This is a genomic window from Alphaproteobacteria bacterium (assembly GCA_016722515.1).
Lineage (GTDB): Bacteria > Pseudomonadota > Alphaproteobacteria > Rickettsiales > JADKJE01 > JADKJE01.
In genome coordinates, this window is record JADKJE010000003.1 from 57,672 (window position 1) to 115,342 (window position 57,671).

Below are 57,671 nucleotides of genomic sequence, written 5' to 3' on the forward strand. Positions count from 1 at the left end.
CTTTATGAAGTCGCTAGCAAAGAAGGGCATTTAGGAGACATACGCACAACAGCCCATTATTTTTTAGATAAGCATGAGACACCTAAAAAACCAGGAACACTTATCAAAAACCCAGAGTTGGCCGATACATTTACGCTGATTGCCGAGAAAGGAGCCAGTGCTTTTTATACTGGGGATTTGGCAAATGATATCGTCAAAGCAATCCACGAGTCACCGGTGAATCCTGGTGTTATGTCGTTAAAAGATCTGGCCTCGTACAAAGCGGTTAAACGTGCGCCTGTATGCATGCAATACCATGTTTATTCGGTGTGCGGGATGGGGGCACCAAGCTCTGGGCCAACCGCTGTGTTGCAGGCGCTTGGCATTTTAAGCCAATTCGACTTGGCTAGTTTGTCGCCACAATCAGTCAAAGCAGTGCATGTGATTACTGAGGCTACCCGTCTGGCTTTTGCGGATCGTAACCTTTATTTAGCGGATGGCGATAAGGTTCATATTCCTGCTGCGGCTGATTTGCTGAATGCCGATTATTTAAAACAACGTTCCCATTTGATTGACGAAAAGCGCCGTATGAACAAAGCGCCTGCCGGTGATATTTGCCCACGCTGTGAAGAATCGGCGAACCTTGATTTTCCTTCGACTACCCATTTTAGCATTGTGGATCAATTTGGAAACGTTGTCTCGATGACATCCAGCATTGAACATGCATTTGGTTCCAGTTTGATGGTGCGTGGATTTTTGCTGAATAACCAAATGACGGATTTTGCATTTGAGCCACAAAAAGGCTGGCATAAAGTGGCTAACCGGGTTGAGCCGGGTAAACGCCCACGCAGTTCAATGTCGCCCATGATTGTGCTTCGAACAACCAAGGATCATCGCAAAGAATTTTATATGGCCATTGGTTCACCTGGGGGGGCGATGATTATCCCGTTTGTGTTGCAAACCATCATTGCGGTCTTAGATTGGAACCTGGATATCCAGGAAGCAATTTCCATGCCGCATTTTTTAACGATAGGGGATAATGTACAGTTGGAAAAAGGTACGAATATCACCAGCCTGTCGCGACAACTTCAGTCCCTTGGTCATCCCGTGGAAATTACCGAATTAACCAGTGGACTTCATGGTATTGTTCGGGATAAGGGGATTTATTATGGTGGTGCAGACCCTCGCCGGGAAGGGTTAGCCGTTGGCGAGTAAGGATGCTTCTTCTTAGAGTATCCTTTTCCGGGAAGGATTAGTTGGATTTTCCGGTGGATTAAGCGCCGAAAATTATATCTGCATTACCAAAGCCACGCGTCCAACTGCAACGCGTGACCTTGCAGATGTGGTTGCCAAGAAAGCCCTCCTGAAGGTTGGGGAGTTAAGGTATGCACGTTATTACCTTACTATAGGCGGTTCCAACTAAGGAAATAAGCCGATCACCAGTGCAATTACCTAGAAATATTGGTTCGTAATCGTGAGCGATTTAATCCCTTCCCACCATCAACAAAAGTTGCTACTCTGACTTAGGGTTTTAAAAGCCCTAATCAGACGGTTGTCATGTCGTCATCATGCCATTCTTATGGACGGGATGCTTATCTACTGTCCAGGAGAAAACACTAAAGGGATAGCCGATAGCGCATACCGCACTCAAAACTCAGAAGAGGTACCAAGACCAAATGAATCATAAACTTAAACCATTGATAGGATTTATAGCGTTGATCATCGTTGTGCAAACCATAGGAAGCTTCGCAACGTTCAGTTCAGTGCAAAGCTGGTACCCAACCTTGAATAAGGTTGCCTGGAACCCACCTGCATGGGTTTTTGGTCCGGTATGGACAGCACTATACATCATGATAGCAGTCAGTGGCTGGCGGGTTTGGGTTGTATTGGGACCACGCCCATATCACCATTGGGCAATGCACTGGTATTTTTTTCAGTTAGTTATAAATTTAATGTGGTCGGTACTTTTCTTTGGCCTCAGAAATCCACTGGCAGGATTGCTGGATATCGTGGTGTTACTGGGAGCTATTATGATGACCATTATATCCTTCTGGCGGTTGGATAAGCAGGCCGGACTCTTGCTGATTCCCTACGTATTGTGGGTACTTTATGCATCAACGCTTAATGCTGGAATTGTGTATTTGAATTAACAAGACGGGGGTATGGCTATTTTTTTTAATTTCTTTGGGTTTTGGGTATTATTCAAGTAAATATCAATATTACCCTTGTAATATTAGCAATATATTATTGACTTTGATCTAATAATAGTCTATAATGGAATATCTAAATGTTATCAGGAGGTTTGATATGGCTAATTGGGTTGGAAAAGTTTTAAAAGACGCTGCAACGGATCCAGTTAAAACGTATGCGGCCGACGTACAAAAATCACCCATTCTTAACAGAATGGATATGAGTCCTAATAAAGGTAATATAAGCGAACGCGTTGAAAGAGGCACTATCGAAAATGGTAAATTTCAGGAAGAAATTTTAGCCAGTCGTACCGCTCAAACGCAACGCGGTCGTTAAGCTAAAATCAATTTTTTACCTAAACGTGCGCCCAGTTGCTGGATAATGTTTCCAGCAGCTATATGGCCAAATGTTCCACATTCAGTTAATGGTTTGCCCTGCGTATACCCGTATAAAAATCCGGCGGCGAATAAATCGCCAGCGCCAGTGGTATCTTCCACGTGCTCAATTTTTTGTGAAGGCACGCTTATAGGCGCTTGCCCCTTTTGGCATATTAAGGCACCTTGGGCTCCACGTGTTATCACCGATAAGGGGCATAAATCCTCTAAGCGATGCTTGGTATCTTCAAGTGATTGGCTTTCAAACAAGGCCAGTATCTCCTGCTCATTACAGAATAAAATATCAATCGTCTCCGTACATAAAGCTAAAAATTCCTCGCGGTGACGATGGACACAAAACGGATCCGACAGTGAAAAGGCTACGTGAGTGCCTGATTTTTTGGCATGGGCACAGGCTTGTTTGATGGTAGCTTTGGTGGTTTCCAAATCCCATAAATAACCCTCAATATAGAGAATCTTCGATTGTTCAATCGTCTGCATGTCGATATCGCTTTGCCTTAAATGGGAAGCGATACCCAGATAAGTTTGCATGGTGCGCTCGGCATCCGGTGTGACCAGCACATAAGATTTAGCCGTGCTTAATCCCGATGAAGCCGGAAGGTTGGGGAAATAAATACCCTGGCTGGCCAGGTCATGGCGGAATACTTCGCCCCATTGATCATCTTTAACCTTGCCAATAAAGGCACCTTTGCCACCAGCTGCGGCAAGTCCGGCAATGGTATTGGCAGCAGATCCGCCGGATATTTCCACGCAACTTGGTAGAGCTTCATAGAGGCGATTGGCAGCATCTTCGTCAATCAGGGTCATGGTTCCTTTGCTTAAGGATTGCTGTGCAATAAAAGGCTCATCGACATAAGCCAGAATATCCACAATGGCATGGCCAATGCCGGTGACATCGATGGTTTTGGTAGGGATGTGAATAGTCATAAAGAGCCTTTTGTCAGGTTAAGATTTAAGAGAGTAATAATTCCGCTTTTTCAAGATCGGCTCGAGTATCTACGCCTAGTGGCACGCCATCAATGATTCCGACTTGAATGCTCATGCCGTTTTCAAGGGCACGTAATTGTTCTAGCCGTTCGCGTTGTTCTAACGGGCTTGGTGCCAGGGAAACAAAACGCTCCAGGCTTGCGCGACGGTAACCGTAAATACCGATATGATGATACAGCAAGCCATCGCCCCAAGGGGCTGAAGCACGTGTAAAATAAAGCGCCTTGCCGTTGTTGGCATCCGCTGTATTAAAACGGATAACGGCTTTGACGATATTGGGATTTTGTCGATCCTCTGCTTCATGCTGGGGTATGGCAACAGCCAGTGTAGAAATATCGCATTCAGGATGTTCGTTTAACATACGCAGCGTAAAGCGAATGTGATCGGGATTAATGGTGGGCAAATCCCCCTGGAGGTTAATGACAGTTTCAACCTTCGTATAAGCCGGATAGGATTGTAAGGCTTCATAAATCCGATCTGTTCCTGAAGGATGGTTAGGATTCGTTAATAAGGCGGTAGCACCAGTATGCTGTACTGCATCGGCAATATCACGTTCGGCACAGGCCACAAGCACAGGCCCAATATCGGCCTCGAGTGCCCGTTCAACTACATGGACGATCATGGGCTTTCCGGCTATTAGCAACACAGGCTTATTCGGCAGGCGCGTCGAAGCTAAACGGGCTGGGATGATGATAACGGTCGACATCAAAACGTCCTTACAGGTGAAGAGAAACAACCCTTGCTTTACCAGCTTGGGTGTCTGAGATGTTACTTTAAAATCAGGTTATTGTCATCTGTGGTAATTTAAAGTGAAGCCAAATTATTGAAATTAATATGTAAAAGAGCCTTATGATGATTTCCCACCCCTCCTCCGGGAGGAGGCCTAAGCAGTAGGCTGTTTTTCCGTTACTTCTTGTCCCCATTCTTCGATCAGGCGTTCCTGAGAGTTATGAAGCCGCTTACCCCGGCTGTCGGAGCGAGAGATATAAATTAGCATGGTAATTTGGGGGATTGACCATACCAGCAGCCATCCACACGAAGCAGCAGTATAACTGATAAGCCAGTTCAACGGATCCAGCAGTACGATTTTTCCATAAGCTGAAGGATCATGGCTATTGAATATCTCAAAAATCGAGGGCATGAAGCCAGTAAAATTCATGGTGCAAATACATTTGGAGGCATATTTATTAAAGGTTTTGTCAACCGAATAAGCCACAATACCTGGCATGAGTGCCAGCAGCATAAACAAAAAACCATAACTGCTCACAGCAATCAGGCTGAGGCCTACAGTAGTCAAGGTTGTGATGGCAAGCAAACCAAATTTATCATTGGTTCTCTTTGATAATGTGGTGGCTGTTTTTTTGTCTGCCATGTCTGTTCCTTTGAACCGATTGCCTAATGAATGGATTTAGAAAATAACAACAGCAGCACAATCAACGATAATAAATACGAGGTCATGAGCGCCAAGTGCAAACCATATTGATGGCCGGCGGCTTTCACGATTTTTTGGTTATTAATTTTGCGCTCTTCTGTATTTAGCACGTGATAAAACTGCGAAGCCTTCTTAAACCCAAGCGTATCGCGGCGATGGGTGCCTACATCGGCCATTACTTTAAACAAGGCTGCCAAACTGCCGCTACCGGCAACCGCGCGGGCACGGGCTTCTAGATCTTTCTTAAGCGACTTACTGTGAAGTTTGGTGACAATTTTCATGAGCTGCTGAATCATGTGATTGGTAAGCCCACATAATTTGCGGATATCCGTTTTTCGTTGTGCAATAGCCAACAAATAGAGGATGTGCAGTGTTTCATCGTTTGCCAATACCGGATAGCCCATGATCTTTTTAAGCTCAATCGGTGAGGGCAGTTCAAGACGGTGGGCAATAAAAGCCGCTACATGGCGATCGATAAGTGGTTGAGAAGGATTGCTTTCTCCTAATTTATCTAAGGTTAGAAGCGCTTCTTCAAGTGTTAGAACATATTCCAATTTTAGGGAACGTCCCTGACAGGGCAAGGTTGGGTTCATGTTATAATAGCAACGTTCTAAACCAAAGCCGATGCCTTTCATGATAAGCATTTCTCGGGAACGTTGGATACCTAATGCGGCGCTTTGATAGTTAGGAAGTTTAATATCACGGCTGGCTTGCCACATATCCAGTACCGTGCCTCTGAGTAAGTCGGTAATGATGTGTGTGTGTTCACGTTTGCCGTTTGAATAACTACAGGCAAGGACAGCACCCATGCCGTTGACGTGACAGGAAAGAAAAGGAAAACGGATGGGAATCTGCGTGTCCACCAGGGAGATACAGCGCGAAATAATAGCATCCAGATAATCAAAGTGATGCGATTTATTTTTATCGCGATCATCCATTTTTAGGATCATTTCAATCGATGTCGCAATCTGTTCGGAGTCGACACTGGTTTTTAGCCATTTTATCAGGGTATCTTGGGTAATAAACTCACGGCTTTGTTCCCAATGATTATAGAGCGCATTGGCGATGGAGCGGCGGTTGAAATACTGCCGATCGTTGAAAACAATAGCGCGGCTTGCTTCCATATAGGAAGAAGAAGGGAGTAGGTTATAGCGTTTTCCTTTAGACCATGGTTCAAGTTGCTGGCTGTTCCACCGCGCGTCTTTTCGGTCGTTGAGTAGGCCGTTTAGGCAGTCCTGCAGTTTGTTTGAAACGTTGATTGAACCAATGAGTGAATTAAATGTCCCGGTAATGAGGCGCGTTTCTATGAGTTCTTGATCGCTTTTTTCATGAATAACGGACATGCCTACAAGCGTAGAAATGATCACCAAGCCCAATGCATAATAATCAATGGAGGAATAATCTTCGCCTTTGGCATAAGCATTCACGCCGATGCGTTCAGCCGGCTCAAAGAAGCTTAGTTGGGAAAATCCCGGGAGGGATGAGATACATTCGCCCAGATAGCATTCTGTATTGTTATCCAGGTAAATAGTGTGTGGGTTAATATTGCCGTGGGTTACGCCACAGGCGTGGATGGTTTTTAAAGTAAATATAAGTGGGCGCAGGATAGACGCGATTACAAATTCTTCAGTAATCGGACCGCGTTGTTTGACATAGTCGTGCAATGTCTGCCCTTTGGGCTTACTGACAACGGCAACGAAATGCTTTTCTCCATGGGGCGACAGGGGGACGATGCCGGATTCATAGATCACATGGAAATTAGGGATTTTCTTACGCGACAGCCCCAATATCGCAGATAGGCGCATGGGAAGCTGTTTTTGAAAAACCAGGGCATAAGCGGAAATGGATTCCTGCGAACGTGAGTCAACCAGCTGGTAGGCTTTAGCAAATTCTGTACTGTATTGAGGAAGAGGCTTATCGAGCCTGATTAAATAATTTCTGCCAATAATATCCATGGTTGGATAGCGGATAATCAAACGGAATAATTCACGTTCTTTTTGGCTATTGCCGAGCTGGTCTGTATCAAAATTGATTTGTGACAATAGGTCGCGATCATCATCGTAATACTGATAATCATCGCTGAATAAATCTTCGGGTCCTTCAACAATCTGCCGAAGCCGTTCTTTTTCCTCTACCGTCATATGCTTACCTGGTTAGCTTTAGAGAGGGTAACGTGAGGGGGTAAAATTATGGTTAATAAGTGGAGGAGGTGTAGAGCAGAGTGCGTTTAATAATATTCTTCACCAATCACTACTTTATCGCGCCCTTGTTGGGTACGCCAGCGGTTGGTATCTCTGAGGGAGTAGACACAGCCGCAATATTGCTGTTTATAAAAATGTTCTTCCTTGGAGATCGTGTACATACGTTCACCACCACCGTTTTTACGCCAGTTATAGGTCCAATAGGTTACGTCATCATAATGGCTGGCGGCCATGACGCCGCATTCATTAATTTGCTGCATGTTTTTCCAGCGCGAAATACTGAGGCTGCTGGTAAAGACTTTAAATCCATGTTCATGGGCAAAGAGGGCTGTGCGCTCAAATCGCATATCAAAACATTTGGTGCAGCGCTCGCCGCGCTCGGGCTCCCACTCCAGCCCTTTGGTCCGGGCGTACCAGTTTTCAACATCGTAATCGGCATCAATAACGGGAATACCCATTTGATCGGCATAACGCTTATTTTCATCTTTGCGGATTTCATATTCCTTTTTGGGATGAATGTTGGGATTATAAAAGAAAATCGTCAAATCCAGCCCGGACTCTACCATAGCTTGCATCACCTCGCCCGAACAGGGAGCGCAGCAACTATGTAGAAGGACTTCCGTTTCGCCTCCAGGTGGAATAAGTTTTTCGCGTTTAACGTTTGACATCATGGTTTTCTAAGTTCATCATATAAGGTTAGTATATGAATAATCAACGAAAACGCAAGGTTTTCCCTTACGTGGTGAGGCGCCATTGTGTTGAACAGATAGGGTTGGGTCTAATGTTAAAGAAGTTTGTCGCTGCCTTTGCGCTGTTTTCAGTGGGTTGGCTGCTTATTTTGCCTTTTTTGATCAATTGGGATGATTACCAATTACAGATAAGCAAGCGTATTGAGAATGTTACTGGTCATAAACCGGATTTAACCAGGGGTATTAATGTCCAGTTTTTCCCGATACCAAAAGTAGAGGTTAATGATGTTGTGATTAAAGGCTTAGGTGAGCCTAATGCCCCTGCTTTCGTTGAAATTGGCTCGCTGGAGGCGCGTCCTTCATTTGTTTCGTTGTTAGCTGGAAAATTACAAGTTGATCGCATTACCCTAAAAAACCCGATTATCCGTCTGATTCGTAACCAGCGCGGTGAATGGAATTTTCTCTCGGCACAAAACTGGCAGCAACGTGGTTCTTCAGGTGATATTTTCCATAAGGTTGATGTGGTGAATGGCCGCGTACTTTACGCCGACCAACTTACGGGTCATGTGGAAGTCGTTGACAGCATGAATGGTACGCTTTCTTTATCGGGTTTAATGGGGCCTTTTTCACTGGATGCTTCTTTTAAAAAAGAACGGCAGCTTTTATCCATCCAAGCTGATATCGATAAATTAGTTGGAAATGACAAAGCGGATGTTTCGTTTAAAGTATCAGGTAAAACATTTGCATCTAATCTTAAAGGGATGGTTGAATTCAAAGACAGGAATTGGTTATTTAAAGGAACGGGCGAACTTAAAGGGGATGATCTCACAACCTATTTTTCGGCGTTTAAGAAGAGTGTTGCCGGTAACAGCCCGTCTTTAGGGGCTGATGCTGCTAAATCAAAGCCTAAAATTTCGTCCTTCTTTTCTAAAAAACAAGCTCCGAAACCGGTTGAAGCCGAAAAAATGGAACCTATTCCGTTTAATGTGGCAGCAGATATTGCGGCATCTCATAATTCAGTCGATTTCACAAATGTGGTGATCCATTCGGATGCAATGAACGGAAAAGGATCATTTAAAGCAGATTGGAAACGCCTTATTAATACCGAAACGGATCTTCAATTTGATAATCTCGACCTTGATCAATTATTGGGTGATACGATTGATTATAAACGGTGGCTCAAAGGTTTGATGGTTTCCCTGCCACGTGAATTAAAAGGGTTAATCGATATTTCGATTAAGGAAGTGACGCTGCACAAAGACAAGGTAACGGATTTGGGTTTCCAAGCGGATATCGTGAATGGAGAAATTGGCGTATTTCCGCTGACGTTTACGTTGCCGGGAAATAATAATGTTTCGATTACTGGTATGATTTCGCGCAATGAAGTGCGGCCCGAATTTGCTGGATCGGCTGAAGTAAAAGGAAAGTCCTTTACGGAATTTCTGGATTTTATGGGTATTATGCCTGAATGGTTGCCGGAAAATGTCTATAAAGATTTTGATGCTCGTACTGATATTCGTTTTATTCCGCATTATTTAAAATTATCGAATATGGCCGTGAATGTCGGTGGCGGAACGATTGCCGGTGTGGTGAGTATTAAGCATGGCAATCGCATTAATGTACTGACAGACCTAGAATTCCAAAAATTCAACCTTGATAATGTTGCACTTCAAGCCAGAGCGGCATCCTGGATTAAATCCGTTGGTGAGCAAATGGTGTTTGAGGCTGAGCCTGCTTATGTTAAAGAACTTCAGCATTTTCCAGTCAATAATGATAACCATATCGTGATTCGTGATGCTGTTTGGAATGGTGAAAATGTAAAACAGCTAGAAACGGATATTGCCTTATCGCCGGGAATGATCAGGGTAGGGCAGTTTGATTTATTGTCAGATAAAACCGATATTGGATTTGAAGGCCATCTTAATACGATTGGTGTCAATCATCAGTTTAATTTTACGATGGAAGGTAAAAAGTTTGACTGGTCGAGTTTTTACATGCAAACACCGGAAACACCAGAAGAAATCCTTCATAAGAAAGCATTCTTGCCTTATACAGAACGTTGGTCAAGCAAGCAATTGATGATGGGAGGGCTTGCAAAACTTGCCGGTCAGGCAAAGTTCAAGGTGGATGAGGTGGATATTGATGCGGCTAAAATCACCAATTTTGAATCAGAACTGGCGTTTAGTAATGGGTTGCAGGTTAAATCTTTCAAAGGCGATACGAATAATGGTAAATTCAGTGCTGTTACCTATGTGCAATGGATGAACCGGCCAATGTATTTATCGGGTGTGTTGGTGTTGCAGGCTATGGATACATCGCCTTTATTTGGTTGGCTGTTTTATTATCCGCAGCTAAAAGGATCGCTTACCATGAGTAGCGCCTATAAATCGCAAGGGGCGAGTGTGTATGATGTGATTGCTAATTTAACCGGCAATTTGGTATTTGCATTCAGGAATGGTGCCGTTGATGGGTTGGCACTTACCGACATCGTGCAAACCCTTCCAACCATTGGCACGCTGAAAGACCTGGAGAGTTTAAAACAAAAAGTGATGAATTCGGGTAGCACCACGATCAATGCTATCGATGGAAAAGCAGCGATTTCTCAGGGCGTTATTGAATTTAAGGATCTCAAAATTAATATGCTGCCATATTTATCGGGAGTGGCTGCCTGCGTCTTTGATGTACGGCAATGGATGGTTAATATATTGTCGCAATATTCGTTTATAACGGATGATCAAAAATTGCTGAAAATCATCGTCAAGAGCAAGGGGCTGATTAACGCGTTGCAAACACAATTGGTGGCTAGCGATATTGATGCTTATATTAAAGAGAAACGTACGCAGCAATTCTTAAAAGAGGAGGCGCCTGCAGAAAGTCAACAGCAACCCATCCAGCCTGTACCAAATTTGGTTGTGCCTGGACTGAAGGCTCCTGCCATACCGTTGCCTAACTCAGGTAATGGTGTGCCACCTGCGGTGCTACCAAAACGATAAGTTAATTTTGGGGTTGATTTTGTAGTTTTGGCAATTATAGTAATGTCATTTTGCAATGGTGTTCCTGTGTTGGTTAATCCTATTATTCCCGTCATCCTGTGTGGAGGAGAAGGTAAGCGCTTAAAGCCCTTATCGTCATCTGTTTTGCCCAAATCTTTTCTTGCGCTCTCTACCCATCGGTCGATGCTTGCAGAGATGATTAACCTCCTGGATTACGATAGGTTTATGGTGGTATCGACTTTAGCCTATCGGGATCTAGTCATGGCTGAATTGAAGAGGGTAGGTGCAGGCAGCGCTTTTTGTGTTTTTGAACCTGTTGGATTGGGAACCTCTTCGGCATTGCTGGCGACTTGTCTGGTTTTATATGCACACGGTCGCATGCAGGAAAACCCAATATTGATGGTGATGCCCTCTGATTTAGTCATGACAGATAAACGTGCATTTCATCAGGCTCGTCAGCGGTCGGCACAGTTGGCGCAAGACTCGGGACACTGGGTGATGTGGGGCAGTAAAACATACGCAGATGATCAAGGATATGGCTATATTCAGCACCATGTTGATAGTAACCATGTTAAACATTTTATTGAAAAACCCAAGGATGTTTGTCTCCTGGAACAGGACATAAACTATGAATGGTTATGGAATTGCGGAATCTATCTTGTTTCACTCCAACGTGCTCTTGAGGACTTGACCCGTTATTACATGCCGTTCATCGGAGATGCCGCAGCCCGCGATTCGTTGGATCATACGGTTATCGAATACACGCCCTACCGTTCTTGCATCAAGATTGATTTTGCCTGGCAGGATATCGGGACGTGGGAAAGGCTATGGGCAGTAAATGATTGACATCATAATTAAAATCCCTGGTTTAAAAATACAGTTTATCCGTTAATATACGTGCGGATAATGCGGCCTGATTTGGCCAATTTTAAAAGAGGGAAACATGGACATCAAAACATCCGCCATTAAAAGTGAAGCCGATTTTTCGGATTGCATGAAATATCGTTATTCATTAGTTCGCGACTTTGGTAAAGGCGATGGCATGATGAATTTTATTATGCTCAATCCGTCTACAGCCAATGAAGCCTTTAACGATCCTACGGTCCATCGTTGCGAAATGCGGACCATCGATAGTGGTTATCGGTATATGGTGGTTACGAATATTTTTGCCTTTAGAGCAACCGACCCTTCAGATATGCGTGCTTCAGTAGATCCGATTGGCACTAAAAATAATGAGGCTATCCGTTTCTTTGCTAATAAAGCCAGTGAAGTGATTTGCGCCTGGGGAGAGCATGGGTTATTTGTTAATCGTGGCCAGTTTGTGAAGGAGATGCTCTTGCGAGAAAAAGTCAAGGCGAAGATATTAAAACTTAACAAATCCGGTGAGCCTGCGCATCCTCTTTATCTGCCTAAGGCCTTGGTCCCTTCCGCTTGGCTATAATTTTTATCTATGACCAATAAAAACACTAGACAGCACATAAGAAAGAAGGCAAACTACAACAGGCTTTAGTGAAGGCATGTTGTGTGCTGCCAAAACGTTACGTTGTTGCGTTGGTTCACTTTTGAAACTTTTGATAGTGGGTTTATATGAATCGTACCTCTCTTTCTTATCTTGTTGCTCTTTCTTTATGTTCAACACTGGCTTTTACCGCTTGCAAAGATAAAGGAGCACAGCAGTCTGATGCTGGTCATGCAAAACGCGTGCTTGCTACCTATAATGGTGGAGAATTGACGGAAGATGATCTTTATAACGAAATGCTTAAATTGATGCAAAATGGTCCAGATAGCCAAAAAATTCAATATGACACTCTTGATGCTCGCGTGAAGCAGGCCCTTGTAAAGGATGCCATTGCTCAACGTTTAGTGGTTGCTGAAGCAAAAAAAGCAAAAGTAGAAGACGATGCTGAAGTCGAGAAAAAGATTAAGGCATTGACCAATCGTGTCGTGTCTCAGGAATATGTATTGAGAAAAGCAAAAGAATTGGTAACAGAAGAAAAAATCCGCGCCTTCTACGATAAAGATGTCCAAGACGTTCGTCAGAAAGAAGAATTCCGCGCTAGCCATATTTTGGTGAAAAGTGAAGAAGAAGCAAAAGCAACTATTGAACAACTCAAACAAGATAGTTCAAAATTCCCTGAATTGGCTCGTGAGAAATCAATTGATTCTACCCGTGTTCGTGGTGGTAACTTAGGTTATTTCTTGCCGGAACACATGGTGCCAGAATTTGCTAACGCCGTCAAAGGGATGAAAGTAGGTGAAATCTCTGGTCCGGTTAAAACCGATTTCGGTTGGCATGTGATTTATCTCCAAGATCGTCGCCAGGCTGTTCCTCCTGCTTATGATAAAGCAAAACCAGCGATTGAACGCAAACTTCGTCAGGAAGCGATTCAAAAATACGTTGAAGATTTGACGAATGGTGCGGCTATTGTGTATGTTGATAATTCAGCGGCTCAACCTGCCGCCGAAGAAAAAGCAGCCACTTCAGGTGAAGGCAAATCTGCTGAGACACATGCTCCAGCAAATGCTCAACCTACTGTAAAACAATAAGTTCAATCTTTGAAGTAGCAAGGAAAATGCAGGAGCAGAATTACCAAGCGATTAGAAAAAAGATTAACGCAGCCATCGTTTTGGCGGACGGAACTGTTTTTTATGGTTATGGTTTAGGCGTTAAAGGGATTACGGTTGGCGAGCTTTGTTTTAATACAGCGCTCACTGGGTATCAGGAAATTGTTACAGATCCTTCCTACTCAGGGCAGATTATTGTTTTTACCTTTCCTCATATTGGGAATGTCGGTACAAATCAAGAGGATGTTGAGTCTAATAAATCGCTTGCTCGCGGTATTGTTGTGCGCGAGACGGTTACCCAACCTTCTAATTATCGAAATCAACTTGATTTTGGTGAATGGCTAACCTCTATTGGCATCACCGGTATTTGTGGTGTTGATACCAGGGCGTTGACCCGGAAGATCCGTTTAAGTGGTGCACAGAATGCGGCAATTGCCTTTGTTAGTGAAGGTGAAAATATTCACGTTGAAGCACTGGCACAAATAGCAAAAGACACACCGAACCTTAAAGGATCCGAGCTTGCAGAAGGCGCATCTTGTTCAGAACAATATGAATGGTATTCCCGCACTTGGGTTGATGGCAAAGGTTATCCTAAGCGCGAAGATGATTCGTACCATGTGGTCGTGGTTGATTATGGAGCCAAGCAAAATATTTTGCGTCACCTCAGTGCGGTCGGTTGCCGCCTGACTGTGGTTCCTGCACGCACCAGTGCAGAAGAGATTTTATCGCATCATCCAGATGGTATTTTCCTGTCGAACGGCCCAGGAGATCCTGCTGCTACTGGTGTTTATGCTATTCCTCAAATCAAGAAAATGATTGACTCAGGCCTGCCCATTTTTGGTATTTGCTTAGGGCATCAATTATTGGGGTTAACCCTGGGTGCTAAAACCGAAAAAATGTTCCAGGGACATCGGGGAGCCAACCATCCTGTTAAAGATTTGGAAACTGGTAAAGTAGAAATCACCAGCCAGAATCACGGTTTTGCGGTGACGCATGAAAGTTTACCAGCTAATGTCATTGCTACCCACGTGTCGTTGTTTGATAACACGCTACAAGGTTTACGGGTGAAGGATAAGCCTATTTTTGCGGTGCAGTATCATCCGGAAAGTTCGCCAGGTCCTCATGACAGTGATTATTTATTTAAGCGTTTTATTGACAATATGCAAACCCATCGCTCTTTGGAGCTAACTAAAAAAAGGGCGTAAAGCCAATGCCAAAACGTACAGATATTAAATCCATTTTGATTATAGGTGCCGGGCCAATTGTGATTGGCCAGGCTTGTGAGTTTGATTATTCTGGTGCGCAGGCATGTAAAGCCCTACGCACAGATGGTTACCGTATTATCCTCGTCAATTCTAATCCTGCCACGATTATGACGGACCCGGATATTGCCGATGCTACCTATATTGAGCCTATTACCCCTGAGATTGTCACCAAGATCATTGAGAAAGAACGTCCGGATGCCATTTTGCCGACCGTAGGTGGACAGACGGCCCTTAATTGTGCGATGGATCTGCATCGTCTGGGAGTATTAGATAAATATAAGGTAACCCTCATTGGTGCTTCATGCGAGGCCATTGAAAAGGCAGAAAACCGTCAATTATTCAAAGATGCCATGGAGAGAATTGGCCTAGAGTGCCCGCGCAATACGGTGGTGCAGTCATTTGCCGATGCCATGAAAGCCCTAGAAGATATTGGTTTGCCTGCCATTATCCGACCATCCTTTACGTTAGGTGGTGCTGGTGGTGGAGTAGCCTATAATCGTGAAGAATTTGAAATGATCGTTAAAAGCGGTCTAGAGGCTTCGCCTACCCATGAAATTCAAATTGATGAATCTCTGATTGGTTGGAAAGAATTTGAAATGGAAGTCGTACGTGACCATGCTGATAATTGCATTATCGTTTGCTCAATTGAAAATGTCGATCCTATGGGCGTGCATACTGGTGATAGCATTACCGTTGCTCCCGCATTAACATTAACCGATAAAGAATATCAACGCATGCGCGATGCTTCCATTGCCGTACTACGCGAGATTGGTGTGGATACTGGAGGATCAAACGTACAGTTTGCCGTGAATCCAGAGGATGGACGGTTAGTGGTCATTGAAATGAATCCACGCGTGTCGCGTTCCTCAGCCCTTGCGTCGAAAGCAACAGGCTTTCCCATTGCTAAAGTGGCGGCTAAGCTAGCTGTAGGCTATACGCTGGATGAGATTACCAATGATTGCACCAAAGTGACACCTGCTTCGTTTGAGCCGGTTATCGATTATGTGGTTACCAAGATACCTCGTTTTACCTTTGAAAAATTCCCAGGTACAAATCGCGAATTAACCAGTTCGATGAAATCAGTCGGTGAGGCGATGGCTATTGGCCGCAATTTTGCCGAATCATTCCAAAAAGCCATGCGCTCGATGGAAACCGGATTAACTGGTTTTGACGAAATCGACATTCCCGGAAATGGTGATATTACAGCGCTCAAAGCGGTCATGGCTAAAACCTATCCTGAACGTTTACGCTATGTTGCCCAGGCCTTCCGCCTTGGTATGTCCATTGATGATATCCATCACATTACCCATTTTGATCCGTGGTTCCTGGAGCAGTTTAAGCATATTATTGATACCGAAAATATGGTAAAGCAACAGGGATTGCCTCACGATGCACCAGGATTCCATGCTCTTAAAAAAATGGGATTTTCGGATGCACGCCTGGCTAAATTGACGGGTGAATCGGTTCAAGAAATTACCGCACGCCGTCACGGACTTGGGGTAAGGCCTGTCTATAAAAGGGTGGATACCTGTGCCGCAGAATTTGAATCACAAACACCTTACATGTATAGTTGTTATGAAGGCGATGGTACGCATCCGGCTGAATGCGAAGCCGGAATCAGCGCCCGTACCAAAGTGATTATTTTAGGTGGCGGACCTAACCGTATTGGCCAGGGAATTGAATTTGATTATGCCTGTGTCCATGCAGCCTATGCTACGCGTGATGCTGGCTTTGAAGCGATTATGGTGAATTGCAACCCTGAAACCGTTTCGACCGATTACGATACATCGGATCGCCTTTACTTTGAGCCACTTACCGCTGAAGATGTTATTGAGCTGGCACAATTAGAGCAGCAACGAGGAACGCTTAAAGGTGTGATTGTCCAGTTTGGTGGGCAGACACCTTTAAAATTGGCGCGTGCTTTGCAAGATGCCGGTATTCCTATTATGGGAACTTCGCCAGATGCAATCCATTTAGCGGAAGATCGCGAACGTTTTCAGCATTTGTTGCAGGAACTCAATCTGAAGCAACCACAAAATGATATTGGATATCATGCACAAGATGTGCTTGAAAAAGCAGTACTCATTGGCTATCCGCTGGTCGTCAGGCCTTCGTATGTATTGGGTGGCCGTGCCATGGAAATTATCCATAGTGAAGAAGGCTTACGCCGTTACCTGGAAAATGCCAGCGAGTATTTTGAATGGGGACTTTTGTTATTGGATCGTTTCCTCACCAATGCAATTGAAGTTGATGTGGATGCGCTGTGTGATGGCAAGGATGTCTTTGTTGCCGGTATTATGGAACATATTGAAGAAGCGGGGATCCATTCGGGTGATTCGGCTTGTTCGATTCCTCCTTACTCATTAAGTGAGGATGTGATCCAAGAAATCAAACACCAAACCAAACAGTTAGCGCGCGCACTGAATGTGGTTGGCTTGATGAATATCCAGTTTGCTGTTAAAGGAAAAGATATTTATATTTTAGAAGTCAATCCGCGTGCCAGCCGTACTGTTCCTTTTGTAGCAAAATCCATTGGTATCCCTTTGGCGAAACTGGCTACCCGTGTGATGCTCGGTGAAAGCCTGGCGAGTATGAATATCCAAGAAAAGAAACTCAACCATGTCAGTGTTAAAGAAGCGGTATTCCCCTTTGCGCGCTTTCCTGGTGTTGATGTGTTGCTTGGCCCAGAAATGAAATCTACCGGTGAGGCGATGGGTATTGATAAAACCTTTGGTCTTGCCTTTGCCAAGGCGCAATTTGGTAGTAATAATAAATTACCGTCTACAGGTACGGTGTTTATCTCTGTCAAAGACAGTGATAAACCTGCATCGACAGAGATTGCACGTTCGTTCCAAGAGCTTGGTTTTTCAATCATTGCAACTGGTGGAACCGCAGATCATCTCCAACATGCTGGTATTCAAGTAACCCGTGTGAATAAAGTCATGGAAGGTCGCCCACATATTGTCGATCTGATGGCAGATGGTGCGGTAAATTTAGTGATTAACACGTCTGAAGGTGCACAAGCCATTGAAGACAGCATGAGTATCCGTCGCAGCGCGTTAGTCAATAAAATTTCCTACACTACCACCATTCCAGGTGCCGTAGCCGTAGCCCAGGCCATTAAAGAACTGGGTTCACGTGGCCAGGAAGCCATGTCGGTGAAGCCACTGCAGGAATATTACTAATCAATCTCAGTTTTAAACGTATCTGTGCCTTATTCCCTAAACGGTATGTTGTGGCCATGCGGTGGGATTTAGAAATGTCTCTTATTTCCCACTTTATGCGATAATTAAATAAACAAGCTATGGAGAGTTTTATGCCTGCCCAGCTCCCCGGTTTTTTTTTGATCTGCAGATAAGTGGTTAAATGTTTAAGAACGATACTGCGGGCCAATCTGTTTTTATTATTTGCTCACATAAGCCGTTTCATGAGCCATGAATGATTGGGCAACGTCCAATTCTTCTGGTGTGCCGATATGCAGCCACTGGCCATCATGTACCAGTCCGTAAATATGCTGGATGATATCATCATCATCACGTAGGGCTTTGAAAAAATGATTGATGGAATAAGGTGGTGTAGGTAGTTCGATTTGTTGCCATAATCGAGGATGGAAAATACCGATGCCGGTATAGACATAGGGTAATGTTTCGTTCTTTTCTTTGGGAAAATAGAGCTGGTTGTTCTGTAAGCCAAAGTCGCCATTGCCGGGATAGCCAATGGCCTTTTCTACAGGATGCACAAGGAGCATTCCAAGCATGGTGTCAGGGTCAAATGCGTTAGCAAGGCGATGGAGTGCAGGCGTTGCTCCATCTAAACAAAGTGTATCGGGATTAAGTGTAAAGAAAGGCTGGTTCTGTAGCTCTGGCAGTGCCAAGGCTACGGTTCCACCGGTTTCCAGTAATTCGGGCTCATAAGAGATATGAAAGCGTGGAACAGGATCGTGTTCCTGCCTATGCTTTAAATGATGCAAGATATCGTCTGCGCGATAATGGGTGTTCACATGGATATCGGTTACACCGCAGGCGGCCATTTTATCAATGGCATAATCAAGTAGTGGTTTTCCTCCTACCTTGATCAACGATTTATGGGTTGTCAGCGTAATGGGTCGCATACGCAATCCAAATCCGCCCGAAAAAATAAAGGCTTGGGTGGGGATATTATCCATGGTTGGCCTCTTCATAGCGATTGATGAGAATATCAAGCGGCCGGGAGGTCACCGGCAATAAATCATCCAGCCAGCGTTTTAATTCGGCCATATTGGGATGCTCCAAATCGCGAGTCAAATAACGCCACATGCGCGGAATAAGATGCAGATAATTACGATTCTGTTCATTCATCAATTTGCGGCAGGCAAAGCCGAGTATTTTTAAATTACGCTGGACGCCAAAAATGGTGTACTCAAGGTAAAGCTGCTCTTTAGAAAGGCCAGACATCTGGCTGCAATAATGTGAAAGCAAAATGCCTTCGGTTTGTGGTTGCAAGTCAAGGCGAGCATCTTCTAGCAACGAGACAAGGTCAAATGCTGGAGAGCCGATGACGGCATCCTGAAAATCAATGACCCCAACGCGGTTGAGGCCTTCTAAGTGAGGCAGCCACATTAAGTTGGGTGAATGATAGTCACGTAAGACAGTGACTGCTGGTAAAATGCGGCACACATCAAATAAAGGCATCCATAAATCATGAAACTGCTTTAATTCCGATTCGGTGAGGCGGCGTTTGAGTAATGAGGGGAGATACCAATCAGTAAGCTGTGCCAAATCCTTTAATAGTTGTTGATTGCCAAGCCCGGAACACGAAGCCAATGGCGCCCCCTGGTGGAGAACGCATAATACATCCACAGCCCCCTGATAGAGTGTCAATTCGTCAAAGTTATGTGGTTCTTTTATGGCCAGGCCAAAGGGTAGGTCGCCCAAATCTTCCAAGATAAGGAATCCATTTAATTCATCAATGGCTTCTATCTGTGGAACATGAAGTCCCAGGCCAGCCAGGTAATGGTCAATTTGAATAAATTCAATGACCGATTCATCAGGAGGCGGTGCATCCATGAATATCCTGGTTTTTCCTTGAAGAAGCAAGCGCTCATAAGAACGCCGTGAGGCATCACCGGCAACGCAGATACGCGTTGCGTGTCCCCAGCCATGTTGGTGAAGGAATTCATGTTTAAGTTGATCTCGGGTCATAGGGCAATGTCTGCTTGTGTGAGCGAATATGATTCTCTTATTAAAGGGCAAACCACGGTTACAGGCAATCAATAATTTAAAATTTTATCATTCTGGTATGTGGGGCTTCGCCACATTCAATATGTAATCGTTTGGTATGAGCAGGGAGGTACGTTTCGATAAGCTGTGGCCATTCAATAATCGCAATACCATTGGCAAGGGCTTCTTCAATGCCAAGTTCAAACACTTCCTGCGTGTCTTCTAAACGGTACAAGTCAAAATGCCAGATCTCGCCTTTGGGTGTTTGGTATGTTTGGACTAGACTAAAGGTAGGGCTTGGAACTTCAAGTGTTGGGTGATTGGAGATGCCTCTTAAAAGCGCCCGTGTAAACGTGGTTTTGCCTGCGCCTAAATCACCTTCCAGCGTAACCACATCACCAGGTATCAGTGATTGGCCGAACTCAACAGCAAATTGCTCCAAAGAAGATTGGTCATTAAAAATCATCGTGTTATGCGTCATGTTTAATCGGTTCGCGTTGTTGATGTTGACGTGGCAAACGACAGGTAACGGACGTGCCCTGGCCTAATGTTGACGTAATGGTAATCGTACCACCGTGCATGTCAATAATGTTTTTAGCCACTGAAAGGCCAAGGCCCGTTCCTTTAACGCCAGAAACCTTGGCATGGCTGGAACGGAAAAAACGGTCAAAGAGGTGAGGTATATCATCCTGGGCAATGCCAATGCCACCATCTTCGACCCAAAACTCAATCCAATGATCGTGGGTTGTTTTAGCGCCAAGCGATACCTGGCCACCCAGTTGATTATAAAAAACAGCATTATGCAGTAATTTAACGAGCACCTGGGTAATTCTGCCCTCATCACCCTCTATAAAGCCAATATCAGCAGGGCAATCAAAATGGAACGTCAAATGATGGCGCTGGGTGAGGTCTTTAAACATAGGCTCAACCGTTTGCATGGTGTGATAAAAATCAAAATGGGTCATATCGAGTTTTAAATGGCCCGCATCACTGGAGGTAAGATCAAGAATGTCATCAATCAGCGTTAACAGATAGTGAGAAGAAAAGCGGATATCTTCTACATATTCATGCTGTTTAGCTGCCATGCTTCCGTGGATGCCCTGCAGTAACATATCTGAAAAGCCAATGATGGTAGTCAGTGGTGTGCGCAGTTCGTAGGAAATATTGGCCAGGAACTCAGCCTTCACTTTATCGGCTTCTTCTAATGCTTCATTGCGTTCGCGCAAGCTGCGTTCGAGTAAGGACGAATCGGTGATATCCACATAACTGAACATGCTGCCGCCATCTGGAAGTGGGGAGGCTGAACGGCGGATCACTTTGCCGTCACGTCTTTCGATAATTTCCTCGCGTGGTTGAGAGAGATTGATGAAGGAAATAACATGTTCTTTAAAGCTATTCCAATCGGTGTTGTACACATAGAGATCTTTGCTGCGTTCAACTAATTCGGATACGTGAGGTTGCGTAAGAAGCCATTCTGGATCATGGTTCCACAGTTTGGTATAGACAGGATTAAATAATTTTAATTTACCATCACTACCGAAGACGGATACCCCTTCCTGGAGGTGATCAAGGCTGGTACGTTGTACTTCAATTAAGGTATTATACGAACGCTCAAGGGCAAGGCGCTCAGTGAGGTCTTCATAGGTAAAAATAAGGCCGCCCATAGCATAGGGAATAGCAACGACGCGAAGCGTATTGCCGTTGGGAAGATAATAAAATTCATTATGAGGGCTGGTTAATTCGCCAAAAAGTTTAAGCTGGCTTTCCTTAAAGATAAGGAAATTCGCTTGCTCTGGTAATTTACGTTCATCGCGTAATTTGGATAAAAATTCACTATAAGTGGGATGGGTTGCCAACCATTGTTCATCTAAGCCCCATAAGGCAAAGAAAGCATGGTTATAAAACTGAATGCGTGTATCGCTGCTAAATAAGGCAACGGCGCTGGTCATCGATTCAAAAAAATCCGATTGTGCTTTGATATGGCTGTTAATATCGTTTGTTAAAACTTCTTGTGCGGTGATATCAATGGCATATCCATTGAGACTGGAGAAATCGCTTGAGGGCACTTCCATAATTGAAAAAAGCCGACGTTCTCCTTCAATGATAACGTGATGGTTTTCACTGGTTGTCTTTTTATTGGCAAGAGCCTTTTGCCCTAAGTGCCTGCCGGTCCGGCATAATTCGGGTATGGCTTGTTTTTCCTCGGAAGTGCCACCTATATGGTAATCGACGGCCTGGCAATAGCTGCTGTTGCAAAAGGTAATATCCAGATTTTCATTGCGCTGCCACATAGGGAAGGGGGCGGCATTGGCCAGCATTAAGTAATGTTCGGCCTGTTGCTGCAATGTCGTGTGATGGCGCTGTAATTCCTGGTCTTGCACGATAATGGGCGTGACTTCCCAGAAGTAAAAGGTGATTTGGTGAGGTTTGCCAATGTCAGTAAAATCAAGATGCGCATAACAATCGACAAAACGATTTTGATCCTGGATGGAGGTTTGCAGCGTCATACTGAAATTATGCTGTTTGACGATGCAATCCTGGCAGGCTTGCAGGAAATGGCTTTGGTCTGCCCCTGAAAAATAAGAGGCTAATTGTTCCAATGATCGAATGGGGGTAATGATATGCAGGAGCGTGTGCAGATTAATTACCTGCGCTTTTTTTTCATTAATATCCCAGATGACATAACCGAAAGGATTATGTTTTCCTTTTGGCAAAAACGGCACTGAGGGCGATTGTTTGATTCGCTCCAATAGATAATTGGCCGCAAAACCAATCAGTCCACCCACCATCAAACCGCCCGCTCCCAGCGCAACAAACGCTATCCCCATACACTCAACCATCCCCCTAAATGTACTCAATCTTTATATCAATAATGATAAGGCCAAATGACCTTTTTGATCAATATCGATACTAAGATATACCCGATGCTCAGGCAATTTAATTAGTCTAACGTCTATTTTTTTGAAGTGCAACTCTGCAATACTGTGATTCAGACACCGAAGCGAATGAATTGCGCTGGATTTCCACGCGATTCTCCGTCATCTTCAGCCCATGTAGCGTAAGCGTAATGGGCTGGAGATCCAGCGCAACACTATTTTGCGACTAGCAAAATTCCATACTACTGTGATTCAGGCGCGGAAGTGAAGGAATTGCGCTGGTCGCGCAATCAGTGTTGTGCTGGATTCCACGCGACTCTCCGTCATCTTCAGCCCATGTAGCGTAAGCGTAATGGGCTGGAGATCCAGCGCAACACTATTTTGCGACTAGCAAAATTCCATACTACTGTGATTCAGGCACGGAAGTGAAGGAATTGCGCTGGTCGCGCAATCAGTATTGCGCTGGATTCCCACACTCCGTCATACTCAGCAATCTTAGTATCGATAATGATCCGGCTTGAATGGGCCTTGTGGGCTAACGCCGATATACGATGCTTGCTCCTCAGACAAAGTCGTGAGTTTGACACCTAATTTTTCTAAATGCAGCCATGCAACTTTTTCATCCAGATGTTTAGGAAGCGTGTACACCTTGTTCTCATATTGATGATGATGATTCCAGAGTTCTAATTGAGCCAGTACTTGGTTGGTGAAGGAGGTGCTCATCACAAATGAAGGATGCCCTTTTGCACACCCAAGATTCACCAAACGGCCTTTTGCCAACAGGATGATTGACTTGCCATCGGCAAAAAAGATACGGTCTACTTGCGGTTTGACTTCTTCCCAGCGCAGGTTCTGCAGGGATGCCACATCGATTTCGTTATCAAAGTGTCCGATATTGCAGACGATGGCCTGATCTTTCATCGCACGCATATGCTCAAGGGTAATAATGCCAAAGTTTCCAGTGGCCGTTACAAAAATATCGGCAATAGGAGCGGCATCTTCCATGGTGAGTACTTCATAACCTTCCATCGCTGCCTGTAAGGCGCAGATAGGATCGATTTCGGTAATCAATACGCGAGCACCCTGGCCACGCAGCGCTGCTGCACAGCCTTTACCCACGTCGCCATAACCAGCAACAACGCATTTCTTTCCAGCAAGCATAATACCGGTAGCGCGTTTAATACCATCAGGCAGGCTTTCGCGGCAACCATATAAATTATCAAATTTAGATTTAGTAACCGAATCATTGACGTTGATTGCCGGCATGCAAAGCTTGCCTTGTTTGGCCATGTCGTAAAGACGCAACACACCGGTAGTGGTTTCTTCGGAAACGCCTTTAATCTGTTTGGCGATGTCCGGGTAGTGCTGGTGCACGATCTGGGTTAAATCGCCGCCATCATCCAACAGCATGTTAGGTGTCCAGCCATTGGGGCCGTGGATGGTTTGTTCAATACACCAGTCATATTCTTCTTCGGTTTCGCCTTTCCACGCAAAAACTGGGATACCCGCAGCGGCAATCGCAGCAGCAGCTTGATCCTGGGTAGAGAAAATATTGCAAGAACTCCAGCGGATTTCTGCACCGAGGTGAATGAGGGTTTCAATCAGTACGGCTGTTTCAGTTGTCATATGCAGGCAACCCGTAATGCGCGCACCTGCAAGCGGTTTGCTTTGGGAATATTCGGCACGGAGGGCCATTAAGCCTGGCATTTCTTTTTCGGCGATAGAAATTTCCTTACGTCCCCACTCGGCCAGGGATATATCAGCCACTTTATAATCGTGACCAGAGGGGTGTATGTTGATTGCTGTATTCAGGTGTGACATAATAGATCCTCTATTTAACGTGAGATTAACAAAGAACCGATACCATAGCAGCGAATCATCCTTTTGTGAAGCCTGTGGAACAACGTTTAAACGATAGATTATCGAATTATTGGAACCGCTTGTGTAAAGACGGGCGTATTCCAGCGATTGAAAGCTTCAATTCTGGGGCCATGGCCGATATTTGGCAGCAATGTGCCAAAATATCGGTGACAGAGGCGGGAACGCGAACCTACTATTTTGAATTTATGGGTGAAAGTTTGGCCAAAGTCCTTGGTAAAAGCATGTCCGGGGAGAGGGTGATTGCCAACATGCTGACCTCACCCAAATTTAAGCTCATCCACCATCTTGATTCCTTGGTGGCTAAAACACAGCCAACGACCGAAGAAGGCCAATTTGTGAATGAAAAGAGCAAGGTAGTCAAATACCGTTCGATTATTTTGCCTTTTGGCAAGGATAACGAGCATATCACCCATTTTATCCTTGGGGTGTCCTGGCGGGAGTTTTAGTGGAGTCCCTTATGATGATTCATCACCATATTGCTTTAGTACAATGAGCAAACGTTTAATTAAATTAAATGCTGTCGTTGCCAAACTGTCGTTAGGAGCATGCTAACTGATTTCCTGAGGTCATAATGAATTCTTTTCTAAATGGGCAATGATGAATCCTCTTTAATTTTGGGTTCGTCCACTCTATATTAACCTCAATGTTGGAAAGGAACGTGTGATCACAATGCCTTTTCTAACGTGTGGTAATATGACATGAAAAAGAGGTTCTCTCGATGAATGAATCCATGAGCAAATTTTTAATTAAATTAGGTGTCGTTGTTGCCTATCTGCCCTTAGGCATGATCTTAACTGATTTTCTACGGCCCCTATGGCTTTGGGTTGAGGAATCCTTTGGAATTAAGTCGATGGGAACCGAGTATCCTGTTGCGTGGTGCTATCTGCTTACATATCTGGCGTTAGCCGGCATTTTTTACCTGGTGATTACCCGGTTTAACAAAACAGTCTAATGCGTTGGTTACGGCTGTATTGTGTCTTCCGGCAGCGCTTTATAGTGCTGAAGGAATTGTTTAACGCAGGTTGCTAAGACACCGATTTCAAAGTCGGTATGATGATAATGATCAAAGAAAACGGCTTTCTTTGGCTCGTTGGCAACGCCATAGAGTTCTTTACCAAATTTGATGGGGATGGTTTGGTCTTCTGCTCCGTGCATAATCAATAGGGGGGCGTGGACTGAACGTATTTTGCGGATGGATAAAAATTTATCGCGAAGCAACAGGCTGGTAGGAATAAACGGATAATTTTCGTGGGCTAAATCCAGAATCGAAGAATAGGGCGCTTCCAGCATAATGGCTTTGACAGGGAATTCAGTAGCCATGTGCACGGCAACGCCGCTTCCTAATGACTCACCATAAATAACAATGTGATCCAAAGGCAAGGCAAGATTATGGATTAAATAGCGTAAGGCGGCGCGGCCATCTTCATAAAGTCCTTGTTCGGTAGGCGTGCCTTTACTATCGCCATATCCACGGTAACTGATAGCCAAGATGCCTAGCCCTAGTTGAGAAAAGGCCCGCAGTTTTTCGGCACGGTCGCCAATATGGCCTTTATTACCGTGAAAATAGACCATCGTTGGATACCCGGTTCCTTTGGGAGCAATGTACCAAGCCGTTAATTTTACACTATCGGTGGTTTCCAGTGAAAGCCGTGAAGCACTATCGAGTTTGAAATCATGGGGGTTCATGATGGCTATTTCAGGGCGGAATACAATGCGTCTCTGGAAAAGAAACATTCCCAGACAGAGCGCACTGTAGGCAATAAGGATGATGGCAATTAACTTTATCATAGGGTTATTATAAGGGCGATGGCATTTAAGAAAGGTAAATGTATCGTTATTTTTTAAGAGAATCTTTATCAAGTTTAGTTGGGGTCTCGTTTGCGGGAACGAGTTTTTTTTCGTTGGGTGTTATGCCAAACATGCGTTCAAAATGATAATTAAACTCAGCTCCATAAATAAAGATCATATTGACGATATAGAAAAAAAGCAGCGTAATAATCATACCGCCCAAGCTTCCATAAATAATATTAACCTGATGAAAATGGCTAATATAGAGGGTTAGGATATTCGCCGCTCCCAACCAACCAATGACCACTAAAAAGGCTCCAGGCAGCACGGTAAGGCTGCGTTGCCTGCAATTGGGAAGCATGTAATAAAGGATAGAAATCCCTATGAATAAGATAAAACCAGCGACTAGGGTCCGTATGGTAGAGACGGTGAGATCAAACGCATTCGTATGCAGCAATGAATGTATCTTAATCCAAAGGGCCGGAAGGAAGATAAAGGCAACCATCGCAATGAACAGGGCAACGGTAATAGAGAAAAATTCAATGATGCTGAAAAATCGTCGTAATAGATAATTGGGAGGTGTCCCTACCCGATATGCGCGATTTAAAATGGTTTTGAGACCTTCTACCGATGACGAGGCCGTCCAGATAGCGCCAACGATAGCAAGGGTGAGTAATCCTTGAGGCGGCCCAGAAAGTATCTCATGTATTCTAGCCTGTAAAGCCTCTGTAAATTGGGGGGGGATTGTGCCAAAGACATATTCAATAAACAAGTAGGCAAGGCTGGTATCGCCGATGGCCCCTAAAACAGAAACGAAGAAAACCAGAAAAGGAAAAAAGGATAACAGGGCCAGAAACGAAAGATACCCTGAATGCTCGACCCCATCATGCAGAATTAAGTCGCGCGCGGCCTTATAAAAACAGCTCAAAAATTGTGTGGTAGACCATGCCATGATTTTTCGTTCCCAATTATCCGTATTAACCTAACCGATATCAAATTATTTTTCAATGCGGTATAGGATTGTTTTGCCTCGTAAAATCTGGTTAAATGGTGGGCACGAACGTTTAGGAGCTTGAATCTATGCATGATGAGACACGTCTGGTCCATACAGGGCGAAATCCTCTCAAACAACAAGGCGCCGTTAATCCACCTATCGTCAGGGCATCAACGGTTGTGTTTCCTAGCCTGAATGATTATGAAAAAGGTGGGAAAGGTGAGGCTTTTTACCCAGTCCTCAGTGATGCAAAGGGGATGGATCATAGCTATGGTATTACTGGAACCTCCACTGTCTTTGCCGCCGCTACAGCCGTTGCAGAAGCAGAAGGAGGAAAATATGGGTTGTTAACCCCTTCTGGATTGTCTGCCGTTACGTTGGCGTTGCTGTCGTTTTTAAGTGCAGGGGACCATGTCTTGATAACCGATGCGGTCTATGGGCCAACCCGCCGTTTTAGTAAACAGACCCTGCAAAGGTTGGGGGTTGAAACAACCTATTATGATCCATTGATCGGGGAAGGCATTAGAGACCTTATCAAGCCAAATACTAAAGTGATTTTCTTAGAAAGTCCTGGTTCGCTGAGCTTTGAAGTACAGGATATTCCGGCAATCGTTGCCATTGCCAAAGAAAAAAATATCATAACAATGATCGATAATTCGTGGGCGAGCCCACTTTATTATAAACCTTTCAGCCATGGTATTGATGTTTCTATCCAGGCTTTAACAAAATATGTAGGAGGACATTCAGATCTCTTGGCTGGCAGTATTACCACGCTAGAGGAAAAGCATTTCCAAACACTCTATGCAACCTATAGAAGTACAGGAATGGCTATTAGTCCGGCGGATTGCTACTTGATTCAACGTGGCATACGGACATTAGCGGTACGTTTGGAGAAACATTTTCAATCAGCACAGCTTGTTGCCAACTGGCTAGCCAATCACCCTAACGTCGAGCAAGTGTGGTATCCTCCGCATCCATCGCACCCGCAACATGCGATTTGGAAAAGGGATTTTCTGGGGGGATCAGGTCTGATTGGCTTTGTTCTGAAGGAAAAGCACAGCCACGAGTCGGTTTCGCAGATGGTTGATCCGATGAAATACTTTGCCATCGGTGCATCCTGGGGGGGGTATGAAAGCCTCATTTTGGATATTGATATTCAGTCGGCAAGGAGTGTGACTTCTTCGCGTTTTAAAGAAATCGGAACCTACCTCCGCATTCATGTTGGATTGGAGCATCCTGATGATTTAATAAGTGACCTAAAGGCCGGATTTGCCAGGCTTTAGGCATATATTGAAAAAACAATTAAAAATTCACGGTGGGGTAGAAATAAGGTATTGATTTTATTTTTTTATCGGATAATATCAGACTTAAGATTTAATCTACGGCCGCGTAGGCTGGTGGTGAAAGTCTTGTTTTAAAAGGTAATATAAGGATATACTTATGAAAAAAGTACTCGTTGCATTGACCGTATTGCTCTCTTTGGCGGCTTGTGGTCAGTCTGAAAATAGCCAAAACTCTGAACAACCAGCACAAGAGCAAGCTGCTCCTGCTGCTGAGCAACAAGCTCCTGCTGCAGAACAGCAAGCTGCTCCTGCTGCTCAGCCTGCTGCTGAACAACCTGCTGCCGCTGCGCAAGCTCCTGCTGGTGAACAACCAGCTGCTGCTCCAGCTCCAGCTGGCGAACAGCCTGCTGCTGCTCCAGCTGCACCTGCTGAAGCTGCTCACTAATCTGAGCTGTTTTACAGAAATTAAAAGGGCTAGCTTCGCTAGCCCTTTTTTTTATTGGTGCTTGCTTCCTTTGATAAAATGTCCTAAAAAAAAGACATGTATACACGCAAACCCATCATTGTTATCGGAGCCGGTTTAAGCGGATTAGCTGTTGCTGCTGCTATGGCAGCCTTGCGACTACCAATTGTGATTCTTGAAAAACAAGATGAAGCATCATACCGTAAACCCTTTCAGGATGGACGCTCACTTGCGGTTTCGCTTGGATCATCGCAGTGGCTTGAATCATGGGGCGTATGGGGAAATGTGTTTGAAGATGCCCAACCCATCTTGGATATTCGCGTTGTTGATAAATCATCCCCCCAATCCATCCATTTTGAAAATAGTAAACAAGGGTTACCGATGGGATATATATGTCCTATCGATTCGATTAAGGAAGGCTTGCTTAAACAACTAGCCACCTATCCCTGGGTAACTTTCCAATTTAATACGACCATTCTCAAACTGGATAATCAACGGTCGGAAGTTAGCGTGACATTGGAAGACGGTAATACGATTGGTGGAGAATTAGCAGTCCTGGCTGATGGAAGGCTATCGCAGTTCAGGGAGGCGTTGGGTATTAAATCGATTGTGGTACCGTATCGACAATCGGCACTTAGCTTTACGATATCACACGAAATGGCTCATGGTGGTTTGGCTTTAGAACGTTTTCTACCCGATGGCCCCTTTGCTGTTTTACCAATGAAAGGAGATTATCTATCTTCAATTGTTTTTACATTACCAGAGGCAGTGGCTCCGCTCTATCTGACTATGCCAGAAGCCGAGTTTAATACAGTATTACAGGAAAGGGTAGGGGATTATTTAGGCAAAGTATCGTTGCATAGTAAGCGTTTTTCCTATCCTTTGCGACTGGCGTATGCAAGCTGCTTTTATAGTAACCGTGTGGCGTTGATCGGTGATGCTGCTCATGGAGTTCATCCACTGGCAGGGCAGGGATTTAATTTAGGTATCCGTGATATAGCCTGTTTAGTTAAGCAAATAAATAAAGCGCAATTGGTTGGCTTAAGTATTGCCAATGATAAAGTGCTGAGAGATTATCACCGATTGAGGCAAGGTGATAGTTTGGCGATGACGCTGGCAACGGATGCAATCAACCGCCTATTTTCAAATAATCATTTGCCGCTATCCTTGCTGAGAAGAATGGGTTTAAGTGCGGTTAATCGAATTGATCCGCTCAAAGATTATTTCATGCGGCATGCGATGGGAGTGACCAGTTTTTTGCAGCCTGAAGAGGTGTAAGAGACAACGTGTTATGTGAACGCAATCAGCGGTTACTCGTAACAAGCAATGATAATCACCAAAAACCCAAGCGTACATAATACTTGAATTAATAACGATCCAGCTGACACAAGTCCAATGAACATCAAGCCGCTGGTGATCAAGCAAGCCACTCCTGGTGACATAAACCACACCCGGAACGTTTGGATGACAAGGCCAAGAAACACCAGTAACGTTCCACAAAACGCCCATGCATAGGCAGGATGCTTATAAAAGAAATTAAGAAACAGTGAAACGTCCATAAAGAGTGAATGGATCCTTAAAAGTTATTTTAGTGTCTCCAAATAACGGATAACCGCGGCCCTATCTTCTGCTTTGCTGAGTCCAGCAAAACTCATTTTGGTCCCTTTGATATAATCCTGTGGTTTCGTTAAGAAAGTATTTAAACTTGCTGAATCCCAGGAAGCTGTACCGGTAAATCCTTTCATTGCATCCGAATAAGGGAAGCCATCGTGGGCACCAGGTTTTCTGCCGACAATACCCCAGAGGGCTGGGCCGACCTTGTTAGGTCCGTCTTTATCGAATGAATGGCACGACGTGCATTTTTTGGAAATCGCTTCACCTTTTTTAGGATCGGCACTAGCAAGAACTTGCTCAAAAGGAACCTCAGGTTCTGCGCTTTTGGCAGCACCAGAGCTAGCATTATTTTCAACGGCGATTTGGAAACCTCGCTTGGCTTCCGTATGCGTAGCGCTTTCTGCGCTTTCGCCGCCTTCATCTTTAAAATAAAGTGCCTCAGCTACGGTACCGCATACCAGCATAACCAATCCAGTTACCAAAATAGCAGCGGCTATTTTATTGAATTCAATTCCTTTCATGAGACCTATCCTCAATATTAAAACAAACGTTGATAATTGTTTATAACATGGCTAGCAGAAAGTCTGCAAGCCTAAATATAAAAAATCATGGGAAATACACTTATGTATAAAACAGATTGCCTCGGTAAAATGCCGTCATTTGAGTGAGGATATGTGGCGGATATACACCACTTAAGCAAAAGATGTTCGAGGTGGCGAGAAGTGCTTGTCAAGATTACGTGAAGATGATAGATTGAGTGGAAGGTTTTGAGTGTGTGCGCTCGCCGTAAGATTTGCGACTCGGGGTTACATTAAGCATGTTATAGTGTAATTCCAGGGTATTTAATATCGGAGATTCATATGAAGTCGTTGTTGCGTAAGGTATTGCTATCTGTAGCCTCCTTAATCGTTTCGGTCATGAGTTTTAGTGCGGATGCACAACAGGAACAAAGTGATTCCTCAAAAGAGCGACGTTATGTAACCATTGGAACCGGTGGTATATCAGGGGTTTATTATCCTACGGGTGGTGCCATTTGCCGTCTGGTTAACCGTGGTCGGGCGAAAGTGCACGGTATCCGTTGCTCTGTTGAATCAACCGGCGGTTCTATTTATAACATTAATGCATTACGCACAGGTGAGCTCGACATCGCCTTGACCCAGTCAGATTGGCAATATCATGCCTATAATGGTACAAGTTTCTTTAGCCCGCAAGGACCGGACCGTAATTTGCGCGCATTATTTTCACTTCATACCGAGGCGTTTACCATTGTGGTTAGAAATGATTCTGGTATCAAAAAATTAGAAGATCTTAAAAATAAACGGGTTAACGTCGGTAATCCAGGTTCGGGTACCCGTGCGACCATGCAAGAACTAATGAAGTATCTTGGTTGGACGATGAAAGATTTCAAACTGGCTTCTGAGCTTCGTGCGTCAGAGCAGCCTCACGCTTTATGCGATAATAAAATCGATGTGATGATTTACAGTGCGGGTCATCCAAATGGTGCAGTACAGGAAGTCTCTAAATTATGTAACGTAAGGTTGATCAATGTTGAAGGACCTGCGGTGGATAAAATGATCAAAGATTCTCCGTTCTACGCGATGACCACCGTTCCAGGAGGCATGTATGCGGGAACACCGAATGATATTCGTACCTTTGGTATCAAAGCAACGATTATCACCTCTGCAAAAGTAAGTGATGATGTTATTTATAATGTCGTCAAAGCCGTCTTTGATAACTTTGACGATTTCAAAAAGCTTCACCCGGTTTTTGCTAACCTCGATAAGAAGCGTTTGATTAAAGAAGGCAACACGGCTCCTTTGCATAATGGCGCTATCCGCTACTTCAAAGAAAAGAAATTGATGTAATGACATCGCACGCCTAATAGCTCTGCCTTTATTCCTTGATTTTAAAAGGTTTTTTCTATGGTTCAACAGCTGAGGAAGTCTGACGAGTTGGGGGGGACGCTCATATTAGACGATTTGGTTGTTGAAAATGATTGCGGTGGCAGACGACCGCGCGGATTGGTTTATATGATCATGATGTCGATCGCTTTTATGTGGTCGATATTTCAGTTATGGATTGCTTCGCCATTTCCCTATGATCTTCAATTGTTTATTATTGATTCGACCAATGTGCGTTATGTGCACTTGGCTTTTGCAAGTTTTCTTGCGTTTCTTGCGTATCCAGCCTTCAAAAGTTCGCCGCGACATTATGTTCCCGTTATAGATTGGTTGTTTGCATTTCTGGCGGTAGCGACAATTCTTTATATGTTTGTCGATTTTAACCATTTGTCACTGCGTCCTGGAATGCCGAATCATGTTGATATTGGTGTTTCTATCTTGGGAATAGTATTTTTGTTGGAAGCCACCAGACGAAGTCTGGGCGCACCATTGATGATTTTCTGTATCGCCTTCCTGATTTATATATTCATTGGTCCTTATCTGCCTGAACTGTTATCGCATCATAGTAACTCCCTGTCAAAACTGGCTTCACACCAGTGGTTATCGACAGAGGGAGTTTTTGGTGTTGCTATTGATGTGTCGGTGAGTTTTGTCTTTGTGTATGTACTGTTTAGTGCGATGTTAGAACGCAGTGGTGCAGGTAATTATTTTATTCAACTCTGTGTGGCGCTCCTTGGGCATTTAAGGGGAGGGCCAGCCAAAGCGGCAGTAATTGCTTCTGCTTTTCAGGGGATGATATCGGGCTCGTCTGTGGCGAACGTGGTTAGTTGCGGTATTTTTACGATTCCGTTAATGCGTCGCGTGGGATTTAGCAGGGAACGGGCAGCTGCAGTAGAAGTGGCTTCTTCTGTGAATGGTCAAATTATGCCGCCAGTGATGGGAGCTGCTGCTTTTTTAATGGCCGAATATTTAGGCATCCCTTATTCGGATGTTATTAAAAACGCCTTTATTCCTGCGGTCATTTCCTATATCGCTTTGTTTTATATAGTTCATATTGAAGCGGTGAAGAACAATATGCCCGTTTTGACGAAGCGCAGGCATTCTTCTTCGTTACTTTATTGGTTGGTCGTTGCCATGACGTCGGTGGGTATTTCTGCTTTTTGCTATACTACTTATTTAGCAATTAGCTGGCTTAAACATCGCTTTCCTGACGCATATTTCCCCTGGTTAATCGGTGGGATATTTGCCGCTTATATTTTGTTGATGTGGTATGAATCGCGCTTTGATGAATTAGAGCTGGATGATCCAGATAATCCAATTAAACAACTTCCTGGTTTTTGGGAAATTGCCCAGAAGGGGCTGCATCATTTATTACCGATATCCGTGTTGGTATGGTTATTGATGGTTGAGCAAATGACGCCAGAGCTCGCCGCTTTTTGGGCGAGTTTAAGTATCATGTTTGTATTGTTGACGCAACGTTTTTTACGAGCATTTTTTAGAAAGGAAGCTGATCTCAGAAAAGCGCTTAAACGAGGCGTTAAAGATTTTTTCAGTGGCATGACCGATGGCGCTCGGAACATGGTCGTGATTGGCGTTGGTACCGGTGTTGCAGGTATCATTGTTGGAGCGGTAACACTCACTGGTTTTGGTCAGAGAATGACTGAAATTGTGGAAATTCTTTCTAATGGTTCTGTATTCGGTATGTTAGCGCTTACTGCCGTTGTTAGCCTTATTTTAGGCATGGGCTTACCCACTACGGCTACCTACGTGGTGGTTGCCACGTTGATGGCTCCTGTTATTACCGAGTTAAGTGCGCAAGGCGGAATGATTATCCCGGCAGTAGCCGTCCACCTGTTTGTGTTTTATTTTGGTATTATTGCCGATATCACGCCGCCGGTGGGGCTTGCGTCTTTTGCCGGAGCTGCTGTGTCTGGTGGTGATCCAACCCGTACGGGATGGATCGCTTTTATGTATAGTTTGCGAACCATCCTTATTCCTTTCCTGTTTGTCTATGATACGCAGCTTTTGTTAATTGGTGTGGACAGTGTTTGGTTAGGGGTGTGGGTATTTGTTCGCTCAAGTTTGGCGGTGATCTTGTTCGCTGCGGCTACGTTCAATTATTTTGTCGTTAAAAGCAAACTGTACGAATCGGCTATCTTATTGCTGGTTTCTTTTATGATCTGTGTCCCTAAGGTGGCAATGGATATTGTGTTCCCTGCTTATACCAAAAAGACGGCTTATGATTTAGAGGAGAGTTTAAGTACGCTCCCGCTGAATACACAGATTCGTTTGATTGTTAAAAAGCAAATTGATGGCGAAGAAGACGGTCATTTTAGAACCGTGGTGATGTCTATTCCAGTGATGGAAGAAGGTGTTAAAGGTAAAAAGCAATGGACCGATTTTGGGCTGACCTTAGCAAAGCGCAGCGGTGATTACGTGATTAAAGATGTTACCGTAGGAAGTAAGGCTGAAGAAGCAGGATATCAACAGGATGAATTTATTTCGGCCATTGACATTCCGAACAAGCAGCCCAATATCCTGTGGATTTATTTCGTTGCTATTCTGTTGACCGGAGTTATAGTATGGTTGCAACGGAAACGGAGAATCAGTATATTTCAGCCAGAGACTAACAATGTCAGAAAGTAAAGGATGTCGTGTATGTATAAAGTAATCCTATATCCGATTGATATCACAGAACGGACCTCATGGGAATCATCCCTTCCTGTGGTAAAGGATTTTATGATAGCGTTCCCTAACGCAACTCTCCATGTTATGACCGTTGTCTCTTCCTATGGTATGTCGATGATACAGCAATATTTTCCTAAAACATCGGTGGATGATATTGTCAAAAAGGCGAATAGCGATTTACATGCGTTTGTGAAAAAAAATATTCCAGATAATGTGCGTGTTCAGCATATCATTGCTAAAGGCGCTGTCTATGAGTGTGTTATCAAAACAGCCGAGCAAATTAAGGCCGATCTAATCGTCATGCAGGCACATCGTCCAGAACTCAAGGATTATCTTCTTGGCCCTAACGCTGCAAAAGTGGTGCGCCATTCTAATTGTTCGGTACTGGTTGTGCGATCTAAAGAAGAAGAAAATGAATAAGTGATTTCTTATAAGGAATGTTAACGTGTCGCAACTTGAAATGGCATTACAAGAAACATCAGAGCTGCTTGTCGACAAAATGGACAAGCTATTGCCTTCCCCTGGAGCGGGTATGGAGAGTAAATTATTTGAAGCCATGCGTTATTCGGTCCTGGCTCCAGGAAAGCGCCTCCGTCCGTTTTTAACGGTGACATCGGCAGGGCTTTTTGGTGTTAGTAAAGGTTCGGCTTTACAAGTGGCTGCGGCGGTTGAGTTTATTCATGCCTATTCACTGATTCATGATGATTTACCAGCGCTTGATAATGATGATACGCGCCGTGGTATGCCCAGTTGCCACAAACAATTTGATGAAGCAACGGCCTTATTAGCCGGAGATGCGTTACTGACCCTAGCGTTTGAAGTGTTGGCGGATGACAGTACCCATAATTCTCACGCTGTGCGAATTGCGTTGATTAAATCGATCGCCAAAGCCGCTGGTTGCAATGGTATGGTGGGCGGGCAGATTATTGATTTGCTGGCTGAAAAACGAGAACTCAATGTTATGGAAACGACCCGCTTACAGCGCATGAAAACGGGAGAAATGTTTGCCGTGTCGTGTGAGGCAGGAGCTATTTTAGGCAACGCCTCTGTACAGATGCGTAATGTGTTGAAATGGTATGCCCATGATATTGGCCTTGCCTTTCAAATTACCGATGACTTGCTTGATATTGAAGGCAATGAAGAAAAGGCCGGCAAAAAATTACGTAAAGATAAAACCATTGGCAAAGCAACGTTAGTAAGGCTCATGGGCGTTGATAAAGCTAAAGAACAGGCGCGGATGTTGACTGAACAGGCCAAGTCGCACCTGGAAGTTTTTGGTAAAAATAAATACGCGGATGTGTTGCGTGAACTGGTGGATTATATTCGTACTAGGGAATATTAATCATTCAGACATGAATAGTACTGTGTTTGTTCTCGTGCCGCTGCCATGAGGGGGGTAGCTTCCGTTGTGCACGACTTACCAATCATCTAAAACCCGGGGATGACGCCCCAAATCCCGTCATTTTCACTAGTTTGTTTTCAGGTGTTGGAATTGCTCACGGTCTCATGCAGAACGAACCTGTCCAGTCGTTCTCTAAATGATTCTGCATCTAGCCTGAAATGTTGGTGTTTGATTTCTTGGTCGCCTATGAGAATATCGTGGTTTAGTTTACGCACGGCGCTCATCCATAAAAAATCGTTCGAGCCATAACCGGCAGAGGCAAGCTCGAGCACGTTGGTTCCTGGTTTGCAAAACATGAGGTTAGTTAAGGCTGCACCGTGGATGGCAACAATCATTTCGGCGTGATGAAAGAGGGAAAACTGTTCTTTGAAGCTCATTTGTTCAGGAGCCACGACTTCAAATCCGTGGCGGATAAGGTGAGGCATTAACTCATCTTCATTTAAAATATGCCTGAGTTTAGTATGTTTGCGTGACAAATAAATCCGCTTAGGCAAGGTAGTGAGCGTTGGGGTTTGATAATAATCCAACAAAATTTCATTTAAGAAAGCCATATAGGCTGCGCTGATAAAGACACCCTTTTTACCCACAGTTTCGTTTTCCCATACATACGCATGAGGGCAATAAAGGGCTTGATCGCTAGAAATAGCCATAAATGTTATCCGTGGATAACGTTTATGGATGGCGGCATATAGTTCTTTTTGCACCGCTCCAAGCTCATCACGCGTCACAATAACTAATTGTTGTGAATCGTTATAGACATGATGAAGGAAATAGAATAGCGCCTGAAAATAATATTCAAAAAAATGGTAAAAATGTTTGTGACCGCGGTTCATGCCGATCATTGAAAAATAAATTGAATCAGCAGAGCCTTCAATCTGCTTTAACTGGCGTGGTTTTATAAAATTATGGCGGGCTCCATCGGCTAAGATCAATTTTTAGTGGCTTGATCAACGATACATCCGGTATGTCCCAAAAACAGAACATTCTCATGTTCGGTTACCTGATAATGTGGTTTTAAAGAGTCTCCTACCTCATGGTCGCGCATCTGCATATAGCGTTTGATATGCGGTGGAAGGTGTATATCTAATTCAGCGTGCTTATATTCTGTGGAGTGAACAAAAAGCAGCCGTTTGGCTAAGGATAATGGGGGGACTTTTTCGATGTAATAATAATAACGATCCTTAAAGCCAGGCAATGCTTTAAAGAAAACACTGGAAAACTTCTCGCGCATGTTTCTTGAGGAAAACATGCGCGTTAATAATGGCTTTTGATAGGCTTTATGATTGGTGGACTCCATCGCAACCCCTTAGATAACAGATTCTAAGCTTCTTCGACGTCCATCTCATTGACCATCATGCCAATTGCTTGCTTGTAGATGTCAAGAAGCGTTTCTTGTTCATCGCGCTCATTGGGATCCATTTTACGAAGTTTAACAACTTGCTTCATGATTTTCGTATCAAAACCATTGTTTTTTGCTTCAGCATAAACCGACTTAATATCTTCGCTGACTGTGGCTTTATCTTGTTCTAAACGTTCGATACGTTGAATATATTGTAATAAAAACTCACCTGTTACACCGGCAATTTGTCTTGTCATTGGGTTGCTCCTTCACCTATACACATATAATTAAAACCACCTTGTACCATTGTTTGCCTTTTAAAACCATTCCGCAAATCAATTAACAACGGGTGCTTCATTATAGAACGTAATTGGGTAAGGTCAACGGCATAAAACTCCGGCCATTCGGTGATAATCACGATGGCATCGGCATCAGTAGCAACATCGAAAGGCGAGGTGCCAAAATGCACCGATGCAGGCAGCATGGTTTTTGCATGTGCCATTCCTTGTGGATCATAGGCATGAATAGTAGCCCCATGCCTTATTAATTCAGGGATAATCACCAAACTTGCACTGTCACGCATATCATCGGTTTGTGCTTTAAAGGTCAACCCCCAGACAGCAATTATTTTACCTTGTAGATTTCCGCCGCATTGCTGAATAATTTTATTTACAAGGTGATGTTGATGGTGATGGTTGGCCTTAATCGTGGCCTCAATCAGGGTAAGAGGATGCTGATGTTCCCGTGCAAAATGGCTGAATGAAATGGTGTCTTTAGGAAAGCATGAGCCCCCATAACCAGGTCCTGGCTTTAGATGCGTGCTGCCAATGCGGGGATCAAGGCCAATACCATAGGCCACATCGGCAATGCTGGCACCGGTTACATCACATAGATTCGCAATTTCATTAATAAAACTGATTTTCATCGCCAGGAAGGAATTCGCTGCATATTTAATCATTTCGGCGGAGCGCAAATGGGTAATAACCAATGGGTATCCTTGCCGGGTAAAGGGTTCATAGAGTTTTGCCAGCCTATCCTTGGCATGGTTATCATCCGAGCCAATAACAATGCGATCTGGTTTTAAGCAATCAGAAACAGCACAACCTTCGCGCAGGAATTCAGGGTTGGAGGCGATAGAAAATGGAATGTCTGGATGTAAGGATGTCAAAGTCTGTTTGATGAAATCGCCTGTTCCTACCGGAACGGTTGATTTGGTTACCAAAATTGCATGTGCTTTGAGAAACGGTGCGCAATCGCGAACAGCACCTTCGATATAGGAAAGATCTGTTTTTCCTGTTACTGGGTCCGTCGGCGTTCCTACCGCGATGAGGATGATATCGGCTCCTTTAATGGCGTCAAACGGTGAATCGGAAAAAGTGAGCGTACCTGCTGCTACAGAATCGTTGACGATCTGTTCCAGCCCCGGCTCATAAATAGGCATAATACCTTCTCGAAGTTTGCTGATTTTATACGAATCGCGATCAAGACAGGTAACGTTCCATCCCACATGAGCCAGACACGCACCACTTACTAATCCTACATATCCAGTTCCAATAACGGCTATTTGCATGGATGGTTTTCCTTAGGCTATAAATTGTTTAAGCAAAGACGTCACTTTTTTAGGATCATCCTGCAACGCAAAAGCGATATTGGCTTCAAGGTAGCCAAGCTGATGGCCACAATCGTAACGGTGTTTAGGAGAGAATAATCCAGTAAAATCCTGCTCCTTCACCAATTGGGCCAGGGAGTCAGTTAATTGAATTTCGCCACCAGCCCCTTTGTGTCCTTCTTCAAGAAAGTCAAAAATACGGGGGGTAAGGATATAACGGCCAACGATAGCAACATTGGACGGTGCTTCTGAGGGGTGCGGTTTTTCGATCATGCCTTTAATGGCGATGGATGTTGTGTTTCGATCGCCAGGTACGACAATACCATAACGGCTGGTGTCTTCTGAGGGAACGTCATCGACGGCTATGACATTATGTCCGGTTTGTTCATGAGTATAAACCATTTGTTTTAGAAAACCTTTATCAAGATAAACTTCATCGGCCAGTAACACGGCAAAGGGTTCATCGCCAATAAAATGGCGGGCGCACCAGACCGCATGCCCAAGCCCAAGAGGTTCGCGTTGGCGGATAAAGGCGAGCGACCCCGCAGGAGGTAGCCAGCCACTGGTTTCTTGAAGTTGAATTCGTTTGTCTTTATCACTTAAGGCTTTTTCAAGTTCGTAGGAATAATCGAAATGGTCGTTGATGGCAGATTTATTGCGTCCGGTAATAAAAATAAACTGCTCAATACCGGCGGTTACGGCTTCTTCGAAGGCGTGTTGAATCATGGGCTTGCTGTGAATAGGCAGCATTTCCTTTGGCATGGATTTAGTTGCAGGAAGGAAACGTGTTCCTAATCCCCCAACAGGAAAAATTGCTTTTTTGACGGTGCGTATGGTCATATATCTACTGATTGATTTACATCAAAGATTAACGGGTCTTAGGAGGTGGTGCAAGGATAAATTGAATAGGCTTATGAAGGATGAAAACAGGAGGAAGGAGAGGATTAATTTTTATAAATAAATTTGAGGTGTAATGTGTGGAAAAACTAGGGCGTGTCCTCCATTTGATATCTGCATAATTGTCCATGCTAGAAAGAGCATGGCTTTAAAATGTCGTGCCCATGTTCCGCTTCGTCTGGCAATGGGTCTAACGTGTTTAGGTCTGGCAAAACGATTTTTCACTAAATGGCGGAGCTTATGTAGATACGAGTCAAACGCTGAGTTAGGCTGTTTGCTATTGAATTTTCGTGGAATAACAGGATTTATCTTCGCCTAAAAAACAACGAGGCAAGCTTAGTTAGTCTTGCATTCACCCTTCTGTTTCCTATAACATGGGTTAATCGTCACTATTTATACGCATTATACGCAACTATGGGAGAAGAATATATGGTTCCAGCTAAGCAAGTGATTATTGAAAACGAATTAGGCGATTTACCCAGTTGGGATTTAACACATTTTTATGTGGGTATCGATGATCCTAAAATTGAAAGTAATTTACAGGATCTGCAGCGTATGTGTCTGGAGTTTCGTAAACATTATGAAGGCAAGTTGGCTGGGATTTCAGGAGATCAGTTTGCCGATGCTTTTGATGCCTATGATAAAATCGAGGATTTGTCAGGAAAATTGGGCAGCTATGCTTTTCTCCTCTATGCCCAGCAGGTGACCCATCCTGAGAACAGCCGTTTTTCCAAAACATCCAGGAAAAATTGACCGATATAGGCAAAGAGCTCATTTTCTTTTCGCTTGAGGTTAACCGCTTAGACGATGCCCAACTTGAAAAACAATACAGCCAGTCCGAACGATTGCAGCATTTTATGCCCTGGATACGGGATTGCCGGAGCTTCAGGCCTTATCAATTGTCGGATGAACTGGAAACCCTGCTTCACGAAAAAAGCGTCACCGGCAGGCAAAGTTGGGTAAGGCTTTTTGATGAAACCCTGGCTGCCCTTAAATTTCCTTTTGATAGCGATGAACTTAGCTGTGCTGCAATTTTGGATAAATTATCTAGCCCTGATGAATCTATCCGTAAAAAGGCTGCCAAATCGATTGGCGATATTTTAGCTAAAAATAATCGTCTGTTTGTGCAGATCATGAATGTGATCGTCAAAGATAAAGCGATTGAGGACCAATGGCGTAAATTTCCCAAACCCATTTCGTCACGCAATGTTTCAAACTATATCGAAGATCATATTGTTGAAGCGTTAATTGATTCGGTTGAAAAAAACTATGCTAATTTGTCGCATCGTTATTATAAGATGAAAGCTAAATGGTTAGGCAAAGAGAAGCTAGAATATTGGGATCGTAATGCACCATTGCCCAAACAGGAAGAAAAAATCATACCCTGGGCTGAGGCCGTGGACATTGTGCTGGGAGCCTACGGACGTTTTTCGCCGCGCATGGCAGAAATTGGAAAGCAGTTTTTTGACAAAAACTGGGTAGATGCACCAGTGAGGGAAGGGAAGGAATCGGGCGCTTTTTCTCATTCTACCGTGCCTTCAGTGCATCCGTATATTTTAATGAATTACCAAGGTAAACCAAGGGATGTCATGACACTGGCTCATGAATTAGGGCACGGTATCCACCAGTGTCTGTCTGCATCGCAGGGCATTATGGCCTATACGCCGTTGACCCTGGCAGAGACGGCTTCGGTGTTTGGTGAGCAATTAACCTTCAGGGCGTTGCTGGATCGTCAAAAGGATCATGATAACCGCAAGTTGATGATTGCCCAGAAAGTTGAAGATATGATTAATACGGTTGTCAGGCAGATTGCGTTTTGCGAATTTGAACGCAAAGTACATGATTTGCGCAAAGATGGCGAATTATCAGCAGAAGCCATCAACCAGGCATGGATGTCAGTTCAAGCTAGAAGCCTTGGTGAGGGCATTCGTTTTGATGAGGAATATCAGTATTACTGGTCGTATATTTCTCATTTTGTCCATTCGCCCTTCTATGTCTATTCTTACGCGTTTGGTGATTGCCTGGTTAATGCTCTTTATGGGGTTTATCAGGAGCAACCGCAAGGGTTTGCCGAGAAATATATCGCGATGCTTACCGCTGGAGGGACATTACGCCATAAAGAATTATTAGCACCATTTGGTTTGGATGCGGGTGATCCGCGTTTCTGGCAAAAAGGTCTGGATGTGATCGCCGGATTTATTGATGAGTTAGAAGCATAGTTTTAATCGTTCTTTTAAAGGTTAAAAAAATAAAAAACAGCCCGGCTTTTCTAAAATGGCCGGGCTGTTCTAAAATGAAGTGGTGATAATCTAAAACGCATTGCCGAACTTTCTGTGCTGTGCTAAAATGGGCGTTAACGTAGCTTAATACCCTAGAAAATTATTATCCATGGCCATTTTAACTGTTATTACTGAACCGGATCCCCGGTTGCATATTTGTTCTGAAGAAGTCGCGGAAGTTACCGACGATATACGGCATTTTATGGATGATATGCTTGAAACCATGTATCACAGCGAAGGCATTGGCCTAGCCGCAGTGCAGGTAGGTGTGCATAAACGAATTATCGTTATGGATATTGACCATTCGCAGGAACGTTATGAAAATGATGGTTCGGGGCAAGGCAGGCCTTTATGTATGGTGAATCCTACCATCGTGGCTTCATCAGAAGAAGAAAATATTTACCAAGAAGGCTGCTTATCGTTCCCTGGGCAATTTGCCAAAGTGATTCGTCCTAAAGAGGTAACGATTGAATACCTCGATTATGATGGCGAAAAACAAACACTCCATTGCACCGGCTTGTTAGCAACCTGCGTGCAGCACGAAATTGATCATATTAATGGGGTGGTGTTTGTGGATCATCTTTCCAAACTCAAACGCGAAATGATCTTAAGAAAACTCAAAAAATCCAAACAACTAGACGACGAAGCATAGAGGTATTGATGCGTATTATTTTTATGGGCAGTCCTGTATTTGCACTGCCAACCCTTGAATTGCTTGTTGATTCAGCCGAACACGACGTTGTCGCGGTCTATACTCAGCCACCAAGGCCAGCCGGAAGAGGGTATAAATTACAGCCTTGTCCTGTTCATGAAGCGGCACAGGAACACGGTATTCCTGTTTTTTGCCCCGCCAGTTTAAAGTCGGAGGAAGAGCAGGCTAAATTTCGTGATTTGAAAGCAGATGTTGCCGTGGTTGTTGCCTATGGTTTGCTATTACCAAAGCCTATTCTGGAGGGAACAACATATGGTTGCTTGAATATTCATCCTTCCTTATTGCCAAGGTGGCGCGGTGCGGCACCCATTCAACGTACATTAATGGCAGGGGATGAAATGACAGCGATTGCTATTATGAAAATGGATGAGGGATTGGATACTGGCGATGTCATGGCGATTGAAGAAGTTCCCCTTGCTGATGATACATTTCCCCAGTTGCATGATATTCTTGCATTCATGGGAGCAAAATTAATGTTGGAGGTGTTACGGGATATCGATAAGCTAGAGCCGCAACCTCAAGCAACAGAGGGGGTTACCTACGCCCATAAAATTAGAAAAGAAGAAGCCGAAATTGACTGGCGTCTGGATGCAAAACAGATTGATTGCTTAATTCGAGCGCTTACACCATCGCCTGGAGCATTCTTTCGTTGTGGGTTAGAAACCATAAAGATTCTCGAAGCAAGATATCAGGGGGGGCACTTTGGTAAACCAGGAACCGTTATTGACGATCAATTATCGATAGCCTGCGGTAGTGGGATGATCCAGCCACTGGTGTTACAGCGGGCTGGAAAACAGGCAATGGATCTTGAAAGGTTCTTAAGGGGATTCTCGATTAAGCCAGGAACTGTGCTGGTTCTGGATGGGAATACAACAGTGCATTAGTCCGTGTGTTTGATATGGTAAGGCGTTTTAAGCTCACAATTGAATATGACGGCACGCTGTATCATGGCTGGCAGATGCAAGAGGGGCTTGCGACTATTCAAGGAGCGCTTCAAGAGGCGATTTTTGTACTAACCGGCGAACGAGCCGATATCTATGTATCGGGCAGAACGGATGCGGGTGTGCATGCGTTGGCTCAGGTTGCGCATGTGGATATTCGCAAAGAATTACGTCCGTTTCAAGTGATGTCAGCACTTAATTCGCTTTTAAAACCGCAACCGATTTCTATCCTTCATGCAGAAGACGTGGCTTTCGATTTTCATGCACGATTTTCAACCCTTTATCGGCAATATCGGTATCGCATCATCAACCGTAGAGCACCGCTTGCCATTGAGCATAATCGAGCCTGGCGTGTGGTCAAACCATTGGATGTTGCCTTGATGCAACGGGCTGCTAATCACTTAATAGGCCATCATGATTTTTCGAGTTTCAGAAGCACGGAATGCCAGGCTGCGTCGCCTATGAAGCATTTAGATGTATTGCAATGCCTCCAGCAAGGTGATGCGATAGAAATCATGGCTAAAGCTCCATCATTTTTGCATAATCAGGTGCGGATCACGGTTGGAACGCTGGCTGAAGTAGGGATGGGTAATCGACTTCCTGATGAAATAAAGACAATCCTAGATGCAAAGGATCGTAGAGCTGCAGGACAAACAGCGCCTGCATGTGGTTTGTATTTGGAGCACATTGGCTATCCAGTTTAGACCTCCCCAGATTCATGCCAAGAGGGCGTGAATCTGCCCCTCCTCATCAGTGGAGGGTAGAAGGAAGCGAGCTACTCCCTAGCTTCCCCTCCAACACTACAAGGCAATCGTCTGCCCTCAAATAGCTATAGACATTCCATTTTCATTTCGTTACCATCAATAGAAGGGGACAATTTTGACGGGGGAAGAGATGTTACTGGAAACACAGCGTTTATCGCCATTTACCGATATTTTTACAGAGCGTGCAGAAGCCTATCAACGTGCCATGGAAACAAATCCAACGGCGCGTGATAAAGAGTTTTTAAACGTCCTACATTATGCCGATATTCAAGATGGGCATGTCGTATTTGATATTCCGTCATACGGCGGATATTTATTGCCACATACCCCCGTGAATGCCAAGGTGATTGGGCTTGATCCATCTGGTGCATTTGCCGAATTAGAACGTAAAACTGAACAGCAGGTGGTGCGTTGCGAAGAAATAGAATTTCCCTATCGTGATTGTACAGCCGATCGGGTGGTGTCTATATCTGGAGCGCATTTAATGGGTGATCGATTGGCTTTTTTTAAAGAAGTGAAGCGAGTCATGAAATTAGGTGGCATACTTTCGGTTGCCGATGTGCATATCGAATCTAAAGTTGCCCATTTCTTACAGCGTTTTGTGAATGCCAATAGTTCCAAAGGATACCAGGGAAAATTTGTTGATGATAATACGCAGCGTTTGATAGAAGGCTCTGGTTTGGTCGTTACCTTTGCCCAACGCATCAGTTTTCCGTGGAAATTTTCTTCTATCGATGGTGCCATTGAATTTGTCAGGCAACTTTTTGGTATTGATATGGCATCGCCCAAAGATATCGAGGCAGCCCTTCAGGACTACCTCGGTATTCAAAAAATCGGAAAAGAATATTATTTACGCTGGGAACTTATGTTTTATAAGGCTACCAGGGTACGGTTATAGTTATTTTCCTTTATCTGTCCTGTGATCATGGTGTTTCTGTTGACAGAGACGGTTGACGAAGCTGGCCTTTTTTCATGAGACTATGTGCGGTGGCTAACATCATCACAGTCACTTTCAAGGATGCTGCTGAAATCACGTTTGTTGGTATGGTTTTTGCGTTTTATTGTGTTTCGTACATGTAAGTGATGCATTTTTATAGATCGACCAAAACAGCGGGAATGGCTTCGATGAGGTCCTCAGCAATTAAGCCTGGGCCAATTTTATGGGCGCACTCGCTGTGGATCCACACCCCAATACAGGCTGCAATGAAGGGATCAACATGATTGGCGAGCAGTCCGCTACAGATACCGCTAAGCACATCACCGCTACCTGCTGTTGCAAGCCAAGCCGGAGCTGAATGATTGATAACGACGTGGCCATCTGGCGATGCAATGATGGTATCATGCCCTTTTAGAATAATGACCGCGTGACTTTGTGTTGCGGCAGTGAGGGCGCTTATAACGCGGTCTTGAGTGAGTGTAAATAGTCGTTTAAATTCGCCCTCGTGAGGGCTCAAAATGGTTGGGCCTTTCATAGCATCAAAGAGCTGTGAAGGTTTGGTCTGAAAACTGCTCAATGCATCCGCATCAAGCATAACTGGTTTAGCGGTAGCAAGAGCATGTAATACATGCTCTTTGGTTTGTTCAGAAACACCCATCCCGGGTCCTAAGACCAATGTTGTGTATTTAGGATTATGAAAGTAGCTGTAGAGTTCCTGGTTATTTTCAAAGGAGCGTGTCATGACGCTGAGAGCAGAACTGGCATAATAAACAAGATGCTGTTTTTCGCAGGCAATCGTAGCCAGCCCAGCTCCGATTCGTAAGGCAGACTTGGCACACATTTTAGCCGCTCCTGCCATTTCCGGTTTGGCTGCAACCACGAACACCGAACCTCTATCATATTTGTTGTAATGATCCTGTGGCCATGGGAAAAGAGCTTTCCAATTATCTGGATGATTGCTGGTCGGTGATATCATGGCAACGTTGCTATCCTTTTTTTAAAAGAATAGCAGTTGGGAATGAGGTTGGATAGATTAAAAATAGTATCGAGTCGTGCTACTCTTCTCAATAAAGGAGAGCACGCCCCTAAATTAACCAGCATTCATAATGGCTTTATTCAATTTTTCCAGAAAAACTGCTTCATCAGGAACTGGAGCAGAATGATGCCAGTAAGTATTTAATTCACTGTTTTTATAGGGCAATAAGAATTTCTTTTTTAATTGAAGAAGGGTCTCTTGATCGACTTCAGCAGGCAATTGTTGTTCGATACGATAGAGTAGACGGATAATATCGGCGCTGTCATTTTTGATGCTGAAATAATAAGGAGATGGATGATCAGGTGCTTCATCGGGTTCATGCCTACCAACGCTGACTTTAATTCCCAAGCTGATCATTCGTAATACTTTGCTGCGTTTAGCATGATAAGGGCTGGGGCTGGTATGATGTTCATAATCATCCATCGCACTGGCAGGGTGGTAAAAGCGTAATTCTGGCTCCTGGGTGGTCATGGCAAAATCCTGTTCATAGGGATCGCCATGAAACGATATCCATCCTTGAGAGTGCTCAGCTATGATGCCCTTATAAGCATCGTGAGTGAGGTGCTGGAGCATCATTAAAATTTCATGGGACAGAATGATTTTTTGTTCTTCATGCTGGGTAATCAGTGCTTCTTTCTGGTTGAGATAATAATGGAAAAAACGGATGGCATCGGGATCTGCAAAATTGAGGCAAAGTTGAAATCCGGCTATTTTTTGTTTTTGCGGTTTACGTCCACGTCTTGAAGGACTGCTTAAATCTTTAAGGGCAACTTCAATGCCAGGAAGCAAGCGTGCATGCTGAGTAGCATAATATTTGGCTCGAAGCGCCGTTAACTCGTCTTCAATAACACATTCAATCGCCTCAATCGATTTGACAGGAGGTCGTGACGTTACTTTAAATCGATAACCAACGCGGTTATGGAGCAAATCAACCACTTCGCGTAGCAATTCTGAGCTTTTCATATTAAGGCTTCCTCAATTCTTTTTCTTTATCTTAAAATGTAACGGTTAAATTACTCTTAAGTCAAAATGGAAAAGGCTTGAAAGCTTGGACATTATGTGCTTTACCTAGTCGCTAGAGATTAAAAATAGAATGAGATGATTACTATGGAATTTATCAAGAATTTTTTGAATACAAAAGCTGCCCCGATATTGATAAATCCCAGCGTGTTGCTCGTTCTTATTGTGATGGCGATGCTGTTATTTGCATGGGCAATTAAGCGGGATAAAAATATTTTATTGACGGTGGCATTATGGTTTTTCCTAGTGGAAATCATAGTGGGTATTTTGTACTCCATTTACTGGGCACCGCGTCCTGCTGATAAAATTCCAGCAATGCAGGCGGAAATTGTTGAATTAAAAACCGTTCTTAATAAAGAAGTACAAGCTAAGATTGCTTACGAAGCGATCAATAAACTTAAAAAGACCCAGGCAGAACTTCAGCAATCAAGTGCTGCCGAAAAAGAATTTGAGCAGTTTCTTGGCATGATAGGCGAGGCCAATGCTGGCGATCCCACCAAACAATATGCAGCGGGGTTGCGCTATATGAGTGGGGGTGCCCACCTTAAGAAAAATACCGAGCAGGCGTTGATTTGGATTAAACGCGCCGGCAGCAGGGGGTATAAGGATGCGCTTTATTATCTTGGCCGTTATTACCAATCGGGGAAGGATCTGGATTCTCAAAAATACAGTTGTTACTGGATGAGCCTGGCTGCTAGCCAACGTCATGAAAAAGCAACCGTTGAAGCACAAAGATTATGTGCAGCCCTGCCTAAAAATGCGCAAGAAGCTATCCGCAGCAATGTGGCAGAATGGAAACCTATTAAGTAGTAAGCTATGACAGCCAGACAAAACCAATTTCCTCTTGCTACGGCCATGCGTGAGTCGTTTAAGAAGGGATATGGTTTTAAGAAGCTGCGTAAGGATTGTTTAGCAGGCCTGGTTGTGTCATTAGTGGCCTTGCCTTTGGCAATGGCACTCTCTATAGCTGTGGGACTTCCGCCGCAACATGGGTTATATACAGCGATCGTAGCTGGGTTTGTTGCGGCTCTTCTAGGCGGTTCGATGAATAATGTCAGTGGCCCCACAGCCGCCTTCGTGGTCATCGTTGCACCCATCGTGGCTGAACATGGATTGCATGGTTTGGTGTGGTGTCAGATCATGGCAGGACTTATGTTGCTGATTATGGGATTTATGGGGCTTGGCCGCTATATCCATTATGTTCCTTATTCAGTGACTACTGGCTTTACTGCCGGTATTGCCATTGTGATTGCCACATTGGGACTCAATGATTTTTTAGGGTTGGGACTTAAAACACTTCAGGGTGACTATCTGGATAAGGCCTTCATGATTATAAGCCATCTACCTGATTTTAACCCCTACGAATTAACGGTAGGTTGTTTGTCATTAATCTTTATGATGCTGACGAATCGTTTGGTTCCTAAATTACCTGCGCCTATTTTCGGCATTATATTGGGGACTGCTTTAGCCTATGCGCTTGAAAGCATGGGACACCCAGTAGCAACGATTGCTAGCCGGTTTACGTTTACTGATGTAACTGGGATTCATCATGGAATTTCTAACGCACCACCATTATTTTATTCACCCACGCTAGAAGGCGGTCATTTGTTGAGTTTACCTTTTTTTGATGAGTGGAAAATTTTATTAATGCCAGCGCTCGTTGTGGCGCTACTTTCTGCGCTAGAGTCATTACTTACGGGTACGGTAGCAGACCAGATGGCTGGTACGAGGTTAAATCCTAACAGTGAACTTAACGGTATCGGGGTTGCTAATATCCTGACGGCATTTGTCGGTGGGATTCCTGCAACGGGTGCCATTGCAAGAACAGTAACAGGTATTAATGCTGGTGCACAGTCCCCTATTGCGGCGATCATCCATGCCGTGCTAATGTTGACCTATGTCATTTGCTTGGCCCCACTTATCAATCATGTGCCGATGGCAGCACTTTCGGCTTTATTGATGGTGACTGCTTATCGTATGTCGCATATTAAAGAAATTATCAATGCTTTCAAGCAGCACCGCGACAGCGATTTAATCGTGTTGCTGACATGCTTATTGCTGACGGTTTTTGTTGACATGGTAGCAGGGGTAGTCGTTGGATTTTTAATGGCGTCCCTGTTATTTATGAGGCGTATTGCCAATATCACAACGGTTGAACTTGAACAAGGGATATGTGAGGACGAGGAAGGTGAAACGATTCAGTTGCCGCAGCATGTGATGTTATTTAAGATAGACGGGCCGTTGTTTTTTGGAACAGTCGAGAAAGCATTTGACCGCTACCAGTTTATTCATGACCATATTAAAACGGTGATTATTGATTTAGAGCGTGTTCCTTTAATTGATTTGACGGGGATTGTTTCGTTAAAGTCGATGCTTAAAAAAATGATTGGCGATGGTAAAAAGGTTATTATTTGTGGGAATTCTACCTTAACTGAAAATATGATGAAAAAAGTCATCACCCCAGAGATGGCTAGTCATATCCGTGTAGCAGAAACGGTGGAAGATGCGTTGATTTAGAGGCTGGGGTTACGAGATCATTTTATGTTATCTCCTCGCGCTTGACGCGTTGGGATAGCGATTATCATCAGAAGTCATAAAGCTTCTCAATGACCAATCCGCCTGGAATGACCAGCGGCAGGGAATGAAAGAGGCGTTGCAACAAATGGGGTTAGGCGGGGATAGGCTTCCAAATGAAAACGCTGCCGAAGCAGTGCTGGGTTGCTTAGGGAATAGCGTAACCTAAAGCGCCGCTAAAACGATTACGAGAGCCATAAGTTCTGACTTTCTCGTTACGGTCTAACCGCTCTTTTTTAGGTTCAACTCAATTAATGCATGGAGGGGCCTTTGTTCTTTATAGTATTCAATAAATGTCTTGGATATAAAATATAGAAAATATATCTTCAACCCATTTTAGGTGAACACACTAGTAAAATTGCCCAAAGAAATGAAATAAGTAGAGTAGAGCGTACGTAATAAAAAGACTGATAAAAGACAATTAAGTGACTTGCCAGGGAATTTATCTATATATTATTGAAATGTTTCTTCTTCCTGAAGGGAATCATGGGTGATAAAATGAATGCGATTGCCATGGCCGTTGGCTTTAACCTCAGAAAGATACTCAAGGTTATTTTATGGCTCATTCTTACCCTGCAATGGTGGATGAAAATAAAACCTCAGGTGCGGGCATATTGCTAAATTAAAACAAAAAATGGGTTTTTTAGGAGAGACTAGTTAAAATTTTTAGCGATAATAGAAAGAAAAAAGTAGTTATTATGTTTTTATTATAAGTATTTCGTTTTTTAATAATCTGTTAACGAAAGGCAGCCGGTAACATGAAATCATCACCAAATAATACTAACAAAAATATTATTATAATCGCAGAAAAGGCACAAGAATCACTTTTGCATGGTTCAAGTGAAATTCGAACCTTGTTACCTGAGTTTGAGCGCAACTTGCATTTGTGGATTAATAAGGATAATAAACTTCTTTTATCTATTCTTGTTAATCCCTTTAATAGGCCTTTTATTGAGGCGTTTCTGACATGTGACAAAATAAATGTTTCTGCCGATGATATCAATTTAGTCCTAAATGAAGCAGACAAACTACCAAAAGAAAAATTAGACACGCTGCTTTCATTATTATTAGCTCCTCATTCCTGTCTTAGTCATATACAGGAAAAAGATAAAATCTATAGTTCTATTCTTCAGGCGATCTTGAAAAACGAACCAGTTAGTATCCCTCTTATATCTGCTTTTTGTCAGCATATTGAAGACTACAAGCCAAACATTAATTTATATCCAGATATGGAAGTACTGATATTAGATATCGACGATGAAAATGAATGGACGGCGAAATCCAAGCAACAAGAAAAAAACATCAAGACCATTTTACGAATTGATTCGCTTCTTTTTGAAACAATTATTAAACATTCTACCTTTTCAATGGAATTGTTTCTTTCTTTTTCTTCCGCATCCAGAGATGGCCTTAATTCTTCAATACAACAAAACTTTACTATTTTTTTAAAAAAAATCTATCAAGAAATACGGGAACATCGCACACCAGTATCAACAGAATTAAAGCAGTTTCTTGAAATAGAATATCAACAATGCAGAAATAATAAGAATGATAAAATAACACTTCTCCTTGAATCTATAATTGGCTTATATCAAAAACAATACGATATTATAGAAAATATTTATAAAGAAATAAAAAGCGGCCATGATGCTATAGTGCTTTGTAAAAACAGGCGAGGCCGACTGGATGATCATGAAGAAGTTTTATCTGGTCTGAGTAAAAATATTGCTGCTGCGAGAGCTAAGCTAAAGAAACTTATTTTAGAACCGCTAATATCTTCTGAGCGTGAAGAAGTTATAGTAAGAGTCTGTCAATACGGTTTAGTAGACGAAATTGATACGGTATTAAAGCAAAACCAGGCCAGTATCTCAGATTCGTATATTTGCAGGGCAGCGGCCAATGAAAATCCCGAGGTGTTGCCTTGGTTATTTAATCAATATGCCGCTAATGATCAAGTATGGAAAAAAAGCTTTCGTGATGAATGGAGCGAAGAAATCCATTGGAAAATGACGTTAAGGGAATCCTATCCTGAGTATTTTATGCCTATTGAGCACACCTTACAGAATGCGATTTATGTCGCTCTTCGTAGTAAAACAATTAATAATGTTGATTATTTGCTGTCATTCTCAAAAAGAATAGATGATTTTGATTTAGAAATAGACACGCAATTAATTGAGGGATTATTTATAGATCAACAGATTACTATACTCAAGCACTTACTAACTGGAGGCGTCAAGCTTGATTGGCTTTATAAAATAGCTGCCAGTAAGAAAGTATCAATGAGCATTACTTCGCTTTTACAGTTTTGTTCTATCATGATTAATGAGGCTCATAGACCACCAGATGCGCATCATCAAATTGCTCTATTTGAAAAAATTATACGTGAAGGACAATTTCATCATATCGCAGAAGCTATGGCTTTATTTGAGATCAAAAATGATGATCTATTTAAGATCTTATTCAAAGATGGTTTAAGAATAGAGCACTGTAATCTCATTTCAGAAATGATTGATACATTTGTTCCAGGAGAACACAACCTACTTCTTTTTGAAGAAATTGCTGACAATGTAGTGGAAAAATTGCAATTGCCTGATATTAATTCGCACTCTTTAAAAAGAAGCTTCTATTCTATAAGCAAAAATCGCCCTCAATGTGTTGCCTTATTTAAAAAACTATATGCGATATCTCCAGAAATATTTACTTGCAATACGAATTCATTAAGCTGGTCTGAAAAAATGAATGCTGCAATTTTTATGAAAGACGTGGAACTTTTTGTATCTTTCTATGAAAAAGCATATCCAGTTATGCATAAACCAACTTTATTCTTTAATGATCAAATTAAACAGTTAGAGGTTTTAAATAAGTATTGGGTAAGTCTGGTTCCTCAGCCAGGCAGCTCAGAGAATCAAACGGGTACAAATATTGCTCATGTGCGGGATGTTTATTTCAAGCATAGGCAATTTCTCAGAGATTGTTTTACTGCCTGTATTGATAGAAATTTGGATGTCATCCCTCTGCTTGCTACGATGTATGGTATTTCTTTTTCAGCTCGTATGCCGGATCGTCACTTATTTTTAAAGGAACTGTTCGCCGATAATAAAGTGCTCGATGCATTATCAACCTCCCAAGCTTTAAAAAAGCTTGATCTTCTCTTTGACGGCGTTAAAGCAAATTCTGCTATTAATCCAGATGAATTTAGGAAAACATTATACTGGTTTAGAGATACTTACCTTCATGATCCAGCTGGAGCCGATACACTTTATAATAGTTTTTCTTTGATTCATGTGTTTGGTACCTTTGACATCGTCCAGCTATTTTTAAATAAAGTTAAATCGAACAAAAATTATGAAGATGCTCATTGGAATGAACAGTTTTTTGCATTTGATTTCCCAAAGAAAAGAGAAAATGATACGACCTGGAATCGGGAGACTTGGGCTAAGTTAGTGCTTGATTCCAAGCATCCTCAAAAAATGATTCGATTACTTCAATACGCTCCGCAGTTAGAACAAGTGATGAAAGCTAGCCAAGAAACACGGGAAAAACTTGCTCAAATGCATCAGAGTAAGTTATTAGAAAGAGCAAACAAAGCCAGCCCCACTGAGGAGGCTAAAGAGGAAAAGTTATCCAAGGAGAATACCCAGCGTTACGGTCAAAAGGCCAAAAAATGGCATTCTAGTAAAAAACGCCCCTATTTAGCACAACAAGTTAGTTATGAGTCTTTACTGGAGGTCGTAGTCAGGCATTATTATGCACCATCCATAACTCTGGATAACCGCCTGTTTGCATTTGCTGTTTTATGTTTTGAAAATGGAGTTGATGCCAGCCAATTTAAAGAGTTAATAGATTATTACAAGCAACGTGTCCCAAACGATAGATTACCCAACAACGTAATCGATGGAAAAAAATTCGGTAAGCCAGGATATTATCTTACAAAAACACCCAAAGATGATCCACGTGGATTGATTATAGGCATCCTTCTTAAATGCTGCCAAAATGCGACTGGAAAACGATATGTGCATGGCGGTCATCGAGCTGCTGTGTTCAGTATGACGTCTGAAATAGGAGCGCTTTATAGTATTTATAAGCAAAGAGGTAAAAAACCAAATCTGTACACCGACAAAATTTATACGTCTGCATTTAGCTGGATTTCTGAGAAAGGGAATCTGGTGTTCGATTCTATTGAATCGCGATTACCCCGTATGAATCAACATTGGATTGAGGGTTTCCAACAGCTTGCACAGGAATGTTTAGGTTATGAGACATCCCCGGGACGACCAATCCAGCGTGTACTGGCAGGCGTGCATAGCAACACCCCGCGGACACACTCTATGTTAATCACCAATGACCCTGAAATATTGCCAACTGAGAATCAATTTAATTATGATTCAGAGGATCAGTATGTTTTGTCTTCTGTGTTAGAAACGGATCATTCAAACGTTCCATGTACAGTGGATCAATGGACTCTCATCAAAGGAGTTGAGCAAGTCTATACCTATAAGCAAGTGACTGAAGAAATCACTCGTGTAGATCGGAAAGAATTCTGGCAGCAACATCCTATTACCCACGCATTGCTGCAAACGGATAAAGCTAACCCTCTGGTTGAGCTAGGAAGTTTTATGACTGCTGACAATCGCCAGCGTGATGGTGAATATGCCTTAACCAAAGAGGCAGTAGCCCTGTTATTGCATCACAAATTAGTGATTAATAAACAATCTGATATAAATTATGATACGAATAATATTTTTGTTATTGAAGGTAAAGAGCAATTGAAAGAGTTAGTTTCTAATCTTCAATTGAAGGAAGGCGAGGATGCAAAAATTGTCTATTGTGAGCAGCATAGAAGTGTTGCCGTTTACATTAAAAAATGTGAAAGCTTAACCATGATTATTATACAGGATCCCGACTGTGTTTCAATCCATCAATTGCACGATTTGACAAGTTGGGTAAGTCAATTGAAAGCGTCTTTCGATGATAGCATTATGGTCATTAATGATGACGATTTCGAAACCACAAAAACATCAGGTGCCGTATTTGCTATCAAGGCCATCGCAAGTTTTTGTGATAAAAGAGTTTCATTTATAAATGATATTTCAGAGTTTCTAGATGATAATTCTTTATATGACTTAGAAAAACATTCTCTATGCTATCCAGGAGTTTATTTGATTCCATATAAATTTAAACTAAACTCATGGATGAAATATACAGAATTTGGTTTTGCTGAATTCGATGAGGAATTAGTTGAGGAACTTAAACAAGTAGATGAAGGCAAAGAAGCAAGATACATTGGTTTTGATGGTGAACACGTTGAGAAGCTTAAACAGATAGTTAAATTCCAAGAAGCTAATAGCGTCCAATTTCCAGAATCAAAATGCTATGTGAGTGCGCTTAGTCTAAAGTATAAATGGTATGATAAGTTAGAAAAAATACTTTCGACAGAAGGTCATACGCCTGAAAAACCTACAGGTGGCTTTGTGGAGAAGGTAATGCGCAGCATGTCGCTGAGGACACCAGGTGTGATTTAAGCAAATCGCCAACTCCTGCTAAAATAGTATGGCAATGTGAAGCAATAAGCTTACTGCTACTTATGTGACTCTAGCTCGTCACCCCTTGGTAAAGGAAGCGGAAAAGCTGGGAATAGGTTTGCGTCAGAGTTAGGTGAGGCTGAGTAAACATGCGCTTTACATGGCAAATCGCTACATGGCAGCCAAACCTCTTGTAAATGACATGGAATTAAAACAAGAAGGCTATGCTCCCCAATACCCAAAGGAACCAAACACAACAAGAACACCTTATTACGTTTTATCGGACAAATTCAGTAAAAAACTTTATATTCCAGAAGGCCGTGATTAGTCAAGGTAACGGGTATGTTTAAAGCCTGGCTAAACCAACTGCAAAAGCCAATTCTTCGGCGCAGGAACAGTTTGTGGCCGATTATGAACCTCGCTGACGAGAAACCACATTACGTTCATGATTGAGGTACATGTTGGGAGTAGACATTGGTAGAAGAAGCAGATTTTTTCACAAAATCTTGGTGTGATTTAAATTGCGGCCTCAAAATAGATGTATTATTTGGCCTATTTAGACAATCAGGGTTTTGCCTCTTTAGACAATCAGGGTTTTGCCTCTTGATACGAAGAGAGTCAAAAGCCTGGTCACTTTCCTGATGTTTAATACAATATACCGCGGATAATCGGGGATGCATACCCAATAAATGGCTTCCTAATTGGATGTGATATTTAGCACTCTCTAGTGGTCCTGTTCTCTTTTGCATTAATGCATCAGGATGTTTGACAGATAAGGTATACATTTTTGATAAGTTTGATTCAGTATGCCTTTCTAGCAAATGTGAATAATATGGATTCTCAATTTTATGGGTAAATGTAAATTGCTTTCCATCCGGGCTTGAGAGGCGATAGGCTGCATATATCCATTGCGTTCGAAGAGAAGGAAACGTTAATTCTTGCCACTTGATTCCGCCAAATGCATAATCGGCTAAATTAACAGCCCGTGCATATTTTGGAGGATGGATTTCATATATCCAGCCTGATCTAGGCTGATTTTCCTGGGTTCTGTCTTTTAATGCAAACCGGATTGCAACATCCAAATCAAAGGAGGTTGATGTCCCAATACTATTTCGTTCCGCGGGAAGCCACGCGGTGTTGATTTTAAACTTAAACCATCCATAGTTGCCGTCCCTACCATGAGGTATATGTGTAAATGCAAGATTTTCTTGAATTATCTGTTCATCGAGGGACGTGTTAATTCCCCGGTAGAGTATT

At 43.3% G+C, this 57,671-nt stretch carries 48 protein-coding genes and 1 pseudogene (2 of these 49 cut by a window edge); 27 read left to right on the forward strand and 22 right to left on the reverse strand.

Annotation, left to right across the window (positions count from 1 at the left end; genetic code table 11):
* From ggt to IPP74_09020, 3 genes are all read left to right on the forward strand, one after another.
* Positions 1-1,194: the 3' portion of a gamma-glutamyltransferase gene (gene ggt / locus IPP74_09010; protein ID MBL0319406.1), read on the forward strand. It extends 579 nt beyond the left edge of the window; the window shows 1,194 of its 1,773 coding nt (coding positions 580-1,773); the start codon falls outside the window, past its left edge; the stop codon is at positions 1,192-1,194.
* Positions 1,195-1,655: 461 nt separating this feature from the next.
* Entirely contained in the window at positions 1,656-2,129 is a 474-nt protein-coding gene (locus IPP74_09015; protein ID MBL0319407.1) for a tryptophan-rich sensory protein, read from the forward strand.
* Positions 2,130-2,286: 157 nt separating this feature from the next.
* Complete coding sequence (locus IPP74_09020) at positions 2,287-2,505, forward strand: hypothetical protein (protein MBL0319408.1); 219 nt, start codon at positions 2,287-2,289, stop codon at positions 2,503-2,505.
* On the opposite strand, the gene IPP74_09025 is transcribed toward IPP74_09020, so the two are convergent.
* From IPP74_09025 to IPP74_09045, 5 genes are all read right to left on the reverse strand, one after another.
* Positions 2,502-3,491: an adenosine kinase gene (locus IPP74_09025; GenBank protein MBL0319409.1), complete on the reverse strand. Its 990-nt coding sequence runs from the start codon at positions 3,489-3,491 to the stop codon at positions 2,502-2,504. The two genes, IPP74_09020 and IPP74_09025, sit on opposite strands and share 4 nt — an antisense overlap.
* 25 nt (positions 3,492-3,516) lie before the next feature.
* On the reverse strand, positions 3,517-4,257 hold the full coding sequence (locus IPP74_09030) for a 3-deoxy-manno-octulosonate cytidylyltransferase (protein ID MBL0319410.1): 741 nt from the start codon (positions 4,255-4,257) through the stop codon (positions 3,517-3,519).
* A 177-nt stretch (positions 4,258-4,434) separates the two neighbouring features.
* Complete coding sequence (locus IPP74_09035; protein MBL0319411.1) at positions 4,435-4,923, reverse strand: hypothetical protein; 489 nt, start codon at positions 4,921-4,923, stop codon at positions 4,435-4,437.
* Between the two features lie 23 nt (positions 4,924-4,946).
* Positions 4,947-7,124: a hypothetical protein gene (locus IPP74_09040; GenBank protein MBL0319412.1), complete on the reverse strand. Its 2,178-nt coding sequence runs from the start codon at positions 7,122-7,124 to the stop codon at positions 4,947-4,949.
* A gap of 86 nt (positions 7,125-7,210) precedes the next feature.
* Positions 7,211-7,852, reverse strand: coding sequence for an epoxyqueuosine reductase QueH (locus tag IPP74_09045; GenBank protein ID MBL0319413.1), 642 nt, complete (start codon positions 7,850-7,852; stop codon positions 7,211-7,213).
* Positions 7,853-7,887: 35 nt separating this feature from the next.
* Between IPP74_09045 and IPP74_09050 the strand changes: the two genes are divergently transcribed.
* The 6 genes from IPP74_09050 (at position 7,888) to carB (ending at position 17,881) form a co-directional block, all read left to right on the forward strand.
* Positions 7,888-10,866: an AsmA family protein gene (locus IPP74_09050; protein ID MBL0319414.1), complete on the forward strand. Its 2,979-nt coding sequence runs from the start codon at positions 7,888-7,890 to the stop codon at positions 10,864-10,866.
* 42 nt (positions 10,867-10,908) lie between these two features.
* On the forward strand, positions 10,909-11,712 hold the full coding sequence (locus IPP74_09055) for a hypothetical protein (protein ID MBL0319415.1): 804 nt from the start codon (positions 10,909-10,911) through the stop codon (positions 11,710-11,712).
* Positions 11,713-11,809: 97 nt separating this feature from the next.
* Positions 11,810-12,307 (forward strand): DUF1643 domain-containing protein, encoded by a 498-nt coding sequence (locus IPP74_09060; protein MBL0319416.1) that lies wholly within the window; start codon positions 11,810-11,812, stop codon positions 12,305-12,307.
* Positions 12,308-12,453: 146 nt separating this feature from the next.
* Positions 12,454-13,413 carry a peptidylprolyl isomerase gene (locus IPP74_09065; protein MBL0319417.1) on the forward strand — a complete coding sequence of 320 codons (960 nt, stop codon included), beginning with the start codon at positions 12,454-12,456 and terminating at the stop codon, positions 13,411-13,413.
* A 26-nt stretch (positions 13,414-13,439) separates the two neighbouring features.
* Positions 13,440-14,636 (forward strand): glutamine-hydrolyzing carbamoyl-phosphate synthase small subunit, encoded by a 1,197-nt coding sequence (gene carA, locus IPP74_09070; protein ID MBL0319418.1) that lies wholly within the window; start codon positions 13,440-13,442, stop codon positions 14,634-14,636.
* Positions 14,637-14,641: 5 nt separating this feature from the next.
* Entirely contained in the window at positions 14,642-17,881 is a 3,240-nt protein-coding gene (gene carB, locus IPP74_09075; protein ID MBL0319419.1) for a carbamoyl-phosphate synthase large subunit, read from the forward strand.
* 218 nt (positions 17,882-18,099) lie between these two features.
* Here the strand turns inward: carB and IPP74_09080 are convergent, their stop codons facing one another.
* From IPP74_09080 to IPP74_09100, 5 genes are all read right to left on the reverse strand, one after another.
* On the reverse strand, positions 18,100-18,861 hold the full coding sequence (locus IPP74_09080) for a nucleotidyltransferase family protein (GenBank protein MBL0319420.1): 762 nt from the start codon (positions 18,859-18,861) through the stop codon (positions 18,100-18,102).
* Positions 18,854-19,876, reverse strand: coding sequence for a phosphotransferase (locus tag IPP74_09085; GenBank protein MBL0319421.1), 1,023 nt, complete (start codon positions 19,874-19,876; stop codon positions 18,854-18,856). The genes IPP74_09080 and IPP74_09085 overlap by 8 nt, the downstream gene beginning before the upstream one ends.
* 76 nt (positions 19,877-19,952) lie before the next feature.
* Entirely contained in the window at positions 19,953-20,375 is a 423-nt protein-coding gene (gene tsaE, locus IPP74_09090) for a tRNA (adenosine(37)-N6)-threonylcarbamoyltransferase complex ATPase subunit type 1 TsaE (GenBank protein MBL0319422.1), read from the reverse strand.
* The gene (locus IPP74_09095) at positions 20,365-22,722 is read right to left on the reverse strand and encodes a PAS-domain containing protein (protein ID MBL0319423.1); all 2,358 of its coding nucleotides are present in this window, start codon (positions 22,720-22,722) and stop codon (positions 20,365-20,367) included. The genes tsaE and IPP74_09095 overlap by 11 nt, the downstream gene beginning before the upstream one ends.
* 543 nt (positions 22,723-23,265) lie before the next feature.
* Positions 23,266-24,591 carry an adenosylhomocysteinase gene (locus tag IPP74_09100; protein MBL0319424.1) on the reverse strand — a complete coding sequence of 442 codons (1,326 nt, stop codon included), beginning with the start codon at positions 24,589-24,591 and terminating at the stop codon, positions 23,266-23,268.
* A gap of 74 nt (positions 24,592-24,665) precedes the next feature.
* On the opposite strand from IPP74_09100, the gene IPP74_09105 reads away from it, so the two are divergent.
* Complete coding sequence (locus IPP74_09105; protein MBL0319425.1) at positions 24,666-25,097, forward strand: PAS domain-containing protein; 432 nt, start codon at positions 24,666-24,668, stop codon at positions 25,095-25,097.
* A gap of 284 nt (positions 25,098-25,381) precedes the next feature.
* The gene (locus tag IPP74_09110) at positions 25,382-25,603 is read left to right on the forward strand and encodes a hypothetical protein (GenBank protein MBL0319426.1); all 222 of its coding nucleotides are present in this window, start codon (positions 25,382-25,384) and stop codon (positions 25,601-25,603) included.
* Positions 25,604-25,611: 8 nt separating this feature from the next.
* Here IPP74_09110 and IPP74_09115 read toward each other — a convergent pair whose 3' ends face one another.
* Positions 25,612-26,439, reverse strand: coding sequence for an alpha/beta hydrolase (locus IPP74_09115; GenBank protein ID MBL0319427.1), 828 nt, complete (start codon positions 26,437-26,439; stop codon positions 25,612-25,614).
* Between the two features lie 46 nt (positions 26,440-26,485).
* Positions 26,486-27,391 carry a YihY/virulence factor BrkB family protein gene (locus IPP74_09120; GenBank protein MBL0319428.1) on the reverse strand — a complete coding sequence of 302 codons (906 nt, stop codon included), beginning with the start codon at positions 27,389-27,391 and terminating at the stop codon, positions 26,486-26,488.
* A 128-nt stretch (positions 27,392-27,519) separates the two neighbouring features.
* On the opposite strand from IPP74_09120, the gene metC reads away from it, so the two are divergent.
* From metC to IPP74_09135, 3 genes are all read left to right on the forward strand, one after another.
* Positions 27,520-28,716, forward strand: coding sequence for a cystathionine beta-lyase (metC, locus tag IPP74_09125; GenBank protein MBL0319429.1), 1,197 nt, complete (start codon positions 27,520-27,522; stop codon positions 28,714-28,716).
* Between the two features lie 157 nt (positions 28,717-28,873).
* Positions 28,874-29,161, forward strand: a complete 288-nt coding sequence (locus tag IPP74_09130; protein ID MBL0319430.1) for a hypothetical protein — start codon at positions 28,874-28,876, stop codon at positions 29,159-29,161.
* A 96-nt stretch (positions 29,162-29,257) separates the two neighbouring features.
* On the forward strand, positions 29,258-30,457 hold the full coding sequence (locus IPP74_09135; protein ID MBL0319431.1) for a UbiH/UbiF/VisC/COQ6 family ubiquinone biosynthesis hydroxylase: 1,200 nt from the start codon (positions 29,258-29,260) through the stop codon (positions 30,455-30,457).
* 32 nt (positions 30,458-30,489) lie between these two features.
* Here the strand turns inward: IPP74_09135 and IPP74_09140 are convergent, their stop codons facing one another.
* Complete coding sequence (locus tag IPP74_09140; protein MBL0319432.1) at positions 30,490-30,738, reverse strand: hypothetical protein; 249 nt, start codon at positions 30,736-30,738, stop codon at positions 30,490-30,492.
* Between the two features lie 24 nt (positions 30,739-30,762).
* On the reverse strand, positions 30,763-31,314 hold the full coding sequence (locus IPP74_09145) for a cytochrome c family protein (protein MBL0319433.1): 552 nt from the start codon (positions 31,312-31,314) through the stop codon (positions 30,763-30,765).
* Positions 31,315-31,653: 339 nt separating this feature from the next.
* Here IPP74_09145 and IPP74_09150 point away from each other — a divergent pair, with 339 nt between their 5' ends.
* From IPP74_09150 to IPP74_09165, 4 genes are read left to right on the forward strand one after another with little or no spacing between them, the layout of a single operon-like run.
* Positions 31,654-32,658 carry a TAXI family TRAP transporter solute-binding subunit gene (locus IPP74_09150; protein ID MBL0319434.1) on the forward strand — a complete coding sequence of 335 codons (1,005 nt, stop codon included), beginning with the start codon at positions 31,654-31,656 and terminating at the stop codon, positions 32,656-32,658.
* 57 nt (positions 32,659-32,715) lie between these two features.
* Positions 32,716-35,340: a TRAP transporter permease gene (locus IPP74_09155; protein MBL0319435.1), complete on the forward strand. Its 2,625-nt coding sequence runs from the start codon at positions 32,716-32,718 to the stop codon at positions 35,338-35,340.
* A gap of 12 nt (positions 35,341-35,352) precedes the next feature.
* Complete coding sequence (locus IPP74_09160) at positions 35,353-35,802, forward strand: universal stress protein (GenBank protein ID MBL0319436.1); 450 nt, start codon at positions 35,353-35,355, stop codon at positions 35,800-35,802.
* A gap of 40 nt (positions 35,803-35,842) precedes the next feature.
* The gene (locus IPP74_09165; GenBank protein ID MBL0319437.1) at positions 35,843-36,724 is read left to right on the forward strand and encodes a polyprenyl synthetase family protein; all 882 of its coding nucleotides are present in this window, start codon (positions 35,843-35,845) and stop codon (positions 36,722-36,724) included.
* 137 nt (positions 36,725-36,861) lie between these two features.
* On the opposite strand, the gene IPP74_09170 is transcribed toward IPP74_09165, so the two are convergent.
* Genes IPP74_09170 through galU form a run of 5 tightly spaced genes read right to left on the reverse strand, consistent with a single transcriptional unit; the run spans position 36,862 to position 40,572 of the window.
* Positions 36,862-37,716: a glycosyltransferase family 61 protein gene (locus IPP74_09170; protein ID MBL0319438.1), complete on the reverse strand. Its 855-nt coding sequence runs from the start codon at positions 37,714-37,716 to the stop codon at positions 36,862-36,864.
* Complete coding sequence (locus IPP74_09175) at positions 37,713-38,081, reverse strand: hypothetical protein (protein MBL0319439.1); 369 nt, start codon at positions 38,079-38,081, stop codon at positions 37,713-37,715. The genes IPP74_09170 and IPP74_09175 overlap by 4 nt, the downstream gene beginning before the upstream one ends.
* A gap of 23 nt (positions 38,082-38,104) precedes the next feature.
* On the reverse strand, positions 38,105-38,380 hold the full coding sequence (locus IPP74_09180) for a DUF2312 domain-containing protein (GenBank protein MBL0319440.1): 276 nt from the start codon (positions 38,378-38,380) through the stop codon (positions 38,105-38,107).
* Positions 38,377-39,693, reverse strand: a complete 1,317-nt coding sequence (locus tag IPP74_09185) for a UDP-glucose/GDP-mannose dehydrogenase family protein (GenBank protein MBL0319441.1) — start codon at positions 39,691-39,693, stop codon at positions 38,377-38,379. The genes IPP74_09180 and IPP74_09185 overlap by 4 nt, the downstream gene beginning before the upstream one ends.
* Positions 39,694-39,705: 12 nt before the next feature.
* Positions 39,706-40,572: a UTP--glucose-1-phosphate uridylyltransferase GalU gene (gene galU, locus IPP74_09190; GenBank protein ID MBL0319442.1), complete on the reverse strand. Its 867-nt coding sequence runs from the start codon at positions 40,570-40,572 to the stop codon at positions 39,706-39,708.
* Between the two features lie 486 nt (positions 40,573-41,058).
* On the opposite strand from galU, the pseudogene IPP74_09195 reads away from it, so the two are divergent.
* The 5 genes and pseudogenes from IPP74_09195 to IPP74_09215 all read left to right on the forward strand — a co-directional run bounded on the left by IPP74_09195 (position 41,059) and on the right by IPP74_09215 (position 46,223).
* Positions 41,059-42,848: pseudogene (locus IPP74_09195) on the forward strand (M3 family oligoendopeptidase).
* 169 nt (positions 42,849-43,017) lie between these two features.
* On the forward strand, positions 43,018-43,560 hold the full coding sequence (locus IPP74_09200) for a peptide deformylase (GenBank protein ID MBL0319443.1): 543 nt from the start codon (positions 43,018-43,020) through the stop codon (positions 43,558-43,560).
* Between the two features lie 8 nt (positions 43,561-43,568).
* A complete protein-coding gene (locus IPP74_09205) occupies positions 43,569-44,504 on the forward strand; it encodes a methionyl-tRNA formyltransferase (protein ID MBL0319444.1) in 936 nt (311 codons plus the stop codon).
* Between the two features lie 14 nt (positions 44,505-44,518).
* Entirely contained in the window at positions 44,519-45,265 is a 747-nt protein-coding gene (truA, locus tag IPP74_09210) for a tRNA pseudouridine(38-40) synthase TruA (GenBank protein ID MBL0319445.1), read from the forward strand.
* A gap of 175 nt (positions 45,266-45,440) precedes the next feature.
* Complete coding sequence (locus IPP74_09215; GenBank protein ID MBL0319446.1) at positions 45,441-46,223, forward strand: methyltransferase domain-containing protein; 783 nt, start codon at positions 45,441-45,443, stop codon at positions 46,221-46,223.
* A gap of 193 nt (positions 46,224-46,416) precedes the next feature.
* On the opposite strand, the gene IPP74_09220 is transcribed toward IPP74_09215, so the two are convergent.
* On the reverse strand, positions 46,417-47,238 hold the full coding sequence (locus IPP74_09220; protein MBL0319447.1) for an NAD(P)H-hydrate dehydratase: 822 nt from the start codon (positions 47,236-47,238) through the stop codon (positions 46,417-46,419).
* Between the two features lie 114 nt (positions 47,239-47,352).
* On the reverse strand, positions 47,353-48,261 hold the full coding sequence (locus IPP74_09225; protein MBL0319448.1) for a hypothetical protein: 909 nt from the start codon (positions 48,259-48,261) through the stop codon (positions 47,353-47,355).
* Between the two features lie 144 nt (positions 48,262-48,405).
* Between IPP74_09225 and IPP74_09230 the strand changes: the two genes are divergently transcribed.
* From IPP74_09230 to IPP74_09245, 4 genes are all read left to right on the forward strand, one after another.
* A complete protein-coding gene (locus IPP74_09230; GenBank protein ID MBL0319449.1) occupies positions 48,406-49,128 on the forward strand; it encodes a sel1 repeat family protein in 723 nt (240 codons plus the stop codon).
* 6 nt (positions 49,129-49,134) lie between these two features.
* Positions 49,135-50,835, forward strand: coding sequence for an STAS domain-containing protein (locus tag IPP74_09235; protein MBL0319450.1), 1,701 nt, complete (start codon positions 49,135-49,137; stop codon positions 50,833-50,835).
* Positions 50,836-51,650: 815 nt separating this feature from the next.
* Complete coding sequence (locus IPP74_09240) at positions 51,651-56,414, forward strand: hypothetical protein (GenBank protein ID MBL0319451.1); 4,764 nt, start codon at positions 51,651-51,653, stop codon at positions 56,412-56,414.
* Between the two features lie 160 nt (positions 56,415-56,574).
* Complete coding sequence (locus tag IPP74_09245; GenBank protein MBL0319452.1) at positions 56,575-56,742, forward strand: hypothetical protein; 168 nt, start codon at positions 56,575-56,577, stop codon at positions 56,740-56,742.
* 115 nt (positions 56,743-56,857) lie between these two features.
* Here the strand turns inward: IPP74_09245 and IPP74_09250 are convergent, their stop codons facing one another.
* Positions 56,858-57,671, reverse strand: the 3' portion of a protein-coding gene (locus tag IPP74_09250) for a hypothetical protein (protein ID MBL0319453.1). 551 nt of this gene lie beyond the right edge of the window; the window shows 814 of its 1,365 coding nt (coding positions 552-1,365); the start codon falls outside the window, past its right edge — the gene reads right to left on this strand; the stop codon is at positions 56,858-56,860.

Bases quoted from the DNA above. Each gene is read 5' to 3' on its own strand.
- IPP74_09055 (MBL0319415.1), top strand. From the start codon at position 10,909: ATGTCATTTTGCAATGGTGTTCCTGTGTTGGTTAATCCTATTATTCCC.
- IPP74_09040 (MBL0319412.1), bottom strand. From the start codon at position 7,124: ATGACGGTAGAGGAAAAAGAACGGCTTCGGCAGATTGTTGAAGGACCC.
- carB (MBL0319419.1), top strand. From the start codon at position 14,642: ATGCCAAAACGTACAGATATTAAATCCATTTTGATTATAGGTGCCGGG.
- IPP74_09145 (MBL0319433.1), bottom strand. From the start codon at position 31,314: ATGAAAGGAATTGAATTCAATAAAATAGCCGCTGCTATTTTGGTAACT.
- carA (MBL0319418.1), top strand. From the start codon at position 13,440: ATGCAGGAGCAGAATTACCAAGCGATTAGAAAAAAGATTAACGCAGCC.
- IPP74_09220 (MBL0319447.1), bottom strand. From the start codon at position 47,238: ATGATATCACCGACCAGCAATCATCCAGATAATTGGAAAGCTCTTTTC.
- IPP74_09180 (MBL0319440.1), bottom strand. From the start codon at position 38,380: ATGACAAGACAAATTGCCGGTGTAACAGGTGAGTTTTTATTACAATAT.
- IPP74_09115 (MBL0319427.1), bottom strand. From the start codon at position 26,439: ATGATAAAGTTAATTGCCATCATCCTTATTGCCTACAGTGCGCTCTGT.
- IPP74_09160 (MBL0319436.1), top strand. From the start codon at position 35,353: ATGTATAAAGTAATCCTATATCCGATTGATATCACAGAACGGACCTCA.
- IPP74_09185 (MBL0319441.1), bottom strand. From the start codon at position 39,693: ATGCAAATAGCCGTTATTGGAACTGGATATGTAGGATTAGTAAGTGGT.
- IPP74_09150 (MBL0319434.1), top strand. From the start codon at position 31,654: ATGAAGTCGTTGTTGCGTAAGGTATTGCTATCTGTAGCCTCCTTAATC.
- IPP74_09130 (MBL0319430.1), top strand. From the start codon at position 28,874: ATGAAAAAAGTACTCGTTGCATTGACCGTATTGCTCTCTTTGGCGGCT.
- IPP74_09065 (MBL0319417.1), top strand. From the start codon at position 12,454: ATGAATCGTACCTCTCTTTCTTATCTTGTTGCTCTTTCTTTATGTTCA.
- IPP74_09015 (MBL0319407.1), top strand. From the start codon at position 1,656: ATGAATCATAAACTTAAACCATTGATAGGATTTATAGCGTTGATCATC.
- IPP74_09045 (MBL0319413.1), bottom strand. From the start codon at position 7,852: ATGTCAAACGTTAAACGCGAAAAACTTATTCCACCTGGAGGCGAAACG.
- IPP74_09035 (MBL0319411.1), bottom strand. From the start codon at position 4,923: ATGGCAGACAAAAAAACAGCCACCACATTATCAAAGAGAACCAATGAT.
- IPP74_09100 (MBL0319424.1), bottom strand. From the start codon at position 24,591: ATGTCACACCTGAATACAGCAATCAACATACACCCCTCTGGTCACGAT.
- IPP74_09175 (MBL0319439.1), bottom strand. From the start codon at position 38,081: ATGGAGTCCACCAATCATAAAGCCTATCAAAAGCCATTATTAACGCGC.
- IPP74_09165 (MBL0319437.1), top strand. From the start codon at position 35,843: ATGGCATTACAAGAAACATCAGAGCTGCTTGTCGACAAAATGGACAAG.
- galU (MBL0319442.1), bottom strand. From the start codon at position 40,572: ATGACCATACGCACCGTCAAAAAAGCAATTTTTCCTGTTGGGGGATTA.
- IPP74_09025 (MBL0319409.1), bottom strand. From the start codon at position 3,491: ATGACTATTCACATCCCTACCAAAACCATCGATGTCACCGGCATTGGC.
- IPP74_09140 (MBL0319432.1), bottom strand. From the start codon at position 30,738: ATGGACGTTTCACTGTTTCTTAATTTCTTTTATAAGCATCCTGCCTAT.
- IPP74_09225 (MBL0319448.1), bottom strand. From the start codon at position 48,261: ATGAAAAGCTCAGAATTGCTACGCGAAGTGGTTGATTTGCTCCATAAC.
- IPP74_09235 (MBL0319450.1), top strand. From the start codon at position 49,135: ATGACAGCCAGACAAAACCAATTTCCTCTTGCTACGGCCATGCGTGAG.
- truA (MBL0319445.1), top strand. From the start codon at position 44,519: ATGGTAAGGCGTTTTAAGCTCACAATTGAATATGACGGCACGCTGTAT.
- IPP74_09240 (MBL0319451.1), top strand. From the start codon at position 51,651: ATGAAATCATCACCAAATAATACTAACAAAAATATTATTATAATCGCA.
- IPP74_09110 (MBL0319426.1), top strand. From the start codon at position 25,382: ATGAGCAAATTTTTAATTAAATTAGGTGTCGTTGTTGCCTATCTGCCC.
- IPP74_09030 (MBL0319410.1), bottom strand. From the start codon at position 4,257: ATGTCGACCGTTATCATCATCCCAGCCCGTTTAGCTTCGACGCGCCTG.
- IPP74_09200 (MBL0319443.1), top strand. From the start codon at position 43,018: ATGGCCATTTTAACTGTTATTACTGAACCGGATCCCCGGTTGCATATT.
- IPP74_09155 (MBL0319435.1), top strand. From the start codon at position 32,716: ATGGTTCAACAGCTGAGGAAGTCTGACGAGTTGGGGGGGACGCTCATA.
- IPP74_09095 (MBL0319423.1), bottom strand. From the start codon at position 22,722: ATGGGGATAGCGTTTGTTGCGCTGGGAGCGGGCGGTTTGATGGTGGGT.
- metC (MBL0319429.1), top strand. From the start codon at position 27,520: ATGCATGATGAGACACGTCTGGTCCATACAGGGCGAAATCCTCTCAAA.
- IPP74_09230 (MBL0319449.1), top strand. From the start codon at position 48,406: ATGGAATTTATCAAGAATTTTTTGAATACAAAAGCTGCCCCGATATTG.
- IPP74_09135 (MBL0319431.1), top strand. From the start codon at position 29,258: ATGTATACACGCAAACCCATCATTGTTATCGGAGCCGGTTTAAGCGGA.
- IPP74_09080 (MBL0319420.1), bottom strand. From the start codon at position 18,861: ATGGATAATATCCCCACCCAAGCCTTTATTTTTTCGGGCGGATTTGGA.
- tsaE (MBL0319422.1), bottom strand. From the start codon at position 20,375: ATGACGCATAACACGATGATTTTTAATGACCAATCTTCTTTGGAGCAA.
- IPP74_09085 (MBL0319421.1), bottom strand. From the start codon at position 19,876: ATGACCCGAGATCAACTTAAACATGAATTCCTTCACCAACATGGCTGG.
- IPP74_09050 (MBL0319414.1), top strand. From the start codon at position 7,888: ATGAATAATCAACGAAAACGCAAGGTTTTCCCTTACGTGGTGAGGCGC.
- IPP74_09020 (MBL0319408.1), top strand. From the start codon at position 2,287: ATGGCTAATTGGGTTGGAAAAGTTTTAAAAGACGCTGCAACGGATCCA.
- IPP74_09245 (MBL0319452.1), top strand. From the start codon at position 56,575: ATGGCAAATCGCTACATGGCAGCCAAACCTCTTGTAAATGACATGGAA.
- IPP74_09120 (MBL0319428.1), bottom strand. From the start codon at position 27,391: ATGGCATGGTCTACCACACAATTTTTGAGCTGTTTTTATAAGGCCGCG.
- IPP74_09060 (MBL0319416.1), top strand. From the start codon at position 11,810: ATGGACATCAAAACATCCGCCATTAAAAGTGAAGCCGATTTTTCGGAT.
- IPP74_09205 (MBL0319444.1), top strand. From the start codon at position 43,569: ATGCGTATTATTTTTATGGGCAGTCCTGTATTTGCACTGCCAACCCTT.